Raw genomic sequence first — 54607 nt, forward strand, 5'->3', positions numbered from 1 at the left:
TCTCGGGGCGAACCGTGCGCCTGGTTTTCGATGACCACTGCAGAACCCCGTTTGGGCCCCCGCTGCGGTGGAGTGGCATTTATGGGGGTCGTCCCCGCCCGTCAACCCACAGAATCGAAAAAAGTGACACATTGACGACAATTAATCGCAGATCGTCCCGACCGGGCTGCAGAACGCCGCCGCCATTGCCGGCCTGACACGAGTCATCCGCCGTGCCACCAGCGCGCCGCCTCGGCGATGCGCTCCCGATAATCGGGGCGCGAGTCGGCGATCAGCGGAAGACCGGTGCGCGCAACCAATGCCGCGATATCGGGTTCGCCGGCGTCGAGACGGTGGAGCTCGAGTTCCTGCCCCCAGAAATAGAGCAGGTCGCTACCGATATTGGCATGGATGCGCCGCACCTCGCTCCATCGCTCCGGGGCGAGGAGCGTCGCCCAGATATCGGCGTGGACGCAATCCACGCGTTCGCCCGGCCGCCATGTCAGCGCGTCGCCCGCGACGATGCGGATCTTGGCCCGTACGGGTGCGGACAGTTGATCGAAGATGCCGAGGCCAGCGATGAGCGCGACGACATTCGGATCGCGTTCGACCACGGTCACGCGCTCGACCGCCGGGTTCAGCGCGACATTGGCGGCGCACCAACCCATGCCGAGGCCGAGCACGACGGTGTGCCCGCGCGCCGCTGCCACGCCGATTTCCTGGCTCTCGACCTCCATCGGCACCAGCGACATCCACGCCGCGCCCGATTCGGCGAATGGTCCGATCAAGGTCACCGCACCGCGGGTGCGATAACCCTTTCCCCAATAGCCGCGCGCGGCAGTCACCGGGAGCAGCCTGATCGACCAGTCGCCACATTCGGCTTCGCGAAAGCGCGGCAGCCACAGATCTGTCTCGAAATCGCCGAGCAACGCGCGCGAATCGATGCCGTCATCGCCGATGTCCGCGCTCATTCCGCCCCCGCATTGCGTCGCTCCGGCGCAAGTGCAGCAAAAATCGGACCTGACGCATAGCCCGTGCCGCAACCCGGTTGGCGCACGGCAGTATCTATGCGGCGAGAGGAGCAGCGAGATGGACACCGCCGTACGGCATCGCCGCGTCACGATCGACGCGATCGAAATCTTCTACCGCGAGGCGGGGCCGGCGGACGCGCCGGTGGTGCTGCTGCCGCACGGCTATCCCTGCTCCTCGTACGAATTCCGCAATCTGATGCCCCGGCTGGCCGACCGCTGGCGGCTGATCGCGCCCGATTATCCCGGCGCCGGCTACAGCGCCACGCCCGCGGATTTCGACTATAGTTTCGACGGCTATGCCGCGCTGCTCGACGCGTTCGTGCGGGCCCTGGGGGTCGACCGCTTCGCGCTGTATCTGCACGATTTCGGCTCGCCGATCGGCGCACGGCTGGCGATCCGGGCGCCCGAGCGCGTGGCCGCGCTGATCATCCAGAACGGCGACATCCCCTATGAGGATGCGCTCGGCGCCAAATATGCCGAGATCGAGAAGAGCTGGGCGCTGCCGCCCGAAGAGATGCGTGCGCAGCTGGCCGAGGCGATCACCGAAGAGGCGTTCCGGGAAGAATTCCTCAACGCAGTGCGACCCGACCTCGCCGAGCGGATTCCGCCCGACCTGTGGAAGCTGCACTGGTCGCTGATCACCCCCGAGCGCAAGGAGATCGCAATCGACCTGATCGCCGGGCTCAAGGCGAATCGCGACTGGTTTCCCGAGCACCGTGCATGGCTGCGCCGGCACCGCCCGGCGACCTTGATCGTGTGGGGGCCGCAGGACGGCTATATGCCGGCCGAATCGGCGCGCGCCTATCTGCGCGACCTGCCCGATGCCGAACTCCATCTGCTCGACGGCGGCCATTGGCTGCTCGAAACCAATCTCGACGAAGTGACTGCGCTGATCCGCGACTTTCTCGGCCGCGTGCATCCACCCGGATAGCGCTCAGCGTTCCACGCCGAAGCGAACGACGACATTGGGGGCGGGAAACGCAGTGACCGCGCGCGTCGAGGCGGCGGTCCATGGCTTTGCACCAAAATCCTCGATCGCACGGTACGCACCGATCTGGCGCCAGCCGCGCAGCAAATAGGGCTGGCCCTCGGCGCCGAGCGGCGAATTGCGGTCGGCGAGGTGGAAATGCAGGTGCGGCGTATCGGCCTGACCCGTGGCGCCGAGCTGCGCGATGACCTCGCCTGCCCGCACCCGCTGGCCGGGGCGGACGCGGATGCCTTTGGCGAGATGCTCGTAGAATGCGAAGCGGCCATTGCCGATGTCGAGCGAGACATAATTGCCGGCGGCGTCGCCGATCCCCGCGGCGGGTTTCGGCTTGCCGGGGACCGGATCGGGCACGTCGTCGCGCACCGTGGCCACCAAGCCGTCGGCGACGGCGAGCACTTCCGCACCGGCACCGTTCCCGGCTGCGCCGGGTTCGGGCGGGCGCATCCAGTCGATCGCGAACCGGCCCGGAATGCGCGCCTGCCCATCGACTGCGTAGAGGACGCGGCGATGCCCGCGATCGAGCGCGGGATCGTAGACCGCGGCCCAGGGGCCGTCACGCAGCGGCGGGTCGAGCACCGGGAGCGGCCCGCGCACGCTGCGGACCGCGCCGCCCTCGACCAAATGGCGATTGCCGGCTTCGGTATAGGTGAGGCGGTGGCGCAGCAACGCTGGCGCGGCGCCGTCGATCTCGAGATAGAGTATCGCGTGCTCGCCCGGCGGCACTTCGATGCGCGGCGCATCGAGCGGACTGCGCGCGCGTTTCGCCAGTTCGTCGCTTCCCAGATCGGCGGCCAGCCCGTCATCGGCGAAGATTTCGAGCCGATCGAGCGCCAGTGGACGCCGCGCGAGGTTCCACAGATGGAGTTCGTAGACGAGGCGCTGGCGGCCCGCCACCGTCACTGCGATCGGCGCGACCGGGACGCGGAGATCGAATCCCTGCCGGACCTGCTGGCTCGCGGGCGCCGTCGTCCCCGACGCGAACAGAGCCGCGGCGGCAACGGGGATCGCGGCGTGGCGGAGCATCTCAGGACCTTTTCCGACGACTTCGACGGCGCCAGTAGAGCCGCCAAACCGATCCGAATCAATCCGGCGTCAGCGCGTCGCGATCGCTACCGGACCGAGGATGCCCGAAGGCTGGCCCGCCGGCGCCTCGACGAGCAGCACGACGATGCGCGGCCCGCCCATCGGCGCCATCTGCGCGCGTAAGGGCCCGGTGGCGGGGCTGTCCTTCACGGCGATGCGGGCGTCGTCGATCCACAATTCGGCACGGCCGGCGATCGCCTCGAACGCGATCACGCCGCCTTCCGCGGCGACGCGCTTCCACGGCGTGACCCGGGTCCGGTAGACGCGCCAGCCCGGCCGGGCTTCGGCGGGCGTGGGCTGGCCGCTGCGGACCATGTCCCAGCTGTTATTATCGCCATCGGCGGGCGCGAGCGTGGGATCCGGCCGTTCGGCCAGCGCGGGCGAGCGGCGCCAGTCGCGCAGCTGCAGCGCCGCCGGCGGAGTCGCCGGGACCTGCGGCCGCGGCGCGATATCGGCGCGGTCGATCACCAGCATCGCGCCTTTCAGCCCTTCCGCAGTGGCACGCACTTCGATCCGTCCCCGCCCGGTGCCCGCGCGGACGATCACCTGCGCCAGCCCGTTGAACAAAGAGCGCGTGCCCGGCTGCCGGACGAATTGCTCGGGCTCGTGACTGTTGGGATCGCCATTTCCGGCGCCGAGGATCGTGCCGCCCTCGATGGCGAAGACCGTCTTCAGATTGGCAGTGGGGACGTGACGGCCGCGGGCGTCGACCGCATCGATCGTGATCGGCTGCGCATCCTCGTCGTCGCCGGCCATCACCGTCCGCGCAGGGGTGAGCCGCAGCGCGACCGGCGGGCCCGCGGTCTCGTGCGCCGCAGCGGCGACCATCTTGCCGCTACGCATTGCACGCGCCTCGATCCGGCCGGGAGCATAAGGCACGGTCCATTCATTGCCCATGATCCGATCGACCTGCTGGACGCCGAGCACGCGGCCGTTCAATCGCAGCTCCACCATTTCGGCATTGCTGCTGACGAAGACCTTGATCGGCTGCCCCTCGCGGCCCGGCCAGGTCCAGTGCGGGGCGATCGCGACGACCGGACGATCGTCGATCCAGTGCGCGCTGTGGATATCGAACGCGGTCTTCGGGAAACCGCACAGATCGAGGATGCCGAAAAAGCTCGAGATCGTCGGCCAATCGTGCGGCGTGGGTTCGCCGTGATAGTCGAACCCGGTCCAGACGAAGCCGCCCGCGACGAACGGGCGCGCGACGATTTCCTTCCACGTATCCCGGTGGGTGCCGCCCCAGCTTGCCGCTTCGGTGTCGTAGGAGGTGATGACGTGGCCGGCCGAATCGGTGACGAAGGCGCCGCGGGTTTCGAAGGCGCTGGTATCCTCCGAGCTGGTGATCGGCTTGGTCGGGTTGAGCCGGTGGAACTTGTCGTAATCGGCCTGATAATAATTGAACCCCATGACATCGACCACGGTCGACACGTTCGCCGGATTGTAGAACGAGCCGTTCATCGCCGCGGTGACCGGGCGGCTGTCGTCGAGCCGGCGGACCGCCGCCGCCATCCGCCGGACCATCTCGACTCCGGCTTCGGTGCCCTGCATCGGCTCCTCGTTGAACACCGACCACAGGATCACGCTGGGATGGTTGCGATCGCGCCGCACCAGCCATTCGAGCTGGGCGAGATATTCGGGCGCCGGATTGAAGTTGCGGTTCTCGTCCATGACGAGGAAGCCCATCCGATCGCACCAGTCGAGCAATTCGGCATTGGGCGCGTTGTGCGACATGCGGATCGCGTTGCAACCCATCGCTTTGAGCCGCTCGAGCCGCCAGCCGAGCAAAGCATCGGGAACCGCGACGCCGACCCCGGCATGGTCCTGATGGAGGCAGACGCCCTTGAGCTTGACCGGCACGCCGTTGACGAACAGCCCCTTGTCCGCATCGAAACGCACGCTGCGGAAGCCGATCGCGATGCGGCGTTCGTCGACCGCGACGCCGTCGCGGAGCAGACGGGTGCGCACCGTATAGAGTGTCGGGGCCTCAACCGACCATAGCGAAGGGCTGCCGGCGTCGAGGACCAGTGCCGCCTCGGCCCGGTCTAGCGTCGGGACGGTCACCTCTGCCTGTCCGGTTGCGATCGCGCGCCCCGCGGGATCGAGCAGAGTGGCTTCGAGCGTCACGACCGCGGCGGCGCTCTCGATGCTGGCGAGGGTGGCGGTGACAGGCACTTGCCAATGGCCGTCGGCGGCCCGGCGCGGATCGCAATGTACGCCGTCGCTGACGATGGCGACGGGCGCGCGGCGAACCAGCCAGGCGTGGCGATAGAGCCCGGCGCCTTCGTACCACCAGCCTTCCTTGGCATTGGCGTCGACGCGCACGACGATCATGTTGGTCTCGTCGCCGAAGCGCGCGAACGGCGTCAGATCGACATGAACGCTGTTATAGCCCGACCAGTTGTGCGCGACGATACTGCCATTGACCCAGATCGTCGCGTTGGTGGCGATGCCGTCGAAATGGAGTTCGATGGTCTTGCCGCGATCGGCGGGATCGAGGCGGAGCATGCGGCGGTACCAGCCGATCCCGCGCGGGCGATAGCCTTGCGAGACGTTCGCCGTCTCGACGAAAGGCTGCCCCGCGGCCCAATCGTGCGGCAGCCGCACCTCGTCCCAATCGGTGTCGTCATAGGCGATCGCTGCCGCGCCGAGCGCATTGCCGGCCTTCACGCTCAGATAGGTCTGATGATGCCCCTGCGGCTCGGCGACTGGAATGTCGCCTTCGTGGAAACGCCAGCCGAGTTCGAGCAGGGTGCGCGAGGGATCCGGATCGGGAAGCCGCGCGGGCAGACGCCGCTGCGCGGGGGGCATCGGAAAGCCGTCACCGTCGCCCGGCCGCGGCGTCGCCGTCGCCACGCCCGCGGGAACGGCGAACAATGCGCCGCCTCCGAGAAGAAGTTCGCGGCGATCCATTACTGATACTCCAACACTGGAAAAGCGACGTTAGATGTCGCTGAGCTCGGCGACGAAATCATAGGCGTCGCCGCGATAGTAAGAGCGGGTGACCTCGGCAGGACGGCCGTCGCGCAGGAAAGCCCGCCGTTCGATCAGCAGCCCGGGGTGGCCGGGATCGACGCCGAGCATCTTGGCGTGCTCGCTTCCGAACGGGACCGCGCGGAGCCGCTGCAGCGCGCGGACAGGGCGATTGCCGGCCTTTTCAAGCGCGCTGTACAGCGAGTCCTGCACCATATCGACCGACGACAGGCAATAGCCGGCGATCGTCGAGAATTCGAGCGCCATCGCCTCGTCATCGGCATAGCGGATGCGCGCGAAGCGCAGCACCGGCGCGCCGGGGGAGAGCCCGAGCATCATCGCCTCTTCGGGATTCACCTTGCCGGGCGCGCGGCTGATCCAGCTGCTGCTCGCCTTGCGGCCGCGCGCCGCCATGTCTTCGGTGAACGAGGAAAGTTTGGAAAAACTCTTCTCGACCCGGCCGGTGACGAAGGTGCCGGCGCCACGGCGGCGAGTCAGCAGGCCTTCCTCGACCAGCCCGACGATCGCCTTGCGCACCGTGATCCGCGCGACTTCATATTCGACGGCGAGGTCGCGCTCCGGAGGAATCGCATCGCCCGGCGTGAGGATATCAGCGCCGATCGCATCGCGGATGAGCTGCTGGAGCTGGAGATAGAGCGGCGAGGGATTATCCTCGCGGAAACGCCCGACCTGATCCGAGAATGCCATTTGCTCTCCCCCTGCGGTGCCCCTGCAGCCGTCGCCCCGGGTTGATGACAACGCTATCGCAACGCGCCGGATCGGGCAATGGCATGGGATGGATTCATATTGGTATCTAACGCGCGTCGCAAACGGCTTGGAGCGTCGATTTGCACCGTCGTGCGGGAGGCAAATCGGCGAACGCGGCTATTGTGCCGCAGGACCTATATTGGTTACATCGCCCCGCGCCCCGCTGTCGGGCGCCAGTGGAGTGAGCGGATGCAGGTTGTTGGAGTTCGCCCGACCGATCGTCTTCGGCGGGTTGCTCGATCTCTCGCTTTTTTGCCTGCATTGCTCGCGAGCGTCTGCGCCGTTGCAGCGCCGCGCGAAACGGTGTCACTCGATGGCGCGTGGGAAGTGCGCATCGATCCGGCGGATGCCGACAAGGCGCGCGAGCATCCCCGCGAAGCCAGCTGGTTCGCGGCGCGCGTTCCCGGCAGCGTCCAGCAGGATCTGATCGCGGCGAAGCGCGTGCCCGATCCGTTCAAAGGGATCAACGAAGCACCCATCCAATGGGCGGGGTTGACCAACTGGCAGTTCCGCAAGGTGATCGACGTGACTCCGGCTATGCTGGCGCGCGACCATGTCGAGCTGGTGTTCGACGGGCTCGACACCTTTGCGACGGTGGCGCTCAACGGCAAGCAGCTGCTGACGACCGACAATGCCCATCGCCGCTGGCGGGTCGATGCAAAGGCGGCGTTGAAGCCGGGCCGCAACGAGCTGATCGTCCGCATCGCCTCGCCGATCCGAACGCTCCAGCCGATGGTGCTGGCCGAGGCCAATCCGCTGCCGGGCGAATATGATTCGGCGTTCGGCGACGAACCCAAGGGCAAGCAGACCTCGCCGTACATCCGCAAACCCAAATATCATTACAGCTGGGACTGGGGCCCGCGGCTGATCAATATCGGGCTATGGCGTCCGGTGCGGATCGAGGCGTGGGATGAAGCGCGGATCGACGGCTTCCGCGTCGACCAGGAAGCGCTCAACGATAATGAGGCGCGGCTGGTCGCGCGCTGGCGGATCGTCGCGGGCGCTCCCGCCAATGTAACGCTGCGCGCGCGGGTCACTGGCCCCGACGGCAAGCAGGTCGAGGTCAGCCGCACGGCCAGCCTCGCCGCCGGCGAGAATATGGTCAGCGCGCCGCTGACGATCGCGAGGCCGCAGCGCTGGTGGCCGGTTGGCTATGGCGCGCAGCCGCTTTACGCAGTCGAAGCCATGCTCGATGCCGACGGCGCCACCGAGGATCGCGTCACACAGCGAATCGGGCTGCGCACCACCGAATTCATCCGCAAGAACGGCAGCTTCGGCTTTCGGATCAACGGCGTGCCGATCTTCGCCAAGGGCGCGAACTTGATCCCGTTCGACAATTTCCCGTCGCGGGTCGGCGAGCCGCAAATGCGCCAGATCCTGACCAGCGCGCGCGACGCCAACATGAACATGATCCGCGTCTGGGGCGGCGGCTATTATCTCGACGACGCCTTTTACCGTATGGCGGACGAGATGGGGCTGATGATCTGGCAGGACTTCATGTTCGGCGGATCGGTAACCCCGCCCGACGCGGCGTTCCGCGAGAATGTCCGCTTCGAGGCCGAGGAACAGGTCGAACGGCTCCAGCCGCATCCCTCGCTGGTGGGCTGGGCAGGCGGCAACGAAGTGCTGTCGGGATGGGAGAATTGGTCCGATCGCAAGGCGTTCAAGAAGCGCGTCGGCGCCGACGAACAGGAGCGGATCGGCGCAGGCATGGCGGTGCTCTTCGATCGGGTGCTGCGCGAGGCAGTGGCGAAACGCGCACCCGGCACGCCCTATTGGCCCGGCTCGCCCTCGACCGATTATGAGGGTCCGACCGACACCGACAAGGACGGCGACCGGCATTTCTGGGACGTGTGGTCGGGATCGAAGCCGGTCGAGCGCTATCTGGATAGCTGCCCGCGCTTCATGTCCGAATATGGCTTCCAGGCCATGCCCGACCTGTCGACGATTCGCGGCTTTGCCGGCAAGGGGCCGCTGGCGATCGACAGCCCGGTGCTCAAGGCGCACCAGAAATTCCTCGCCGGCGAAGGCAACGCCCGGCTCCAGCACTATCTCGATCAGAGGCTGCGCAAGTCCAGGGATTTCGCCGACCTCGTCTATCTGACGCAGGTCAATCAGGCGCAGGCGATCGACATGGCGGCGCGGCACCACCGCGCCTGCCGCCCGGTGACGCTCGGCTCACTCTATTGGCAGCTCAACGATACCTGGCCGGCGATCTCGTGGGCGAGCGTGGATTATGAAGGCCAGTGGAAGCTGCTCCATTATACCGCGCGGCGCTTCTTCGCGCCGCAGGCGATCGTCGCCGAGCACAGGGACGGGGCGACGCGGGTGGCGTTGGTGTCCGACGCGACCACGCCGATCGCTGCCGAGTGGCGCATCCGTGCCTTCGACATGGCCGGCAGGCCGCTGGGCACCAAGGGCGCGGCGGTGACGCTCGAACCGCTGGGCGCGCAGGAGGCGGCGAGCGTCGCCGATGCCGAACTGTTCGCCGGTGCCGATGCGAAGGTCAGCTTTGCGGTCGCGGAACTGCTGATCGACGGGCGCAGCGTGTCGCGCACGATCGTCGAGCGCGCATTGCCGAAGGACATGGCCTATCCGGCGCCCGCGCTGACGACGCGCTGGGAAGGCAAAAGCGTGACGATCACCGCTGGCACGCTCTCCCGGGCGGTGATGCTCGATTTCGCCGCCGTGGCGGCGCAGCCGAGCGACGACGGTTTCGACTTGCTGCCCGGCGAGAGCGTGACGATCGAAATTCGCTCCGACGCTTCCGCCGCCGCGCTCAGGCGCGCCCTCACGCTTCGTACCTTGGGACCGCAACGATGATCCTCCCCTTCCTGCTCGCCGGCGCCGAGCCCGATCCCGACGCGGTGGCCAAGGCGATCGCGACGATGACCGTCGAGGAAAAGGCCGCCCAGCTCCAAAGCACTGCGCCCGCCGATAAGGAGGCCGGGATCCCGGCATATGACTGGTGGAATGAGGGGCTGCACGGGCTGGCGCGCAATGGTTACGCCACCGTCTTCCCGCAGGCGATCGGGCTCGCCGCGACATGGGACACCGCCTTGATGCGGCGTGTCGGCGACGTCGTCGCGACCGAAGCGCGCGCCAAGTTCAATGCGCGGCCGATCGGTGCCGACCGGCGAATCTATGAGGGGCTGACGATCTGGTCGCCCAACATCAACATCTTCCGCGATCCGCGCTGGGGACGGGGGCAGGAAACCTATGGCGAAGACCCGTATCTGACCGGGCATCTCGGTGTCGCGTTCATTCAGGGTCTGCAGGGTCCCGATCCCGCATACCCCAAGGTGATCGCCACCCCGAAGCATTTCGCGGTGCATAGCGGCCCCGAGGCGGGGCGCGACGGTTTCGACGTCGATCCGAGCCCGCAGGATCTCGAATGGACCTACCTTCCGGCGTTCCGGCTGGCGGTGACGGAGGGCAAGGCGCGCTCGTTGATGTGCGCGTATAATTCGATCCACGGGGTTCCGGTTTGCGCGCTGCCCTCGCTGATGATCGATCGGCTGCGCGGCGATTGGGGCTTCACCGGCTTCACCGTTTCGGATTGCGACGCGGTCGCCAACATCCATCTGTTCCACCATTATCGGCTCGACGGCGCGGGCGCGGCGGCGGCGGCGCTCAAGGGCGGCAACGACCTCAATTGCGGGTCGGCTTATGCCGCGCTGCCGCAGGCCGTGAAGCGCGGGCTGGTGACCGAGGCGGAAGTCGACACCGCGCTGACCCGCGCGCTTTCGGCGCGGCAGGCGCTCGGCACTCTGTTCGGCGCGGACAGCCCGTGGAACCGTATTTCGCCTGATTCGGTCGGCACCCCGGCCCATCGCGAGCTGGCGCTCGAAGCCGCGCGCAAGGCGATCGTATTGCTTCAGAATGAGGGCGGCCGATTGCCGCTTGCCGAGGGCAGCAGGATCGCGGTGATCGGCGCCGATGCCGACGACCTCAATGTGCTCGAAGCCAATTATCATGGCACCGCCAGGGATCCGGTGACGCCGCTGGAGGGCATCCGCCGCCAGTTCGGCACGGCGAATGTGCGATACGCCCAAGGCTCGATCCTCGCCGATGGCGCGCCGGTGGTGGTGCCGGAGACCGCCTTCGTCGCCGACGGCAGACCGGGGCTGAAGGCGGAGTATTTCGCCGGCGCCACGGTAGCCGGCCCGCCCGCGATCGTGCGGCAGGATCGCCGGATCGACTTCAACTATACCCGCGTCGCACCGGCGCCGGGGCTTGACGCCGGGGGCTTCGCGGCGCGCTGGACCGGCGAGTTCGTGCCGCCGGGACCGGGGCGCTATACGCTGGCGATCGACATTCCCGCGTGCTGGAAGGATTGCAGCAAGCACGACGCCGTGCGGCTGTGGATCGACGGCAAGCCGCTGCATCAGGGTCCGCTCGGCAAGGCGCGGGTCGAGATTCCGCTGACCAGCGACGGCCGCCGCCACGCCTTCCGGCTCGAACTCGACCATCACGGCGAGGATGAGGGGCTGCGGCTGTTATGGCTCCCGCCGGCCGAGCCTCTGCTCGATCAGGCGGTGGCGGCAGCGAAGCAATCGGACGTGGTGGTCGCGGTGCTCGGACTGTCGCCCGATCTCGAGGGCGAGGCGCTGCAGGTCACCGTGCCCGGTTTCGTCGGGGGTGATCGCACCGACATTGCGCTTCCACTGGCGCAGCAGCGACTGCTCGAGGCGCTACGCGATACCGGCAAGCTAATAGTGCTGGTGCTGACCAACGGCAGCGCGGTCGCAGTGGACCCGGCGATGGCCGACGCGATCCTAACCGCCTGGTATCCGGGCGAGGCCGGCGGCACTGCGCTCGCCGAAACCTTGGCGGGGACGAACAATCCTTCCGGACGCCTGCCGGTCACGTTCTACAAATCGGCGTCGAATCTGCCGGCTTTCGTCGATTACGGGATGAAGGAACGCACCTATCGCTTCTTCACCGGCACCCCGCTCTGGGGCTTCGGTCACGGGCTCAGCTATACCAGCTACGCCTATAGCGGGCTGGCCGCGAAAGGCGCAGGGACCGCCGCACCGGTCGAGGTCGAGGTGACCGTCCGCAACAGCGGCGCACGGGCAGGCGAGGAAGTCGTGCAGGCCTATCTGGTGCCGCCGGCGCAGAAAGGCGGATCGCTGACCAGCCCCGTGCTCCAGCGCCAGCTCGTCGGCTTCCAGCGCGTGACGCTGGCGCCGGGCAAGGCGCAAAAGCTCAGCTTCACCCTCGACCCGCGAAGCATCAGCGTCGTCGCGCGCGACGGCACGCGGCGGGTGGTGCCGGGCGCCCACCGCCTCTGGGTCGGCGGCGGCCAGCCCGGCGACGGGCCCGGCCAATGGGCCGATTTCACCCTCGTCGGCGACGCACACGAGTTGCCCAGGTGACCACGCGCCGCCAGCTTCTCTCCTCCGCCGCCGCCGGCGTGGCCGCCGCTGCGCTGCCCGTCCGCGCGCATACGCCATTCCCGCCTGCCGGGCCCAATCTGTTCATCGGCACCGGCGGGACCGGCCACACCTATCCCGGCGCGACCCTGCCGTTCGGGATGGTGCAATTGAGCCCCGATACCGGAGTCGAGCGCTGGGAGACCTGTTCGGGCTATCATCGCGGCGACACGTCGATCCTCGGCTTCTCGCACACCCATCTTTCGGGCACCGGCATCGGCGACCTGCTCGATGTCCTGGTCGTACCGGGCACCGGCGCGGTCCGGCTACAGCCCGGCGCGGCGGACCAGCCGGGCAGCGGCTATCGCCAGCGCTTCGCCGACGAGCATGCCGAGCCGGGCTATTATCGCGTCGCGCTGGAGAATGGCGTAAAGGCCGAGCTGACCGTCACCGAGCGGACCGGCTGGCATCGCTATCGCTTTCCGCGGGGCGCGGGGCATCTGCTGATCGACCTGTCGCACCTCGTCCCCGACCGCCCCGGCGCGCGTCCGCTGATCGATGAAGCGATGCTCGCGATCGAGGCGGACGGCGCGCTGACCGGTACGCGGCGGGTGTTTCGCTGGGCCAAGGGGCGACGGATTTTCTTCGCACTGCAGCTGTCGCGCCGGCCCGACCGCATCACCTTGATCGGCGACGGCGACGGCGAGCAGCCTCGCGGTGCCACGCAAGTGACGGGCAAGCGGCTCAAGGCCGTGCTCCATTATGACGATGCCGGCGCGGCGCCGGTGCTGGTGCGTTGCGGCATCTCGGCAGTCGACGCCGCGGGCGCACGCGCCAATCTCGCCGCCGAGGCGCGGCATTGGGATTTCGATCGCACCCGGCGCGAGGCGGCCGAACGCTGGAGCGCCGCGCTCGGGACGGTGCAAGTCGAAGGCGGCACTGCCGACCAGCGCACGATCCTGTCGAGCGCGCTCTACCATTCGCAATTGGCGCCCACGCTCTTCTCGGATGTCGACGGCCGCTATGCCGGGATGGACGGGAAAGTGCACCGCGTGCCGGCGGGCGGCGCGGCGTTCAGCACCTATTCGTTGTGGGACACCTATCGCGCGCTGCATCCGCTGCTGACGCTGATCGCACCCGAGCGGACCAAGCAACTGGTCGACGATCTGATCCGCCAGACCGCGCAGTCGCCGTTCGGGCCTTTGGTCTGGCCGCTGCAGGGCAAGGAGACCGGGACGATGATCGGCTGGCACGGCGTGGTGCCGCTGGCCGAGGCGCATGCCAAGGGCATCGAGGCAGATTATGCCGCGGCATGGCCCGCGATTCGCAAACGCAGCTTCGACTTTACCGCACCCGACAAGGAAAATAGCCGCGGTCGCGACCTCTACGACCGGCTCGGCTTCGTCCCCGCCGACAAGGTCAACGAGAGCGTCAGCCGCACCCAGGAATATGCCTATGACGACTGGGCGTCGGCCCGGCTCGCCGGCGTGGCCGGCGCAAAAGGCGACGCGGAACGGCTGCTGAAACGTTCGGATAATTGGCGCAACGTGATCGACGGCCGGATCGGCTTCGCCCGGCCGCGCTTCGCCGACGGCAGCTGGTGGAAGGACTATGACCCGATCCAGCTCGGCCATATGCCCGAGCCCGACTGGCGCGACTATACCGAGGCGAATGGCTGGCAGGCGACCTTCCTCAACCAGCACGACATCTATGGCCAGATCGCGCATCTGGGCGGCGACGCGAAGTTCGAGGCGAAGCTCGACGCCCTGTTCACCGCACCCTCGACCTTGCCCGCCAATGCCCCGCCGGACATTTCGGGGCTGGTCGGCCAATATGCCCATGGCAACGAGCCCGACCAGCACGCGCCCTATCTCTATGCCTATGTCGGGGCGCCGTGGAAGACGCAGGCGATGGTGCGCCGGCTCTGCGTCGAAATGTACAAGAACGATCCCGACGGGATCATCGGAAATGACGATTGCGGGCAGATGAGCGCGTGGTTCGTCTTCTCGGCGCTGGGCTTCTACCCGGTCGATCCGGTCGAGGCGGCCTATGTGTTCGGCTCGCCCTTGTTCGCGCGCGCCGAATTGCGCGTGGGTGCGGGACGCCGGCTGGTGATCGAGGCCCCAGGCAATGGTCCCGAGACGCCCTATGTTGCCGCGGTCCGGTGGAACGGCCGGCCGTGGACGCGCAGCTGGATCCCGCATGCCGAGCTGGCCAAAGGCGGCACCTTGCGTTTCACCATGGCGCGTACGCCCAATCGCGCCTTCGGCCGCGCGGCTGCCGACCGGCCGCCGTCGTTCGGCCGCACTCCCGCTTGATGAGGATTATATGACCGAGCTTTCCCGGCGCACGCTGATCGCAACCGGGCTCGCCGCGAGCGCGCTTCCTGCCGCGCCGGCGCTGGCCAGTATGGCCACCCCCAGGCCATATGGGGCGGTACCGAGCCCGCGCCAGTGGCGCTGGCACGGCCGCGAGCAATATGCCTTCGTCCATTTCTCGATCAACACCTTCACCGACAAGGAATGGGGGTATGGCGACGAGAGCCCGAAGCTGTTCGACCCGAGCGACTTCGACGCCGACCAGATCGTCGCGGCAGCCAAAGCGGGTGGGCTCGAGGGGCTGATTCTCACGGCCAAGCATCATGACGGCTTCTGCCTTTGGCCGACCCTGCTCACCGAACATTGCATCCGCAACAGCCCCTACAAGAATGGCAAGGGCGACGTGGTCCGCGAAATGGCCGACGCCTGCCGCCGCGCGAAGCTGCCGTTCGGGCTGTATCTGTCGCCATGGGACCGCAATCACGCCGAATATGGCCGCCCAGCCTATGTCGAATATTATCGTGCACAGCTGACCGAGCTCTGCACCCGCTATGGCGAATTGTTCGAGGTCTGGTTCGACGGCGCCAATGGCGGCGACGGCTATTATGGCGGCGCGCGCGAGGCGCGGAAGATCGACGCTCCGCGTTACTATGACTGGCCGTCGATCGTCGCTCTGGTGCACAAGCTGCAGCCCAATGCCTGCACCTTCGATCCGCTCGGCGCCGACATACGCTGGGTGGGCAATGAGGACGGCGTCGCCGGCGATCCGTGCTGGCCGACCATGCCGAACAAGCCTTATGACCAGAAGGACGGCAATTCCGGAGTCCGTGGTGGCGAGATCTGGTGGCCGGCGGAGACCGACGTGTCGATCCGTCCGGGCTGGTTCTACCATTCGGACGAGGATTCGAAGGTCAAGAGCCCCGAGCGGTTGATCCGGCTCTATGACGAATCGGTGGGTCGCGGCACCAACCTCAACCTCAACATACCCCCCGACCGCCGCGGGCGCATTCCCGATCAGGACGTCAGGATACTCCAGTCGTTCGGCAATGCGATCCGCGCGACCTTCGCGCGCGACCTCGCGCGGGGCGCCGTCGCGCATGCCAGCCACAGCCGAGGGGGCGCGCTCGGACCGGCGCGGGTGCTCGACGGCAATCGCGAGACCTATTGGGCGAGCCCCGAAGGCATCACCAACCCGACGCTGACGCTCGATCTCAAGCCCGGCACGCGATTCGACGTGATTCGGCTGCGCGAGTATCTGCCGCTCGGCGTGCGCGTGACGCGCTTCGCGGTGGATGCCGAGATCGACGGCAGCTGGCGCACGCTCGCCGAGCATGACTGCATCTCGGCGCAGCGGATCATCCGGCTCGACGCGCCGATCGCGCCGCGCCGGGTGCGGCTGCGCGTGCTCGACGCCCCGGTCTGCCCGGCGATCAGCGAATTCGCCTTGTTCCTCGCGGTCGCACCGGTCCCGGTGCCGGTGATCGTGTCGACCGATCCGACGGTTCTCGACGTCACCAAATGGTCGATCGTCGCGGCGAGCGCGCCGGGGGCGGAGAAGCTGCTCGACAATGATGCAGCGAGCATCTGGGTACAGCCACGCCCGACACCCGGAGCGCCGGCGCAGGTGACCATGGATCTCGGCGTGGACGCGGACCTTGCCGGGTTCAGCCTGACGCCGTCACGTCAGGTGATGACCGGCGCGGCACCGCCCAAAGGCTATGTCGCCGAAACCAGCGCCGATGGAACCAATTGGGAACCTGGTGCCGCGGGCGAATTCTCCAATATCGCCTACGCGCTGTCGACGCAGCGAATCCCGTTTGCCAAAACCCGGCGCGCGCGCTTCCTGCGATTGACCTTCAAGGAACCGGCGGTTCCGGCCGCACGCCTCGCTATTGCAGGCATTGGCGGGTTCATCTCCCGACGCTGAAACGCGCGCCGTCGCCGTTACGGAAGCACGCCGAAGAACAGCTTAAACGCATCGAACGTCCTTGCGGCGAACGCCGCCCCACGCCCGCAATGATTGTGGTTGGTATGCAACATCCAAGGGCACAATAGCACCAAAGCAGTTTTTGGTATTGAAATTATGTTTCATATATGACAATCCGGTTGCGTTGCCGATGCGTCTGAATGACGGCACCGGCCACATCCGCGGCGCCGGAGGGGGCGCCTGAGACTGGGTAGCTGGATCGTGTCGATGAAGACGTCTCGTCGCGGCGCACTCGCATTGGGACTGGGGGGAGCCGCAGCGGCTGCGACCCGGCCGGCGCAGGCGCGACCGCAGCGACGCAGCTTCCTCGTCTCGACCTGGGATTTCGGCGCCGCCGCCAACGCCGCGGCGTTTGCGCGCTGGAAAGCCACCGCCAATCTGCTCGACGCGCTCGAAGCCGGCGCGCAGGTGCCCGAGGCGGATCCGGCCAATCATTCGGTGGGTTTCGGCGGCTATCCCGACCGCGACGGCCATGTGACCCTCGATGCGATCATCATGGACGATCGCGGCAATTTGGGCGCGGTGGGCGCGCTCGAGGATATTCTTCACCCGATCTCGGTCGCGCGGCGCGTGATGGAGAAGACGCCGCACACGATGCTGGTCGGCGCCGGCGCGCGCCAATTCGCGCTCTCGCAAGGATTCGCGCCGATCAAACTGCTCACCCCCGAGGCGGAGGCGGCGTGGCGCGACTGGCTCGAGACCGCCGAATACAAGCCGATCGCCAATAGCGAGAACCAGCGCGGCTCGGCGCTCGACCACGACACGATCGGCATGCTCGCCTGCGGCCCGGACGGCGCGCTGGCGGGGGCCTGCACCACTTCGGGCATGGCCTTCAAGCTGCGCGGCCGGATCGGCGATTCGCCGCAGGCGGGCTGCGGGCTGTTCGTCGAGCGCGGCGTCGGCGCCGCAACGGCGACCGGCGTCGGCGAGGAAGTCACGCGGATCGCCGGCACGGCGCGGGTCGTCGCATCGATGCGCGCCGGGATGAGCCCGGCGGACGCCTGCCGCGAGGCAGTGCGCCACATCGCCCGGCTGCGCGACGACGCGGTCAAGGACGCACAGGTCGGCTTTCTCGCCATCGACACGCACGGCGAGGTCGGCGGCTACGCCCTCCAGCCGGGTTTCACATTTGCCGTCACCGACCCCGCAGGTCGCACGGAGATACGCGCCGCGGAGAGCCTCAAAGGCCCCCGCGGCACGCAATAGGGTTCAGGGAGTCAAAGGAAGAGCCATGAAAAAGTTGAATGCATTGTTGCTCGCATCGACCTGCGTCGCGGGGATCTATGCGATGCCCGCGATGGCGCAGAGCCAGGTCGCCGACGCGGCCCTGGCGGAAGTGCCCGAGGCCGATAGCGGCGAGGATGCCGGGATCGTCGTCACCGGCTCGCGGATCACGCGTCCCAACGCCGCCGCGGCATCGCCGATCACTTCGGTGACATCGGATTCGATCCGTGCCCAGGCCGCGGTGAATATCGAGGAAGTGCTCAACCGCATCCCGTCGATCGCGCCCGACAGCCAGCAGAACTATCAGGATTCGGACGGCCGCCAGCGCATCAAGCTGCGCAACCTCGGTTTCGAGCGGACGCTGATCCTCGTCGACGGCAAGCGCCTCGGCACGATGAATGGCCTCGACGCCAACATGATCCCGACGTCGCTGATCTCGCGCGTCGACGTGCTGACCGGGGGCGCCTCGGCCGTCTACGGCTCGGACGCGGTCGCCGGCGTCGTCAACTTCATCATGGACAATGATTTTCAGGGCCTTCAGCTCAACGCCAACTACAATTTCTACGCGCATCAGAACAAGCCGGGCCTGATCTCGCAGGTCGCCAGCCAATATGGCTTCGCGCAGCCCAGTCACGGCTTCGCCACCGATGGTGGCCGCGTCGATCTGTCGTTGACGGCGGGCAAGAAGCTGTTCGACGACCGCTTCCACATCTCCGGCTATGTCAATTACCGCAAGGCCGACCTCGTCCCCTACAGCGCGCGCGAAACCTCGGGCTGCCAGCTGGTCGAAGGCACCAAGGACGGCCCGCTCAGCTGCTCCATCTCGACCTATACCCGCACCGGCTATGTCTCGCCGCAGTCCGGCCCCAATGCGGGCAACGCCTATGTCAACAACCCCGACGGCAGCCGCACCTTCGTGCCCTATTCGTCGGCGCTCGCGGCGAATCCGTATGACGGCTATTCGTTCCAGCGCAAGAACGAGCGCTGGAATGCCGGCGGCTTCGCGTCGTTCGAGATCTCGGACGCGGCGGAAGTCTACGCCAATGCGATGTGGTTCCGCGACAAGTCGGCCAACGTCTATCCGGCGCGCGTCTACAGCTCGACCGCCTATTCGGACGGTCCGTATCAGGTGAGCTGCGCCAACCCGTTCATGTCGGCCGCGCAGGCGACGACGATCTGCGGCGCGGCGGCGGGCAGCACGACGTTCGTGCCGATCGAGTTGCGCTATCGCTTTACCGGCGTGCCCGATCTCGAGGACCGCTATCTCAACGAAGGCACCCGCATCACCGGCGGCGTCCGCGGCCAGTTCGCGCAGGGCTGGAGCTACGATGTCGGCGGCGTCTATGCTCGCAACAAGATGACGATGAGCTGGGCCCAGCCGGTCTATGATCGCGTCAACAACGCGCTCAACGTCGTCAACAACAACGGCACGATCAGCTGCGTCAACGACGTGGCGAGCGGCTGCCTGCCCTTCGATCCGTTCAGCGCGAACTCGTCGGTCAACAACAGCGCGCTGTACAATTATCTGATCCAGGGCACTTACGGCAACTCGACGACCACCAATACGCTCTACAATGCGATCGCGACCGTTCAGGGCGATCTCGGCACCTATGGCATCAAGAGCCCATGGGCAGATGAAGGCCTCGCGATCGCGATCGGCGCCGAGTATCGCGAAGACCAGTTGCGGAGCCACGCCGACGCGCTGTGGCGCGAGAATGTCAGCAACGACGCCGATCGCTACCTTTCGCAGCATGTCTGGGAGGGCAATATCGAGCTTCAGGCACCGCTCGTCCAGAACAAGCCGTTCGCCGAACTGCTGCAGGTCAACGGCGCGTTCCGCCTGTCGAAGTACAGCAGCAACCCCGACACCTTCTCGACGTGGAAGGCCGAGGCGATCTGGTCGCCGATCCCCGACATCACCTTCCGCGGCTCGATCAACCGCGCCCAGCGCGCACCGACCGTGGTCGAGGCGTTCCAGGGCTCGAACACCAGCTATGGCCGGATCACCACCGCGTATAACGACATCTGCGCGCCGAGCATCGTCAGCACCTCGATCGATCCGGTGACCGGCCAGCCGGTCAACGTCTATGGGGCGCCGGCGGCGTCGCGCGAGGCCTGCGCCGCCACCGGGCTCGCCGACAGCCTGTACGGCAGCGCCACCTTGCTGTGCCCGACGGATGTGGGCTGCACCTATCGCGCCGGCGGCTTCACCGTCGATCCGGAGACCGCCTATACCAAGACCTTCGGCGTGGTGCTCAAGCCGCGGTTCCTGCCCGGACTGGTGGTCTCGGTCGACCGTTTCCTGATCGATCTCAACCAGTCGATCGGCTATAACGACTATGCCTATTTCTCGCGCGGCTGCGCCGAGACCGGCGACGATTTCTTCTGCAGCATGTTCGTTCGCAATGCGGACGGCACGCTGTCGAGCAATCCGACCGGCAACCCGGCAACCGGCTATATCCGCCAGGGCACGACCAATTATTACAAGACCAAATCGCACGGCTGGGACTTCCAGGCGCAATATGCGCTTGGTCTCGGCAATGCCGGCCGCCTCGACTTCGACTTCTCGGGTTCGCTGACCACCCTGGCCGGCGCGCAGGACGCGTCGTTCCTGGCGGAGCGCAATTGCGCGGGCTATTTCGGCGGCGCCGGCTGCAGCCAGTTCATCCCGAAATGGACGCACAATCTGCGCGGCACCTGGACCACGGCCGACCAGTTCTTCAGCGCATCGCTGAACTGGCGTCATCTGGGCCCGCTCACCCGTACGTCGAACTCGGGCGAGGAAAGCCTCGGCGCGAGCCCGGAGACGGTGCGTTCGACCTTCTACCGGATCGACGCGTACGACTATTTCGATCTGGCGCTGAACTTCCGCATCCAGAAGGGCTTCTCGTTCCGGATCGCGGCGAACAACATCCTCGACAAGACCCCGCCGATCCTGCCGAACTCGTACGATATCGGCCTGTCGCGCGCGAACACGATCTCCGCGCGCTACGACTCGCTCGGCCGTCAGATCGCCGTGGGAACGACGATCAACTTCTGATCCCTGACCCTCGATCCCCGAGGGTCTCTCCAATGGGCCCGCCTCCTCACGGAGGCGGGCTCCTTTTTGTGTGCGGTCGGGCTGAAATAGCACGACTCCGCCCGCCCCTCGCGCGGCGAGCCTATCGGACGGCAGCATGTCGGCGATCGCGCAGACGCCTCTCCCGAAAACTCTTCATTCTCGGCTGCGGAGGACAACCCACGCCCGGTTGTCGCGGAGAAAGGCGAGGGGATGAATTCTGTGCAGATCGGCGCGACCCATTTGGGGCAGGAGAATTGCAGGGTCGTTATGGCGCCGTCCGCCCTCGCACAATATTCTGACCCGGCATGACGCCCGCTCTGAACCGGGCGGACGCAGCTCCCGGAGGATCGGGCTCTAGGCCAGAAGTGACCGGTAACTTCCGGCTTGGCGGCTCCTGACAAAGCGCCGCAGCGTTTTTTCAATGCTGGATAGGATCGAATCCTTGGTTACGTCGCCCGGATGCACGGCCACCCGAACCGTTCGCAGCGGATGCAGCACCTGGCGGGCAAGCGCCGCGAAGGCCAGGGAAGACGCGGTCCTTGCGGTCGATCTGCTGGCCCAGGTGACCACCGGCCCGCGTGCCACGACCGCACCTGTCTGTGGGATCCAGACCTTCATGTGATCCTCGGCGATGTCGAAGCTGCTGTCGCGCAAGGCGTCCATCGCGCCCGCCCCATAGAGCCATGCTGGTGCGATGAACCCGGCGGCTTTCCGGCCGATGATGTCCTCGACGAGCGCTCGCCCGTCCTCCATTCTGCGTGCCGCCTCGGCGTAGGAAAGGCCGAGAAACTCGCCTTCGCTTGCTGTCATGTACTTCGCCTTCAGGCCGGAGATGCCGTGATGCTCGACGGTGTCCTTGTGATACCAGCCATGGACGAACATCTCGATGCCGCTGTCGGACCAGGCCCTGAGACGGTTGGCGAATGGGGTGCCCGAGCGGATCGGGTGGTGCCCCCAATGGTCGGGCACGACGAGCATGGCGAAGCTGGAAGATCGGAGCGTATCCGTCAGCAGTCCGGCAAGCCGGTCGACTTCCCGTTCCGACCCCGGGCTGACGTCGTGAATCGATGCGAGGAGCGAGCGCTTGTCAGAAATTGGCATTGATTCCGATCCTCACCGTTCTCGGCCGCAGAGGCGTTCGCTGATTCCCTTCGGCTACGGAAAAGGGATTGCCGTAGGAGAAGCGGTTGGCTCGACTGTCCAACAGGTTTTCGATGTCCAGTGAGAGGCCCCAGCGCCCGAATTCGGCCCGTGCTCCGATAGCCGTGTCGACATAGTCCCCCTGCGAAAGATCGAATGGCGCGCGTACACCCAGATACGAGGTGCCGATGTAACCGAGCGATCCGTCCAGCGTGATCTTCGTATTCGCAATCCAGGGCTCGAAACGCGTGGCGAGCCGCCAGCCGCTCTCGGCGACGTTGGGCAAGTTCCCTTCCCCATCGGCCTGGAACTCGGGTGTCGGCCGATCGAGTCTGCTGGTCGTGTTGAAGGCCGATAGTTGAAAGCGGAGCTCCGGATGGGCCTGCCAGCCTAGATTGGCCGAGACATAGTGCACCTGCGCCGAGCCGAGATTGGCGACATAGGGGAAGCCGGCGCTCGTCACGAGATCGGCTTGCACCCTGCTCCACCTCGAATAGGCATAGGACAGCCCGCCCGACAGCCGCGAGCCGGCGTCGGTGCCGAAGCGCATGCCAATCTCCGACGCGCGGATCTCGTCCGGCTGGAAGCTGGTCACCTCGGCTTGATCGCCGCTTCCGGTCAGCTGCTGCGCCCCGGGCCTGAACCCTTCCTGATAGCGCAGATAGCCGATCGTCCCTTTCCAGGGCTTCCAGGACAGAGCCGCGGTCGGCAGAAACCGCGTCAGGGGACGGGTTGGTTCGACCGAAGCTTCGCCGGACTCGGTAGCGAAATCGTCGAACCGCAAGAAGAGGGACAGCCTCCCCCCGCCGGTGATCGAGACATTGCGCCAGAGCGGCACCGTTGCCTCGCCAAACAAGGCGGCGTCCAGGGTTTCCGATCGAACATTGGAAATCGGCGCGAGCGCATCTGCGGGACCGAGAAACCGATCTATACGATTGACGTTATGGGCAATCGAAAAGCCCGACACCCAGTTCGAGATCCGTCGCGTCGATCCCGAGATCCGCGTCTCGTGGGTCAGCAGCCTGACCTCCATATCCTCATCGAACAAGGTGGGAATCTGCGCGGTGGGCGATGTGGCGTCGAACACCGTGTTGATCGAATGATAAGTATAGGAGGTGTTCGACAAGAGCCTGGCGAAGCCGAGGTCGGCCCGAAGGGTTCCGAAACCCAGGCGATAGTCATTGTCGAATGGTTGCGCAAAAAAGGATCGACGCGTCAGCGCGGAAGAGCGTGGAGCATCGGTATACTGGCCGTCCCTGCTGCCCGTGTCCTGAGAGACGATTCCGGCATCGATGCTCAAGCCGGCGTTGAACTCCATGCGAAAGGTTGCCCGCAATCCCGACACGCTCGTGCGATTGACGTCGGACAGGTCCCGTCGGACATCGTCGATATAGCCAGGGCGTAAGATGCGATATCCGACAAGTCGGACTGCGGCGCGTCCGCCAATCGGGAGGTTGGCAACGATGGCACCATCTTTGCCCAAATTGTCGCCGGTCACCGCGATCGCTGCGGTTCCGCTGACCTCGAACGCCCCCGGCGCAGGGAGGCGCGGCACGATATGGATGACGCCGCCCAGCGACCCCGCGCCGTAGAGGGCCCCTTGCGGGCCTTCGACGACTTCGACCTTCTCGATATCGTATAGCGCAAGGTCAGGATCAGGGGCGCTATAGGTGAGTCTGCTTTCTCCGAAATATTGACTGACTGTCGATTGCAATTGCCCATTGAAGCTGCTGTCGGCAATTCCCCGGACGAAAATCTTGTTTCGACCCGAACCAAGATTGGTCGAGCCCAGGTTCGGAAGATCTCGAAGCAAGACTTCGCTGCCCCTGCTGCCGAAATGAAGGCTTTGCGCTTCATCGAACGAGGCAGCATGAAATGCGCCAGGATAATCGGCCAGCGCGACATGCTGTTTGCTCGCCGTGACGATGATCTCTTCGGGTGGTGGCGGCAGATCGACCGGGGGCCCGGGAGAAGGGAACGTCGCGGATTTCCGCCGGTCAGGGACCGCTTGCCGGGCCCGACGGGCAGGCTGGCGAAGCACTCTCACCACGTCCCCATGCGAAATTCGAAAATCGTATCCGGTACCTCGCAGCAGTCGGCGCAACCCTTCGCGGAGGGTATAGCGTCCCCTCAGGCCGGCAACTCGCACCGACCGCAGCGCCGGATCGCTGGTGTCGATGGAAACGCCCGCCTGCGTGGCGAGCGATACCAGCGCGACGTTCAATGGCCCGGGAGGAACATCCAACGAGATCTCCTCGGCAGCGTGCGCCGGAAAGGTTGCCGCTGCGCAGACGATCGGCGCGCTCGCCAAAAGCAATCTGCCGCTCACCGAGCTTCGACGAACCAGCGCGTCCCGTCCGCGACAATTTTCTCGCCGATCAGTTCTTCCAGCCTCGCGCGCAGTGCCTCCCGATCCCCATCGGTCTGGATCACGCCTGAAAAGCTCCTCGAGCCCATTCCTCGTGGAAGCTCGAGCGATATGCCAATCGACCGGGACAGATCGTCTGCGACTTGTGCCAAAGGAGCTTGATCATAGACGAGTTTGCCATCTGCCCAGCTTCCAACCGACGCGACCGCAATCTGCGAAATCTCGATGGTCCCGCGACTGTCTGCTGTAAGACTATCACCGGCGCGAAGATTGACAGCCCGGGCGGCACCTTCGAAGCGCACCGCGCCTTCGGCCACTCCGACGCGAAGCTGCCGATCGGTACGGACCACGTTGAACACGGTCCCGATGTCGACCAGGCGCTGCTCACCGGCGACGACGGTGAACGGGTCGGAGTCGTCGTGCTCCACAGCAAATCGCGCTTCGCCCCGGGCGATCTCCACCGATCTGATGTCGTTCTTGTCGAGGATAATCTTGGTGCCGCCGTTGAGCAGGACCTCGCTCCCGTCCGCCAGTGAAACGGTTCGAGTCTCGCCCGCCGGGGTTTCGATCGAATAGGGCGAATCCCGGTTGGGCAGCATTTGAACAGCAATCAGACCAGCCGCCGCTATCGAAGCTGCAAGCGCACCCCAGCGCCACCGGGGCCGGAGAACGCGTTCGCTGCCACCATCATAAGCAATGTCATCCTCGTCATTGCTGAATTCTGGTAATCGCTCATGTCCATCGGCCGGCGGAAAGGTTGCACTCTCGAGCAGGAGCGACATACGCACGTCACCGTCAGCGACGGCTTCATAGACGCCGTTATGCGCGGGATCGGCCTCTAGCCACGCAGCGAATTGGATCCATGCGTCTTCGTCGGCCTCCTTGAGCCGGAGGTGCCAGGCGACCGCCTTCTCGACCATTGCGCGATCAGGAAAAGCTGACATCGCCGGCCTCCTTTTGCGAGAGTTGCGCAGCGCCATCCAGTTCTTTGCGCAAGGCCAAGAGCATTCGATACGCCCGCTGGAGGTGCTTTTCCACTGCGCTCAAGCTGAGATCCAGGCTGTTGGCGATTGCCTTTTGCGACAGACCGTCGAGCCGATACATCTTCAGAATTTGGGCGGTCCGATCCGGCATCGACGCAAGCGCCTTATTGACCCGCTCGAGTTCGTCGCGCGCGATTGCGCTCTCTTCCGGCGAAGGTGTTGCATCCTTTTCGAGGTCGGGTCCGATCCGGTTGCGCGTCCAGCGATCGTCTCGCGCCTGCTGTCGACGACGCCCCCTGCGATGGTCGTGCAGGAGGTTGTTCGCCATCTGGTAAAGATATGCCCGCGGGTAACTGACGGGGCCAGTACCGACACTGGTCAGTTTCACGTACAGATCCTGCAACAGATCTTCTACTTCGGCGGGATCGCACTGGCGCGCCAGCATGAAGCGCAGCAAATCGGGACGCATTTCGCCCAACAGTTGCGCGAGCCCCGTCTCGCCTGTGCTCGAACCTTCGAACCCTCGTGACATAGGACTCCCATAATGGGCGCGCCGCCACCGGAGCAATGCACCAGAGGATGACGCGCGCTTTTGAACGACTTCCGACATCAGCAGCGACCCTTCCGGGATTGGGTGACCGATGTTTCCGACCTTATCGCGGTACGCCCACCTTCGGTCCGAAGATCGAAGTGCGGTTCAGACAAGGCATCGACCGGCCGCAATTCAAGTCCGCCGATCCAGTCGATGCTGCCCATGTCCAGTCCCTTGACGGTCGATCCGCGTGTCTGGCTTCAGACGCCGGGAAGTACGCAGAACCGCACATGCAGGGGGATAATATTGGATTGGGCGGAGTGCGTCGTCTTGTGACCCTGCGCTGGCGAAGACGCAGGAAATATGATCGGTTTGGTGGGTGACAGGATCGAACAGACGGGGTCAGTATCGTTGTGCGTCGGGGACTCATCCCGAGCTAGGCGTTCGGACGACGGAAGTTTTGGAGAACCCGGCTCGCCCAATGATCGACAAAGCCCTGACCGAAGACCTTCTCGGCCCTGATCAGCCCCGAAACGGACAAGCCCCAGGCCAGGAGAATGCCGGCTGCCATTATTTCGGGTTCTCGCGCTTGCCCATCGATCAGCGGCGATATCATTTTCAGGCCCACCACCAGCAACATCAGCCCGACGAGAATTCCCACCGCTCCTGATTGTCGCCTTGGCGGCTTTCCCAAGGCCAGCGCCAGTGACGGCAGGAACAATATGAGCGCTGCCGAGAGACAGCGTCCATATGCGGCCGAACGACCGGACGTGGTGCCGCTCGCCCATAGCAGGCCGATATCTACCCGCTTCGGAGATCTGTCCCCTGGCCCCGTTTCCGACGCACCTCCCACGTCATCAGCTCGATATTGCAGGCGGACAAAGTTAAGCACCTTGGAAGATCGGTCTCGCACGACCTGCCCATCGCGCAATTCGATAGCCGCCGCTCCGGAGGGGCGCCGCCAAAAACGTCCACGCCTTGCGGTGAAGGTGTTTCCCTCCGCCCGGAGGAACAGTCCAATGAGCTCGCCATTTGCCGCATCGAGTTGCTCGAACAGCAAAACCCTTCCGGATCCGAGATCGATGAACTGGCCTGCCTCGAGCCGATGACCGAATTCACCGCTCTCCATGCGCCCACCGATTTCCGCAAGTTTGCCTTCACCGGCGGGCATCAGCCAGCCCTGGTTCAACATTGCCAGGATACTGACCATCGCAGCGACGATGAGCGGAAACCGCATCCAACGCATAGGCGCGATGCCGCACGCCTCGATCACGTCCAGCTCCCCGCTGAGAACGAGCTTTCGTACGGTCAAGGCAATGCCCAGGAACAGCCCGACCGGCAAACCGATGCCCCCATATTCCGGGAGCAGGCCGGCAACGGTGTGCACGACTATGTATCCGCGGTGCCCCGAAAGGCGGGTGATCTCCAGAAGACGGGGAAGATGTTCGAGGATCATCAGTGACATGACGACGGCCAGCACACGGCACATCGTTCCGAGTGTTTGCCTCAGGACATAGCGATCGAGGATGAGGAGGCGAAAGGACATTGCTGCGCTCACGCAGCCGAGGAAACTTCGCCCGTCAGGTTTTGGTAGATCGCAAACAGGGCTGCAAAATGATCGTCCATCGAGCGCGGCAAGCGACCGGTCGAGCGCGCGGCAAAGCGGTCCGGCAGAGCGAGGATCGCGCGCACCAGGTCCGCATGATCCGCCGCGCGATAGGAGAGCCCCATCTGGCCTTTGGCGAAGTCGGCCGCACCGCCGCGATCAGGCACGATCACGGGTATGCCGCTGGCGCTCGCCTCCGCTGCCGTCATGCAAAAGGTTTCCGCCTCGCAGCCGTGCAGGAAAGCATCGGCGCTCGCCAGGACGCCGGCAAATTTCTCCCGATCGCGTTCCGGGCGAAACAGCCGGATATGGGGATTCCCGCCGATCGCGCGAAGGATATTGGTATCGTCGCGTCCTTCGCCAAAGATCGCCAGGCCAATCTGGCGATGCCGGCCGGCGATCGTCACCGCTTCGACCAGCATCGGCAAACGCTTTTCTGGCGCAAGTCTGCCTGCGGCAACGAGCAATGTTGCGTCGGAGCCGAGGCCGCATTGTGCGAGAAGGCCCGCGCGCAGGTCTGCATCGCGCTTGCGGACTGAAAAGCGTTGGGGCTCGACCCCCATCGGAACCGTCACGACATTGCCGACGCCGCCTGCCTTCATCCGCGACGCCAGATCTTCGCTGGCACAGACGACGGCGTCATAAAGTCGTCCGAGCTGTCGCAAATGATCCCAGTAGCGCACAAACCGTCGGTCGATCGTCTCGCGACTGACGAGGGGTTCCAGCCACCGGTACGCATAAGCGGACAGAGGGTCGGCGTGCATGATCAGCGCCTTGGGTATCTCTGGCCGCCAATTTGCCACCATGAGGGGGCTTCGCCACGGCGAGGACGCTTCGACCAGGTCCGGCGCCAACGTGTCGAGCGCGGCGTGGAGCGCGCGCTCATCCCTGAAATACCAGTATTTTCGATCCAGCGGGAAGCGCGGGGAGGCAATCGTCCGGATGCACGCGCGGGGGCCGAGCTCGACGATCGCGTCCTCGTCGGCAGGTGCCAGGATCGTGATATCCTGCTGCAGTCGTTCTGCGATCGCGAGTTTCTGGGCGACATAGGTTTTTACGCCGCCGCCTCTGGGAGAATAGAAGGCGCAGACATCGACGATTTTCATCGGCAGTTTCCACTCATCGGATCGGACGCATGCCGAGGCCGCGCCGATAGTTCATCACGATCTCGATCTGGGTCGGGCCGGAGCGCGCTACGGCGCTTGCAGCGGAAGCGGCGGGTTTGCTCCATCCAAGCCTCGGATTGCCCGCAAATCCTATTCCGTCCACGCGCCAGCCGAACTTCCGGTTGCCGTCCCGGTCGTGCAGCAGGCTCACCGCATAGCGGCCTGTCGACGGAACCCGGACACAGAGCTGGACCGGCCCGGAAGCAGGGACCGGCTGTTCGACCCTGCGGAAGACCTTGCCGGCTGAAAGCAGGATATTGTCATCCTCCAGAAAGTCCGGGTCTTTTGCCGGGTAGACTTCGAGCTTTAGCTTGCCCGTGCGGTCCTTGAGCCCCTCGACGTTGACGAGAAACGAGGGGCCGAGCTCATTGGAGCGGCACCTGCCTTCGGCCGTTCCGAGATCGGGCGTCGACTGGCCAGCAGCAACCAGCAGGGGACCCGCCATGAGGCTAAAGAGCAGGCGTTGCATTGCCCGTCCTCTTCGAAAGCAGGTCTACAAATGCGAGGCTAACCCCGACAAGCACATGAGTCGCGAGGATCAGTCCCGCCATGAGCACCATCAGTGCAGACACTTCGACTCGGACGCCGAGCGCGAGGACGGCTATGCCAGCGAACATGACGTCCTTGTTCGGCACGAAGGGCAGCCGCGAGATCAGAAGGCGAATGCTTGCCAGAACAAGCCACCAGACAAGCGGAACGTCCGGCAGCACAAGATGCCACAGAGCCGCCGAAAGAATGGCCGTCGCAAATATTCTCGAGAGATGGACCGCGAAGACCATTCCGAGTTCTTTGCTTTCCAGTGAAAAAAGCGACCGGCGAAGCAGCATCACCGCGAGCGAGGTCCCGATCACGAAGGCGAGTGACCAACCGATTGCGGCCGCATGATCATGCAGCGGCACCAGCTTCGCGAAGGGAAACGCCATAGCGAGAAAGGCAAGGGTGGTCACGTTGCCCGCGACCGCCGAGAGCACGGCGACATCCTTCACCGCTCCGAACGGAGTGGTCACGAATTTGAGGTTCTGCCGTGCCCAGCCGTAGAAATAGACCTCTCCGAGATAGCCGACCAGCAGTTCGTTGTAGATGAGCTTGCGGATCAGAACACCGAAGGCGCCGGCACCGACGCCCCAAAGGCGTTGGAAGATGAACCAGTCGCTTGCGGGTCCAATCAGGTAGCTGATGGCGAACAGGCCCCAGAATGTCAGCGAAGTCGGTACCAACCCGAGCGTCTTCGCAAAATCGAGGTCGCGCGCCTGGTAGATCGCGGCGCCGATGACGATCAGCGAAAGGATCGTTCCGAGAATGCCTCCCGGAGCCGGCATGGCGCGGCGATCCTGCGGTTCGAATGCGAACGTTCCAGTCGGCGCGAGCGCGAGAGTTTGATCGAGCATTTCCGGGCCTCGCTCGTTGACAAGAGCCCGCTAGACCCCGCCCCCGTGCCATTCCCGCACCCTGCTGCGCATTTTCTTCCGACGCTGATGGCGAGAATCGCCGACCAAAGCGGTGAGCCTGGACAGATAGAGCTGACCAGAGCTTTCCAACGTGAACCCGGCGGCAAGGCGCCGCATTGCCGTGCGATCCGGCCGCAAATGCCTCGCGACGTTCATTGCCACGCTCAGAGTATCGGGATTGCCAGGGGGAACCACCACGCCGAATTGCCCGTAGCCTGTCAGCCATTCCATGCTGACGCAGCAGTTCGTGGCGGCGATCGGTAACCCTGCAGCCAGGGCCTCCAGAATGACCGCAGGCGCGCCTTCGTAGTGGGACGAGAGGACAAAGACGTCCGCCTTTGCGTACAGCGCTCGAACATCGTCGACGTGCCCGACAAACCGGACTTGCGATCGCAGGCCTAACGCGTTTGCTCGTTTGACGAGTCGGTCGCGCTCGGGGCCGTCTCCAGCAATGACCAGCACGTCGTCGGGCCGGGCGTGGCGCGCAAATGCTTCGAGCAGCAGCATCTGATTCTTCTGCGCGGCAAGCCTGCCAATCGTGAGGAAGCGGCAACCAACTTGCGCGTTCCTGGCTGATCTTGCGCCGGAAAGCTGATGCAGGTCATATTCGGACAATGCCGGATCGGGAATGACGCTGACCCTGTTTCCCGGGAGCGCCAGTTCGCGCTCGACTTCGGCACGCATGGGCGCCGCGATCGCCACGAAGCCGTCGAGGGCGATACCCTGTGCTCTGAGCCACCATCGATAGATGGGTTTGACGAGCTTCGGAAGATCGCGCCGTTCCAGATCGTTGCTGATCTTGACGAGAACAGGAGGGCATTGGCTACCGAGGAGAAGCTTCGTCGCCACGCAAACAACGGTGTAGGTATTGCCTGGACAAAAAACGACGTCGACCTTTTCCTTGAGAAGGAGCCGGACGAATGACCAGATCATCCAGATCGTCTCCCACCGGTCGGTTGAAAACGGTTCTCTCATGACACGATAGTCAAGGTCGGGAGCGATATCGGCACAGACTCCGCGGCTTCGGCCAAGGACTATGACGGGATCATGCCCCTCGCCTCGCCAGTATTCGGCAAGGCGTAGCGCGACACGCTCGACCCCGCCTGGTTCGAAGCTATGAATGGGAATGGCAATTCGCATGCCCGGCTAGACGCCGATCCTATTCAAGACCCGCACCTGCCTTGCGACGCGTTCAGGGCCTGGAAATCACAAGAACCACCGGACGCAGGTGCCGGGACGGGCGCTACCGAGGAAGAGGGCGGCGGTGCGCCAGGCGATCGACATCGGTCGAGGGGGCGCGACCACGGCACGCGCCTGGTCGACCCGCGCGGCCGCCTCGGCCATTGTCGGATTATCGCTCAGACCGCCGAAACCAGATGATCTATGCGGATCGTCCAGCTGCGACCGGTCCGCCCGGACCGTTGGTCCATGAAGCCGGTACGTCCAGTGCTGGCCGACGGCCCTCGGGTTGCAAGGTGCATAAGCCGGGCAAGATGGCGGGAAACGCCATGCCGGCGCGAAGGAAAGGTCGCCATAGGGGCATAGTGTCCACCAGCGCAGGGCATGCCTGCCGCCGGCAGATCGGGATCGGTTGTTGGAATCCGGGCGCCGGAGACAGTTTGTCCCGGCGCCCTTTGCGACCCGACGGGTGTTCCCGCCGGATGACGCCGATCCCATATGCCACGGCCGGTCAGAAGGTGTAGGTCAGGAAACCCATGCCGAACGGAGCGGTCTTCTTCCGTACGATAGGGCTGTCCTTGACTTTGCCCAGCAGCGTCGTGACCCCGCCCGCCGCACCGAAACCGATATGGTCCGTCAGTCGATATTGCAGCCCAAGCTCTGCCTTCGCATCCAGCAGACCCGAACCCGGGCGGAACTGCCGAAGACCCGATTCCTGTGCCTGACGCGCGCTCACGCCGTAGAAGCGGTCATTGTGTTTCGCGTTCGCCCATCTCGTCCCGATCGAGGGCGTGAGGAACAGCCGGTCGTTCACGACGATGGGCCGCGACAAGCTGAAATCGGCGATCATGCCTTTCGTGCTGCCCGCGAAGATCTGGGTGACACCGGCCGTGGCTTCGAGGCCGAACTGTCGAACGCTGACGAAGCCGCGTGCGCCTGCTCCCATATCGACCTTGTTGAACCGGTTCGGCACATCCTTCCGCTCGTAATTGTCGGTCACCAAGACGACGCCGACACCGGCCGTAAGCGCCTCGCTGTCCGCCGGCGCGACGCCGATCCCATTCTGGAAATTGACGAAGAAGTGCCCGCGCTTGATGTCGATCACCGGAATCGGCTGAAACTGATATTTCCTCGAGCCCAAATAGGCGGGCTGATACAGGCCGCCGAAGCCGATCGCGATGTGATCCTCATCGGGGCCACCGTCCTGGCCTATGGATTCTCCAGGATAGCCGGACGCTTGCCCGGGAGCGGCGGTGAGCGGCGGCTCGATTTTCGTCAGCGTCTGGGCCGCCGCGGAACTGGCCCAGACGAAGGCGCTCGCCGAGACGATAACGCGATTACAAAAGCCAGGTGTTTGACGCATGTCGTTTCCCAATATGTGGTTCGAGCAATGTCCGCCGGTGGCGGCGTTCGGCGTAGAAGCTGTTGACCAGCCTGCTTATTCCGCTTGGAACAGATGGCGCATGGTCCCCATCGGCGAGCGAATTCACCGCCGACAATCGAACGCCATGAATGCTTTGCAGCGCCCAGGATTCAGTATCCGCAAGTGAAAGTCCGGAGTGGCGCCGCACGAATACACGCGCGCGACACGACGCCGGCGCTCAAATGAGACGCGAAGTCTTTGTGGGTCATGGTGATCGCCGCAAATCAGGCTGTGTTAGGCAATGTGGCACGTCGGTGTCTCCGATTTGCCCCTGAGACGCCAGCCGGATTGCAGACCCGCACCAGGCGATGTGAAAATTCTCGGCCCCGCCGACACCGACATTCTTTATGTGTCTCGGTGTCGGCGGCCCCTCGTCGATCGTCGTGATGACGCGGCGGGCCTCGAGGAGCGGGGACTGCCGGACATGGCGAGCGTGTCGCGGATCGTCCCGCAGAATTACGCCGTAGGGCAAAACCTCGGGGTCGCGGGGGCGATGGCCAGGCGGATACAACAACATCAACAACTCGATGGCGCTCGGCTTCCAGACCGCACCCCAATCAAAGCTAACCATTTACGTGATGCCGGACCTCGACGGGCGCCCGGCGACCATGCCGCCCTCGACGCGCAAACCTATGGCCGAGAGGAACCCGTCGCGGATCTCATTCCGGATGCTCATGACGTTCCTGGAAAGCGACCACCTATTCAACGGGAGGCCGAAGTGAGCCGACGCCCTCTAGCGCGGACGAGGCAACACCGGAGCCGATTGGGGTGATGTACAGGGCGCGGCGGCGCGAGCGTGCGCCCCGCGGTCGCCTGATCCGACGAAGCTCGCGACCGCCAGATCTACCCTGGTGGTTCCGAACTCAGGCGTCGCCGTCACCCTGAGCCGCCCCTTTGGTCCCAAGGCCTGCTGAGCCACTGCCGCCTCCGCCGCCTCCACCGCCGAAAGAATCGCGGACGCGCGCTCGAAATAATCTCTCCCCACGTCGGTGAGGCTGAGGCGACGCGAGGAACGGTTCAGAAGCCGAGCGCCGAACTTCTCCTCCATCCTCTGCACGATCCGGCTCGCACAGGCCTTGTCGGTCGCGAGCCGCGCGCTGCGGCGGTGAACGATCCCTCCGTCACACCGCGACGAAGACACGCATCTCGGAGAGTCCCACCGTTGTAGACATCGGCAACGATATGCTTCCCCACGTCGGTCGCGGCCGCATCCCTCCACCTTAAGACTGGCTCGCGTAAACTTCCGATGCTCGCCGACACAGCCGCGCGAGCGCTATCAGCCGATCCTGACCGAGTTCCTGTCGCAATCGGCGGGCTCGACCCGCCGGCAATCGCGCCCCGGCTGCTCGACTATTTCGGCTCGCTTCGCGGCATATTTGGCGGCGATTCGCGCCCGCTTCTTTTCCAGCGACGGATCGATGCCAGCCGCGATCTCCTTGCGGGCATCGTCCCGGCGTGTCCTCGCATCGGCAATGCCGACTTGCGGCCAGCCACCGAGATGCAGCGTCTTCTGCTTATCCAGGAAGCGGTAGTTCATCCGCCAGAGCTTGGGTCCGTTTGGTTTGACGGTGAGGTACAGACCTTGGGCATCAATCAGGTTGTACGCCTTCTCCGCAGGCTTGGCGGAGGCAATTTTGATATGTGTAAGCACGTCGATTTCCCAGCAAGTCGGGTCAATCCGAGACCATCAAAAGCACCAACAAATGATGGTGCTGTTGATGGTTCTAGCCGGATTTCGCCGGACGATGTCGGGCGATTCTCGGTCGAAAAATGCTGTAAAACCAGCCGCTTACTGGATGCTACTGGACGGTGCCAGAGCGAGGAGTGGTGCCAGAAGAGGCATCAAATTCACCGACTAAGCTACTGAAATTAAATGAATTTACGGGAGGGGGCATTCTCGTGGCCCCCAATATGGCCCCCTCGAAGAACTCGACAGCTGAATTTTTTAAGCCCGCAGAGGCCAGTGGCTAGCCTGTGGCACCGGCTGCGCCGGCGATTTTAGCCGCCTTTCAGCCTTCTCACTAGGGCCGATTTTTGGAAAAATTTCGAAAAGTTTTCGAAAAACATTCCAAAAATTGCATATTGCGAGCGGCTTTTCTTTGAGCAACAAAGCGTCCATCGCAATCGCAGTATGGAACGCGGCGGCGGTGTTTTAAAAACCGTAGTAGCCGAAAGGTAATATCATGTCATGCATCAGCATGTCTGTGAGTGATGCTTGCCGCCATATTGGAATTGGTCGCACAAAACTCTATCAACTTATCTCATCAAATAGCCTGGATGTTGTAAAAATTGGGAGGAGGACTTTGATTCTCACCGCCAGCATCGAGCGTCTCATCAATGCAGGTGGTCAGTGAGATGGACTATTTTGGTATGCGCTCCACGCACGGTCAGGAATGGGACCAGGCCTTCTTGGCTCGCTTCAGCATGCACGCGCTGGCTAGTGAGCACACTCATCTGACCCGTCAAGGAAACGAATATGTCGGCCGATGCCCATTCCCCGACCACCGCGACTCCACTCCCAGTTTCTCCGTGAACGAGGCGAAGGGAGTGTTCCGATGCTTCGGGTGTGGACGGGCCGGCAATGCGGTGTCGTTCATGCAGCAGATGTACGGTCTGTCGCACTCTGACGCCTGCCGTGAGCTCTACGAAGGCGGCGATCTTCCTTCAACGGTAAGCGGCACGCACAGGGAGAGTGACTCTGAAAAGACCAAGTGGGCGAGGAATATATGGAACGATGCCCTGCCGATCGTCGACACGCCGGTTGCCGAATATCTCGATAGCCGCGCACTGCCGTTCGAGTTCGTAGGTCAGCAGGAAAACATCCGGTTTGCTCGCCTTTCGTTCGACCGGTCGGCGCAGAAGCATCCTGCGCTCGTGGCCGCCGTGAGGGATCTGAGCGGCGAGATCGTCGGCATTCAACGCATTTATTTGACTGAAGAGGGCAAGAAGCTCGGATCGAGTTGCAAACGATCACTGGGGCCAACCTCGGGCGGAGCAATCCGCCTCAGGGGGATAGATGCGCCTCCCGGTGAACCCGAGAACATCTACATCTGCGAGGGGTTGGAGGACGGCCTCAGTATCGCCCGTGACCAGGCGCATGCGGTGGTGTGGGTGACGATGGGCACGGCCAATCTCGCGAACGTGCAGCTGCCGCCCGCGTGCAAAACCGTGACGATCGCCCACGACAACGATGATGCTGGCCTTCAGGCCGCCGACGTAGCCACCAAGCGGCTAATCAAAGCGGGTTTCGAAGTTAGTCTATATCCGCCTCCGGCCGGCTTTAAAGACTGGAACGAATATCTCGTTTGGTGGGAGTTCAGCTCGGATGTCTACGGGAACGAGCTTGAATGGCTCTACGTCGCGGAGCCGGGCCGAGACGAACCAGAAGTTCCCGAACTCCCCTCCCTCAGTGAGATGCTCGGCCATGACCGCTTTTGATATGGAAGGAGCCGGCCAGCAGATCGCTTTTCCCGTTTCCGTACCCATACGAGTCGATCCGGACTCGATCTGGCCGGATCCAGTTGCGCTGCCTTCAACCTTGCTGCCAGTCATGGAGTTCGAAGAAAGCATGCTACCCACCGGCCTCCGCCGGTGGGTAGCGGACATCGCGGAACGGATGAATTGTCCGATCGATTTCGTTGCCGTTCCCGCGATGATCGCGGCGGCGTCACTCATAGGGCGACGGATCGGGATCCGGCCGGAAGTTCATACGGAGTGGACGGAGGCCGCCAACTTGTGGGGTGCGATCGTCGGGGTGCCCGGGAGTCTAAAGTCGCCGGCGGTGCGGGAGGCTTTCACTGCCTTGCGTACCTTCGAGGCGAAAGCGGCTCGCGACTACGAAATCGCCATGGAGGATCTCAAGCCGCAGCAGAGGCTTCACGAGATCATGGAGCAGGAGGCCAAGCGTGCAGCCAAGGCGAAGCTACGGGACTTCGAAGAGAATCCCGGAGCCAAGCTGGACGCGCTCGACGTCCTTCGTGAGGTACACGAGCCTACATTGCCGAAGCAAGTCCGCTACATGGTGCAGGACGCAACACCCGAAAAATTGGGGGAGCTTTGCCGGGACAACCCGGAGGGCATCCTGCTCTTCCGGGACGAGCTGCTGACGATGTTCGTCGACCTTGACCGGGAAGAGAAGGCGAGCGGCCGGGGCATGATTATGAGTGGTTGGACTGGCCTTGATGGGGACAGCTGCGACCGGATCGGGCGTGGCACGGTCCGCGCTGATGCGGTCAATCTCTCCCTCTTCGGAACCACCCAGCCCAATCGCTTGATCAGGTACATGCGGGACTCACTGCAGCACCGCGACGACGGCCTTATCCAGCGGGTTCAGCTGCTAGTCTGGCCAGACTCCGACCGGCCATGGGTCAAGACGGATCGAAAGCGAGATGAGCAGGCGCGGCAGGATGCCATGCGTTGTTACGAGCGCCTCAACTGCATCGATCCGGAGACGGTGGATACGTTGGTTGACGAGTTCGGCGGGCCCGGCAGCATCCCTTATCTCCGGTTTTCGCCCGATGCGCAGGAAGAGTTCGACCGGTGGCGGGCGCGACTGGAAGCAAAGGTTCGGGAACCCGAACTGTCGTTGCCGCTGAAAGCCCACCTTTCCAAGTACCGTGGGCTGATCCCGCGATTGGCGCTGGTGTGTCATTTGGCGAATGGCGGCGTAGGGCCTGTCAGTGTCCAGGCGTGGGTGATGGCGGGGTATTGGGCCGATTATCTGGAAAGCCACGCGCGCCGTACATACGCCGCGCTGGAAACTGACAATACTGACACTGCTGAACTCATCCTGCGGCGGATCCGAAAGGGGGACTTGCCCACGACCTTCTCCTCCCGCGACGTCTATCGGAATGGCTGGTCCGGGCTGAAGGATCGAGAGCGAGTGGAACACGCGTTGAAGCTACTCGCCGAGTACGATTGGCTCGATGCTGAACGGGTAGCGACAGGCGGGAAGCCGAAGCTCAGCTTCACGGTGAACCCAAAAGCGCTGAAAAAGCCGAACTGATATCTGGCAGGGTGGCGGTGGGTCAGCCACCCTGCCTTTTTCTATCCGGAGCGACGCTACTGTGTCTCACTGGCATAACCCCCAATAGGGTAGTTCTACCCCATTACCGGATCCCAAATGGAGTGCGCTGCGGAGCATTTCCGCGACATGCCCACGGAAATCCGCCAGATTTGTCGCTCCGGTTTAGAAATCCTATTCTCAAACAAGAGAGCGAGAGGATTGGGTTTGATCCGGTAGCGGCAGCGAGCGTCCGGCGTGAAAAATATTCCGCGGCCAAGCGCTCCCTCACCGTCAGGTGCCATAGTGGACGGGATGATGGGCCATGCTTGCCGCAGCGTTCTCCGAGCGGCAGGATCGGTCCGATGGCCAAGGATTTCGACCTACTGACACAGCTTGCGCGGTTCGCCCATGCGAACGACGTCGCCTTGTCCGAGCCGGAACTGATTGAGCGTTTCACCGCGGATGCCGTTCCTCGCCTCCAAAGCGCGATCAAGGATCGCGATTTGGTCTTTGGCATGCGGACCGAGCGGTTGTTCGAGGCTATGGTTATCAGTCTCGGCGGATTCCGCATGCTTAAATCAGAGGATACCGGCTCGGTTCATGGGACCGAGAAGCTTCGCACGCCCGATTTCAGGATCGTCCTCGAGAACGGCGAGCAATGGCTCGTCGAAGTTAAGAACGTTCACCGCGAAGATCCATCCGATCAGGTCCATAAGATGGGCCCCACCTATCTGCGGTCGCTTCAGCTCTACGCCGACCTCGTCGGCGCCAAGTTGCTCGTCGCCCATTTCTGGTCGCGATGGGGCCTCTGGACGCTCGTCGAGATTCCTCGCTTCGTGACCCGCGAGGGCGGCCTCAAAGTCCGAATGATGACGGCCCTGATCTACAATCGCTTGGGCGATATCGGCGACGTTTCCATAAACCTTCCGGGACCGCTCCGCCTGGTCGTCGATATGCGTGACGACGAAGGCTTTGGCGTTCAAAGGGCATCCGTCTCCCTCTACCGGCAAAACATTCTGTTGGAGGACGTCCGGGATCGGCAACTCGCCATGATCCTGATGCAATATGGGGACTGGCGCCTTGAAGGCCCAATAGAGCGGCGATCGGTCTCGGGAGTGCGTCAGCTCCATTTCATCGCCACGCCCGAAGAGGAATCGGAGAACGGTTTCGACTCGATGGGGCCGGCAAGCAGGATATTCTCGCGCTATTACCGAGCCGAGACGAGCATCGGTGATCAGGTGACGCAGCTGCACGGCAACGCACGCCCCGGCTGGTTCCGACCCCTCGCAACCTGGGACTTCGAGACCAGCCGGCTCGGCCTTCGCATCTTTCGCATGCGGCATAAGTCGGGCGACATCGTCGCCGAACCGTAGGCGACCCACTATTGAAGTAGGTCGATTTGCAACAGATCGCGGCCATAGCGTTCGATGAAACGCCTAGCGTCGATAAGTCCGCGCATGAGTTCATTTGCACTGATCTCGTGCGCCCGGTGGATGATATTGTCGCGCCGTCCAATCAGGCTCGAGATCTGGTCGCGGTGCGCGAGGCGCTGGTTATCGCCAAGCACGCCTTGCCGTCTCAATGCCGCCTGCAACTGGGCCATCGCGTCGCGGGGACCGAGCGTCTCGGCACCATTCTCGCGGAAGGCGGATAATCCCAGATCGTCGCGGTTCTCGAAGAGGCCGTAGAGGAACATCTCTACGGCATGGACCGTCGCGATCGCCGCCAATCGACGCGTATTCGCGCCCCCCTCGAGGCTTAGCTCCTCGGCGCGACGGAAAAAATCGCGGGCCATGAGGAGAAAGCCGTCGACTTGGGCGAGGAGATCGTTCGGACGTACAAGATATCCCAGTATGATCGCGGTCGTGAAATCGTCCTCGAGCGGGTCGGCGTGCCACTCGCCAAGTTCCAATTGTTTGCCCAGCAGCCATGCATCGGCCTGATCGAGGACGTGACCCACATCATTCGCGATCTGCGATCTGCGAATGACCTCGAGAGTTACGGCGGTGCCGATGAGATCCTCGGCCTCGTCACCGCTGTGGCGAACCCAGAAGCCGGCATCCGGTGTCCGCTGAGCAAGAAGCCAGGCAACCGCGCGCGAGATGGCGTCATGATATCGATCGTCACCCAGTCGCTGAAACGCAAGCGTAGCAAGCGCCGTTGCTCGGACGCCGATCCGCTGCGCGCCATCATCGTCAGTTTCCCAGTAGCCATCTGCGTGCTGGCGGATCGCAAGGCGGTCGAGCTGCATGGCGATGCCCCGGCGAAGCGTCCCGACGAGGAGCGGGCTGCGAGCGCATCGCCACAAGTGGTAGGCGACGGCTTCGACCGGGGAAGGCTGGTTGCCGTCGGCGGGTCCTAAACTGACAAGATGGGTTTCACAGTGCCGGACAGCCTCGTCACATCGCGCCGCTTCGGTCGGGCTTCCATAAAGGTCTAGGAACCAGGCCAGCGAATAGTTCCAATCCTCAGGAAGCTCCGCGCCATTCGCATCGCGCGCTAGGATCGCCTCGAGCGCCCTGCGACCCTCGGCAGACCTTGGCTCGATCTCTAGGATGGGCATGATCTCTGGCGTGACGATTAGCTCGCGCCGGGCAGACAGGATGAAGCGCGCCTTGTCGATCGTCGGCGGCGTATTTTCCAGTTCCTCGCGGAGCCGTCTGCGTTGGACCGCGGTGCCGTTGCGCAGAGCTTCGCCGTATTCGTTGGCGATCTGCTGAATGGTTCGATCATGCGGCTCGGGCGTTCCTGTCGCGATGAAGTTCAGCGGTATGTCGCCGTCCTTGATCGCCCAGTGCGTGCGATGCTGCTCGAACGGCTCGATGCCAAGTTCCTCGGAGCGCGCGAACAGCTCGACTTGGTCCAGATACGCGTGGTTGGGATCGGGATCGAAATCGAACAGCAGCCTCGTTCCGCGGCGTTGAAGGTTGTGCAGGCGCCCATAGCGCACGGTCCTCGGCCTAGGCCCCCTCGCACCCACTTCATAGGCAAGCAGCGTCGGGATCTGTTCGAGCAGGGTAAGCGTCTCCGGTCGCGCGATATCGACCGCATCCGCGCCGTCGTGGCTATATTCCTTGAACCGGTCGACCCCGAAGCTGAGCGGCGCGGCTTCCCAGTGAGACCCAGAGCCGGCCACGATCAGATTGAACATCACATCTACCCGCACACTAGTTGAGAGGCTGTTTTACGGCTCTAGCATGCCCTTGGTAACCGTCATTCTCTTGAGGGAGACGAGCGTCGCGACAGAATGAAAGCAGGTCGGTAGCGATTAAGTGAGATGGAGCGATAGCCGTCGTGATGCTACAGGAGCTTGCTGCATCGCCCTGAGACCGCACCTTTCGTTGCCGGCAGTCAAGACGAGAGGAGCAATCACCGCTCCGCTCCCGCTTCGGTAAGAAGCCGCCGGAGGTAGCCGGTAAGCTCTGATGCGATCAGCGGATCGTTGAGCTTACGAACATCGAAGCCTGGGAAACCATTCAACGTCTTGGTGCTTAGGGGCCCCACGATGGCGACGAGGTCATCGTAGAGCCGCTGTCGGACAACCTCGTTGGCGAAGGCAGGACGATAGATAAGATGGCCGAGATATAGCTGAACCGATCCTTTTCGCTCATTGGAAAGCCGGAACGGGTATAGCGTGGCGCCGTGAATATCGAACACCGAGAGGATAGATCCTTGCGACGAGGTCACTTCCGCGCGCCCTCCGACCTCATCTACCAGCGCGGCGAACACGTTGGCGGCCTCGACTGCGTCGTTTCCACAGGGTCCAAGCTTGGTTTCGATCCAAGCATCCCGGGTGATCGGCGGAAGCGCTCCTCGCGCCGCCTTCTCCGTCTGAGCGCGTTCGGTCTCGCCAATTATGCGCGGCGTCAGCGCCGTCACGCCGCCTTCGCTCTCGAACCAAGATAGTTCCACTGCGCGGACGTCCGCCTTCATCTGCTCGTTCAGGAATTCGACGATCCGTGCCAGTTCGCGCGGGATCGTGTCGGCCACGAAGACCATCTTGATCCGGCCAGCGGCGAAATTTGCATCCACCTGCTCCCAAAACTGCTCCGGATCGGACGTGCCTGCGAGGAATACCGCGAGCTCGGCATCCGCGTCGCGGCCAAGCTCGATCATGGTCGCGGCATAGCTCTGGGCGATGCGACCGCCCTGCCAATAGGCAGTGCCGTTGGCGGCATAGTCGAGCATCTGACCGATTACCTCGCGGCGCAGGCGCGTATCGACCGCACGCTTCAACTCGACCAGGACGGGCACCCCGGTGCGCGTCACGAAAAGATGGTCGAGTGACCACCGGCCGTTGCCGTCCTCACGATCAGCGATCGGCTGTTCACGACGGATGAGAAGAAGGGCACCGTCCTGGTCGGCAATGAGTTCGGGATGAGCAGCCACCAACTTCTGCATGAAATCCTCGCTGCGCGGTTCAGAGGGGCGCATCGAAGTCAGCGTCCCCTCGGCATCGACGGTGTAGATGATGCTTCGGGTCAATGGGGCCTCTCAGGCGTAAGGATTAAGGTTTTCTCAGACGGCGCGGTTGAGCATGGCTCGGACTAGCGGAGTCGGGTCGGCCGCCGGATTGCGCCAATCCGCACGACCGGGATGGGTGACGGTGACGACGGCGCGCCCGTCGGGTGCAATGTGCGCCTCGCTGGTCCAGCGACGCCCATTGGTTTCCGAGAAGCTGTCCAGAAATTGATTCGCGGCTAAGGCATCGCGGACCCAGCGCCCCGCCGTGCTGCCAAGACACAAGATTGTGCGAACGCCGAGTTCGCTAATGACCGCTTCATGGACCGGCCAGCACCGAGTTAAGAGGAGCACCTTTTCCGCCAGGGTAGCCTCACCGATAGAGCGCGCGAACACGACGTTGCTGGCGGGCACCTCACGAAGATCGAGGTCCAGCCGGTCGAACATATGACGCATGCGCGGTTGCATGCCATGAGTTCCGGGCGGGCGGCCTTGCCAAGACTCGTCCAGATACGCGGACCATGGCTTCATCAAGGCCTTCCACTCGGCAATATCCCGTCGGAGGGTTTCGTTAGCCTGCTTTGTTGGCGAGCCACCCGGGTTGAGACCAAGAATGTAGAGCGAACGGGGTCCCGCAAACGCGCTCGGCCCCGAATAGAACAGCGCCCCGGAGCGGCGCATCATCTCTTCTGGAAGTAGGGTCAAGGCGGCTTCAATCGACAGATCACAACTCCCTTTTGTCTCGTAGACCCCATGCATCGCCGGTGTCGCGTATCGGTGGCGGCTGGACCACGCGACGCGCAGCATTGTCGTCGTCGCACCGCTCGCTCTTCTGAAGAGATGTCTACATTCGCGCTATGTATTTCTTGTGGAATCGAAGCCGAAGCATGATCGATGCCAAGCCAGCCGCGTACGATGCTCATCAGTTATTGCCAGCGAAGACGGGCGCCCCAAGGACTGCCGGGCTGCCGCTCCAAGGTGGGGAGAGAATAGCGCAGAACCGTCGTCTTCGAAGCTTACCAACCCCGCATCAAATGCAGCGTCCCAGTGAGCTGCTAATAACAGTCCATTATGGACATTCAGCCGTTCCTCGTCGCTCGCGCACTGCGCCCAAGGCACGATGTGGCTCGCGCGCAACAAGGCCGGCTCTTCGATCCCGGTGAGCGGGCAGCGCCCATTCCAATAGCCCATCAACGCCCCGCGAAAGTGATCCTGACCGATGCGCACACGTAGGAGGCGTTCCGCTTCGGTATCCCCCAGACCTGCTACCGCAGCCTCAAATTCCAGGAGCGGCAGCGTGGGCAGCGTGGTGGCGAGCACATAGGCGCGGTGAAGCGCACCGCGCATCGCGCTTTGGTGTACAAAGCCGAACGCCGCCCTTTTACCCTGCGGCACCGGTGCAGCGGCGGGCGCATCCAGTTCGGCCGCGACCCCAGGGTGCTCCACGGCCAGAAACCAACAGACGCCGTCCGCCGCCACCGCCAGCCCGATCTCGCCCGGCACGTTGATGTCGGAGGCGAAGTAAAGCCAACCGTCAGCCTCTCCTGTCTCACGCCGATAGCCGTGATTGGACGCGGCTTCCTGCAGCTCCGAGCGGAGACCGGCGGGGACGGCGCGGAGGCGGTAGTCGGTGTCGATCATCCTTCGAATTCTTTCAGGAATGCGAGGGCCTCCGTCGCGGCAGCTTTGAATGAGGTGAGGTCCAGGCCATCCGCATAGCCAACACCGGATTTCAGGCGCATCGCGCCATCGGAAAAGCGCCAGCCCGCTCGAGATGCTGGCCATGCCAAGCCCTTTTTGAGCAGCGAGCGTGCGCCGTGTGTAACATCGAATGCGATTTCGGTTTTGCCCAGCGCGTCCGGTTCCTCCCCCGGCATAACCCAAAGCTTGATGGTCCGCCCGGATCGCGTGAAGTGTCGCTCGAAATACTCGCCGTCCCATCTCAGCTGAGGGTCAAGCGACAGCTCTTCATCCTTTGGATCTGCCGGGAGCGGCTTCCAGTCGCGGGGGTAATCGCCCCACACCGCCATCCACAAGCGAAACATGTCCTTCGCCAAATCAACCTGAGTTTGCAAGGCCGACACAACCGCGTCGTAATAGGTCTCGACTTGGTCCCACTCGTTGCTTTCAGGCGCGAAGACGAGTCCCTGATCCACAATCAGATTGACGGCAGAGCGCACCTTATCGTTCTTGTAGTAAGCTTCTACGCTAGGGCTGAAGTGGAACAGCGCGCGCTCCCGGCTATTAGGCATAGGCGGTCTCCCAAAGGGTGCGGCGGAAGCGCTGGAATTCCGGGTCGTCATCGGGCTCGGCGAGTTCGCGTTCAAACCACAGCATGAATCGCCACCAGTTGGTTGAGTCCCAGCGTCCATCATCCGGCGGCGTTGTGTACCGTCCAACGAGGATCAACGGCGAGCGCTCGTACGACCATTGCCGCTTGTCGATGAGATGCGCCGCGTATTTGCCGAGTTGGCCACGGCTGAGTGTGTGATCGAATTTGGCTTCCAGCGCAGCCCCTGCCCGAACGCCATCGTCTAATTCGAAATCGACGAGAATGTCGATCTTACCACGCTCGATACGTTTGCGGCCGGCACCTCTTTTCATGGTGGTGGCTTCTTCTGCCGCAACCTCAAAATCTTTGATCCGGTCGGCACCCGCTTGGACGATGCGGCGCCCGGCGCAGCGGCAGGCGGCGCGATAGAAGGCGAGGGCGCGCCCAAGTTGCCGGTCGGCGCCGCCCTCGGTCAGGTAATGAACGAAACCGCGGGTGATCTGTGGCTCGTAAAATTTGGCCCATTCATGGGGCCTGACTGCGAAACAGTGGTGCGCGAGGTCGAGCGCGAACAAGCGGCGGATAGCACCAGCATCGTATTGCGCTCGCGGCGGGGCCGCCGAGGCATAGTCGAGGACCTGCCGCATACGATGGTCCCATCTCTCGGCCATTCGGCGCAGGGCGTCGTCGTCGTAGCAGCAGGGCGGTATACGGATGGCCCCCTGCCACTCCGTGACGCGGACGACCTCACGCCTGCCATTGCTTGAGAGGCTACTCACTGCTGCGGTTGCTCGCGGCCGTCGCGATAATCCCCGACCACCCAGATCACGCTCTGGATGTCGATCATGTCCCGCGGCTCCAAGTTCGCGAAGGCCGCGCGGATGCCCTCTGCCATGTCGAGCAGGCTACCATAGACGCGGGGGTTCAATCCCGCCTCATAGTCATCTGCAAGTCGATGCATGACGCGCGAAGCGAAGTCCTTCGTCACTTCGGGCTTAAGGAATATGTGGGATTCCGGCCGCCACAGGAACGGCAGGTAGGTTACCACGGTCCATTTCGCATTGTCGTGCGGGATCAGCAGCCGCTCCATCGTGGTGAGCGCTGCCTTCGCCTCGGGGCCGACGCCGTCGCTGACCGCGAAACGGGCGGCGGCCCTGACAAAACTATCTGCATCGGGCCCGCGTAGCAGCTTCTGCAGCCGCGTCTTCTCAATCGGGTAGAGCAAGTTCGTAGCACGGTAAGCGGTGAGCACCGCTTCGCCGTGGCCAGAGCCCGTGATGGCAGCCTCGACAGGCGTCGTCTGCTCCAGCCTCTCTTTGGCCCGGAGCTTATAATCGCGTTCGTTCTTGAGATAGGCGGGCGAATGGAAGCCGCCGGCGAACCAATGCAGGAAGCGCGACCGGGCGCCAGCATGACCGAACCAATTCGATCCGCCGCGCGACAACTCGGCTTGAAGTGCCGACCAGACGGTGTCGGCATCCTGGCCGCGTGTCTGAAAGAGCGTCTTGCCGCCCTCGATCACCAAGCCGACAAATTCCTTCTCGGTCTGCACCAGCCGCAGCGTTGCCTTGCCGGCAGTCCCTTTTCGGATCGTCTTCATGCCAGATTTCCCTCCCCCGGGACCCGCCCCCGGCGAACTGCGCGCAATCCACGTCCATTCAGGTCGCCTGCACCTGAGGTGCGTGTCGTGCGCGACCTGGTCCGAGCGGGAAAAAGGAGAGGAATCACGTCCTACAAATCCCGTCGAAGCAAGCGGGACTCTCGTGGCGCGCTACTGAGCTTCAGTATTGTCCAAGGCGCCGCTTTGAGCTTCTCAGGCGGGGCCGTCGTCGTCGTGACGATGTATTGGAACTGCGGGCCATCCGTCTGTTCTTCCAGCCATAGCGCCAAGTCGAAGATCCGGTGGTAGATTGCGAGCCCTAGGTCGGCCTCTCGGGGGCTGTCGTGCAGCCAGAAGCCGGGCAGCTCTGTCTTGCCCTCCATCGTCAACAGAAGCGCAGCCAGGTCGAATGCAACCACCTTTAGCGAGTCGACGGCCGCAGTAGTCAGATCGCCGTGCAGTGAAATTATTGGTTGAATGCCGCTTTCGTTCAATTGCACGCTGGCTTCCGCGCCCTCGGGAACAAGGAAGCTTACCGTGGCGCCGAATAGGGCGGAAAGTCGCGCGACGACACCTTGGGCAGCCAGGCGCATGGCCGCGGCCGAACTCCGCTCGCGGACCTCGGCGGCGGTTTCGTGTTGAAATTCCGCTTCGTGCTTTGTGATTTCAGCGAGGTATTCGGGATATCGCTTCGTCAACGTGACATAGCCGGTCGCCGACGCGAGAGCCTCCCTCGACTCTGCGGCGGCTTGTTCCAGCGCCTTATGCGTCGCCTTTGCCTGCTCTAACCGCTGGCGCGCGAGCCCGAGATCGGGTTTCAACGACTGTTGTTCGGCGAGGAGCGCCTGTCTCCGCCCGATCGCTTTTACGTGGTCCTCGCGAAGACTCTCGAGAAACGCCTGTTGCTGATCGATGAAGGTCTGTGCTTCAGGTGGCACGGATTGACCGCAGGTCGGGCACAAGGGGTCCGAGGCATCCTCAACGCTCAACGCCGCACGTGGTATCTGGTCATCGAACATTCGGATTCTCGATAGGACCTCCGGTAAGGCTGCATCAATTTCGATGAGGCGGTCTTCAATCGACCGGAGCCCGCCTTCCTTTTCCGCGACGAGCGTCGCTGCCTCCTGCAACCTTTGATCGATCTCCGGATCGGCTCGCAGCTGTTCGGCGCTTGCACCAGCGGTCGCTTTGACCGCCCAGAAGTCGGGCGTAGTGGCCTCGGCAGGGTCACCGCCGAAGATATCCGCCAAATCGCGGGCGACGTCATCGCGCACCCATTCGATCCGCTGCTTGCGCCGAGCGGCCTCCTCAGCCCTGCGCTTGTGCTCTTGCGCGCGCCTTAATGCGCCGATCTCGTCCTGCTGGAGCGCCTTCAGCAGTAACCGGATCACTCTCACGCGATCAGGCTTGGACATATTCCTTGAGGGAGAGCGGGATTGCGTTTCTGGTGCGCGCCAGTCGAGAATGTCGAGCAGGCGGCATTCCTGATCGCGGGTCAGCCAAGCGAGCGTTGCTTCCCAAGCGTCGTCTAGGCTGCTGCCAACCGGCATATGTGGTGCAGCCGCGGGCATGACCGCGCTTGCGATCGCCTTCCGCAGGGGACTGATTGTCGAGTTGGGGAGATCTCCCCACGCCAAGCCGTCCAACGATCCGCCGGCTTGCGCGTAATGTCTGCCAGTTCCGGCTCCGGCACCGATCGGACGAATGACGTTCCACAACTCGCCATCGAGCATGATTTCGGCACCGACATGGGCGTCGGGCAGCGAATTGGCGATCCGCTGTCGTTGCGCATCAGCGCCGTAGCTGTCCTCGCCTAGGCAGTAGCGGATCAGCCGGCAGAAGCTGGTCTTACCCCCGCCATGGCCCATGTGGCCGTCCTCTCCCTCGGCATCGGGAGACCACACGATATTGAGGCCTGGGCGCAGGGAGATATCCCGGATCGGTGGCTCGTCCGCCGCCCTCCAGATCACCAGCCGTCTGATCCACAGACGTGGACCATTGCCCTGGATCGGCTGAAAGCCGTCGAGCTGCTCGGCGAACAGATCAGGCAGCGAGGGCTTGGGCAACGAACACTTGCTCCCCCTGGCTCAGCATCGCGGTGGCCGCATTGAGATCGATCGAGCGAAGCGCATGCCAGACAAAATCGGCGCGGCCCTCCGCCCAAGGCGGTAACAGAATATCGTAAATCGCCGCTCCGCGATCGACAGTCGAGGTCTCCGCGTCAAAGCGCCATGCTCGTCGGGCAGCAAGTTGCGCCTGCGCCGCAACGAAATGCACGAGTCTAGATGCCGAGAAGGACGGCACGCTTGCCGAAACGGGCAGTGTCGCTGCGTCGCCGACGAGCCGCTGCCACTCCGCTGCCGCGGCGGCGTTGAGGTGCGGCCTAAGCAGATGCGGCTGCGCAGCGTAGAGGAAAGCAGATTTCACCTCGCGCAGCGAACGAGGGTATCGCATGCGCTTGATGATGGCAGCGAGGAGCAGTCGCACGTCTGGCTCCTCGTTGATCGCGCCCTCCCATCGACCATCTGCAAGCGAAGCAGTGTCAGGTGCAGCGGCGACCTGCGCGTCATAGGCGGCGAGGACAAGGCGGTGGGTGCGGTATTCGCCGTATTTGCGCAGCTCGTTATTTTGCAGGACGCGGAAGGTTTCAGATGGGTAGTCCGCGCCCATTACTTCTTTGGGATCGAGCACATAGCGCAGCTCGTCGCGCGTCAGGCCATAAGCGAGCGCATACCAGGCATCGAGCTCGGCACGCAGCAGCGCGCGGCGATCCTCGTCCCATGCGAAGGGCGCGCCGTCATAGCCCATATCGCGCGCGAAAGGGGCCATGGCATGGCTGGTATAGGTCAGCTCCAGCACCCGCGGAACGATGAAGGCGAGGTCGGCTTCGGTGTAGGCAGTGGGGGGGAGGACGGGGAGCTGCGAGTAAATGAAAAAGTTAAGGTGGGTGCCGCCGACTTTGAAGCGCGCCGTAAAGTCCAGCGCAATGGCCGATAGGTTACTCACCAAGGCTGCGACACTACGCCAATCGGCTTGCTGGTCGAACAGCATTAAGGGCAACTGGTTGCCGACACCTGATTGTGGAAAGATGTGTCCAATTACTGTGCGTTCGTTCGTCGCGTTAGTGATGTCACGCCAGCCGGTCAGCCATCCGCGCGTCCAGCCTTTTGCGCGCAGTCGCTCCACAACTTGAGGCTCGGGCACCCAGTAGCGCGGGCTCGGTTCAAAATGGGCGTCCTGCTTCTCTACCTCCGTTACGTCTCGGCTCGTTTCGCCGCTACCGTTATCGACGTAGGTCGCCCAGCGATGATCGAACTGGTGGATCATCTTAGCTTCGTAGAGCGGGATATAGCGAGCTTCGGCCGAGGCATTGCTACCGGTCGACAGATCGAGGTGACGCGCGTCGTGACCGCCGGTCAGGGCCAATCCAGGAGCGCGCGGTGGCATAGCGGGCGCTCGCACCCAGTCGGCGCCGTCTCGCACCCAGCCCTCCGCGTCGAGTTGCGCGCCAGTGCAGAAAAGACCGCTGTCACTGGTCATGTTGAACAGACCTTGGCGGAACTCGACGCTCCACGGATTGCCCGCCGCGCCACTAGCCTCATCAATCAGCACTGGCACACGATCATAGATCGCGGCAGTCAGCCGGGCGTCCTCACGCGCGCGGAAGATTGGTGCGGTCTTCGTGTTGGGGTTAATTCGCGCAATGTCGTGCGGCGAGAGCGAGTAATGCCGACGCTCATCTTCTAGCTCTTCAATACTCAAAAGATAGGAGGTAAACTCAGGAGTTTTCGTCACAAATCCAGTTGTGAGCAGTGTGAAAGGCGTATCCGGATGAATTGCAGGGAATATTCGCTTAGCGTTATCAAAGCCAAGTGATGATACTAAGCGGTTAGTATTTACGAGATCAGCGAAAAATTCACTCGTGCTTAGATCCGTGATAATTCCGGTCGGCACGATCACGCCTGCGCGGCCCCGCTTGCGAATAAGCCTCAGGAAATGCTCTGCGAACAAGCCATAGGTGTTGACCTTGCCCCGCGCCGTTAGATCAAAGCGCCCACTGCCCCGGAAAAAGTCATTCATGGCCTCGAATTGGCGCTTGTCGCGCGCAAACTCCGCGAACAACGCGGGCTGCTCGGCCTCCAGTGCAGCGATGGCGCGCTTTCGAGTCGCCCCCTTCAGCGCAGCGATCTCCGGCGCGCGTGCCTCGAAATACTCCTCTTCGCCGAGCTGAACGACCTCCCACGGCGGGTTGCCCAGCACTACGTCAAACCCGCCCTCCGGCCGCAACAACACGTCAGGGAATTCGATCGGCCAGTGAAAGGTGCTCGCGCCGTAAGCGGCAGCGTCGACTGCTGCGGCAAGCTGTCCCTGCATTCCGCCTGTCCCTAGCGTCAGACCGCCGGACAAGATGTCACGAATATGCCGGGTGGTGGGCACCAATGGCTTAGCTTGCGGACTTGGCAGCGCCGGCTTCGGAAGGAGAAACGCCGCGACATAGGCGTCGCATGCCTGACGCAGCGCCTGCCAATCCGGCAACTGGCGGATGCGCACATATTCCTCCGCACGCGCCGCAACTTCGCGCGGCGTATTCTCGGGCATCGCGTGAAACCGGCGGTAGGCGCGACTCAGCTTGTCGCGCTCGATCGCCAGCTTCAGCAACCCAGCCTCGCGCTCCGCCTTGTTGAGCCGTTTCAGACCGTTTGCGGTTGCCGCATTGTCTCCAGTCAGCGGCTTGTAGGCCGCGTCGGGCACGCCTTCCTCCAATGCGTCGAGGTCGAACACGCCGAGCAGTGCGTCGCCGCAACGGATATTCGCGTCGAGGAAGCCCAGCGGCTGCCCCGGCGACACGCTCTCGATCCACAGCGCGACCTTGGCCAGCTCGACCGCCATCGGGTTGCGGTCAACGCCGTGGATGCAGCGGCTAACGACATCGCGCAGCGCGGCCTGCTCGTCCGGCGCGTCGGGATTGCGCAGCGCTGCGACCTTTCCCGCCATGCGCCGCGCCGCGCCCAGTAGGAAATGGCCGGATCCGCATGCCGGATCGATGACCTTCAGGTCCAGGATCGCATCCGGCCCGCCGTTCGCCTCGGCGTGTTCCAGCACCGGATCGAGCGCGCTGTCGAGCAGCGTTTCGACCAGGCTGTCGGGGGTATAGTAACTGCCGCTTGTCTTGCGGTCATTGCCCTTGACCGACGCCAGCTCGAACTCGCCCGCCATGCTGAGCGAGGGGCGCAGCTCCAGCAACCCTTCATAGACGCTGCCCAGCTCTTCGGTGCGCATGTCGCGCCAGTTGATCCGCGTCAGGCGGCTGTCGATCTGCACGAAGCCGAGGTTCCACACCGCGCGCAGGAAGCGGCGATTGGGGATGCGCGCGGCGTTCAGTGTCGGTGTGGCCCCGCGCGCGAACAGTCCGCCCAGCGCGGGGAGGCCGAGCATTGGCTGTCCCTGTTCCAGCGCGGCGAGCGTGACCTTCATCCCCTCCCACGCATCATGATGCGCGTCATAGGCCGCGCGCCGCGCCGATCGCGCACGCCAGAAGGCAAAGCTGTAGCTATCGGCATAGAGATTGCGCGCGTCGCGCCCGGTGGCGCGCGGGTGGAGCAAGTCGCGCTCCTCCGCCACCGCCAGGAAGATCAGGCGATAGACCGTGCGCAGCAGCTCCTCGAACAGCCGCATCGTCGCGGCGGTATCGGTGGCGATCTGGTCCCTGAGCTGCGGGTTCGCCTCGATCAGCCCGGCGCCCAGTTCGCGCAGCGCCTCCTCGACATTGCAGCCCAGCCGATCGCGCGCCGCGGTGCCTTGCTTCAGCCCCGCCTCCCGCGCCTGTTCCAGCGGCGCGGCGGACGGCGGCGTGCCGGTGGCGCCGAAGCGGCTGGCATGAGTGAGCAGCCACCAGGCGGTGAAATCCGCGAACATCTCGTCGCGGAACATCGCGCCCAGATCGGCCTCGATCCACGCGCCGCGCGTCAGGCTGGCATTGTCGCGCATCAACCGCACGCGGTCGCCTGCGAATACTAGGCCCCACAGCGCATGGTCGGCATGGTTGAGCCAATCCTGCAACAGCACGATCGACGCACGCCGCGCGCGGCCTTCCGCTCCGTCACCGAAGTCCGGTAGCGCGCGGTTGAAACCGTTGAAGCGCGTTCCTTCGAACGAAGGTGGCGCGACGACGATCGGAACGCGGCCCTGCCGGCCTTCCATCGCGATGCGATAGCGCCGCGTGCCGTCCTGCCGATCGACGGGTCCAGTCAGGTCATCAAACCCGAACGCGCCCGCCAACAGCTCGCGCACGAACGCCGCGGTCTGAGTCGTCGTCGGCGCGTCGATCTTCGCATAGTCGCGCCAGATGCCTTGGCCGATGCGGAAATAGCGCGAGATCTCGTCGGCGAGCGTCAGCCCTTTGGGCACGTCATAGCTTGCCGCGAGCTTCGCGTCGCGCGTCGCGCCGGCAATCGCCTGCACCTGATCGGGCGCGATCAGCCCGCCTTCGATAGTGATCGCTTCCAGGCCGAGCTCAGCGGCGCGTTTCAGGGCACGGGCCATCAATTCGCCTCCGGGACCAGGACATACAGGCCGATGACGTCCGCCGTGCCGACCGGCGCGACCTGCGTCGTGCTGCCGGCACCCGCGGTGGCGACCTTCACCCGGTCATGATCCTCGCCCAGCGCGGTGGCGCGTTGCCGCGCATAGGCGCGGATCGCGGCGTCATACTCGCCAATGCGTCCGCGCGCTGCCTCGACCTGCCGCGCGATAACGGCAGGATCGAGGTTGCCCGACGCCTGCGCCTCCAGCAGTTCCAGTGCCTTCTCGCCATTCGCCAGTTCGCCCCCGCTGTCGAAGGCGATTGCCGTTGCCTCCTCGGCCAGCAGCGTGCGCCGCCCGCTCGTCACCAGCGTGAAGCGTAGCCGCAGCAGCAGCACATGCGTTAGCTTGCCGACCGCGCGCGTGCGCCACGCGCCGGCCCGGCCAAGCGCGACCGGGCCATCCGCCCCGCCAGGGTCGAGTGCGCCCTCCGCCATCGTCTCGGCCAGCATCGCCACCAGCGGATGGACGCGGCCAATATGCGCGACATCGGGCGGTGGCATATCCTCAAAGCTGATGAGGCGGCTGCCGGTCAGGCCACGCGCGGCGAGCCGCTCCGCTAGCCGTTGTGGCAGGCGATCGTAATTGATGCGCCAGTGCTGGTCCTGCTGGCCTATCGCGCCTTGAGTAACCCGGTTGAGCGCCCGACGAGTGAACCGTCCGACTTCCGTCTGTCCCCCGTTCAGCGCGCGCATACGCCGCCATTCGGGCAGCACTTCGTCCGGGCTTAATGCATTCTGGGCATAGATCGCGCGACTTCTCTTCATGTTTTCCTCAGCATCGCGCCACACCGTCTCAACTGATGGCGCTGCGCTGCCGAAGTCGAATGCACCCTGCGCACGCGGCGAGTTGGACCGCAGCAGCATTGCCTGCATCAGTGCGCTGGTCACGCTAGCGCTATCCTCGGGCACCGGCACGGTCACGCCAGTCGCTTCGCGAATGCGCTTGGCCTTGCTCGTGATCACCTCGATCACCGCGCCATCGATCATCGAATTCTCGCCGAACATCATCAGCGACCACACCGTCGGCGATTGCTGGCCAAAGCGATCGACGCGCCCTTCGCGCTGCTGATGCCGGGTCGGATTCCAGTTGAGGTCGTAATGGACCACGGCGTTGAAAAGCATCTGCAGGTTGATGCCTTCGGACAGGCAGTCGGTGGCGACCAGGATGCGGTCGTCGCTATCCTTCATCGCATCGACACGAGCTCGGCGTTCCTCCGGCGTTAGACGGCCAGTGACAACCTGCACATCGTATTTCTTGAAGGCGGCTCGCAAGACTTCGCCCACCGCCTCGGCCGTTGAGATGAAGCGACAGAAGACGACCGGGCGGGCACCCTTGGCGATTAGCTTCTTGAGCTCGCGAACCAGCGCGCGCAGCTTAGGGTCGTCGTCGGGCTTCGCTGCCAACGCCTCGGCCTTTGCGATCAGCCCCTCAAGCGCGGCGCGTTCCTCGCCGTTGAACGCGGTCGCTGGCTCGACATCGGTGTCGCTGAACGTGCCCTCATCCTCATCCATCAGGATCGGTTCGAGCGCAGCTTCCTCCGCCTTGCCGCTCAGCCGGTTGCGCAGCGCACTAGCGGCCGCGGCAGGCGAAGAGCCGACGCAGCGCATCAGCGCAAGGGTGCCCCAGAAAGCGAGGCGTCGCGCCCGCTCACCATCGGCACGCGTCGCGACGCCAACACAATAATCGAGGACGTCCTCCTGGAATGTCAGGTGCGCGCCAACCAACTGATACGCCAGCTCGGCGGTCTCCGCCTTGGCAAAGGCGCGCGATTCGCCCCAGCCGTCCTGGATGTCGGGGCGGCGGCGCTGGACGAAATGTCGCGCGAGGCGGCGGCGCCAGATCTCGCTATTCTCGGGCGTCGCGAGGCTGGGGTCGAGGAGGCCGAGCAGACGCTGGAACGCTTCTTGGTCACCGCTGTGCGGGGTGGCAGTGAGTAACAGCAAGTGGCGCGTGGCGTCTTGGGCCAGTTCGCGCAGCATCGCGTAACGCTGCTGCGTCCCTCCTTGCCCGCCGCCGACGCAGCTATGCGCTTCATCGACGATGACGAAG

37 protein-coding genes are annotated in these 54607 nt (G+C 64.0%); 11 read left to right on the forward strand and 26 right to left on the reverse strand.

What is annotated here, in order from left to right; genetic code table 11:
• Positions 1 to 203: 203 nt before the first annotated feature.
• A complete protein-coding gene (locus tag Q9Q95_RS20845) occupies positions 204 to 950 on the reverse strand; it encodes a hypothetical protein (RefSeq protein WP_306099091.1) in 747 nt (248 codons plus the stop codon).
• Positions 951 to 1068: 118 nt separating this feature from the next.
• Between Q9Q95_RS20845 and Q9Q95_RS20850 the strand changes: the two genes are divergently transcribed.
• On the forward strand, positions 1069 to 1941 hold the full coding sequence (locus Q9Q95_RS20850; protein ID WP_306099092.1) for an alpha/beta fold hydrolase: 873 nt from the start codon (positions 1069 to 1071) through the stop codon (positions 1939 to 1941).
• A 3-nt stretch (positions 1942 to 1944) separates the two neighbouring features.
• On the opposite strand, the gene Q9Q95_RS20855 is transcribed toward Q9Q95_RS20850, so the two are convergent.
• The 3 genes from Q9Q95_RS20855 to Q9Q95_RS20865 form a co-directional block, all read right to left on the reverse strand.
• On the reverse strand, positions 1945 to 3021 hold the full coding sequence (locus Q9Q95_RS20855; protein WP_306099093.1) for a M23 family metallopeptidase: 1077 nt from the start codon (positions 3019 to 3021) through the stop codon (positions 1945 to 1947).
• A gap of 69 nt (positions 3022 to 3090) precedes the next feature.
• A complete protein-coding gene (galA, locus tag Q9Q95_RS20860) occupies positions 3091 to 5994 on the reverse strand; it encodes a beta-galactosidase GalA (protein WP_306099094.1) in 2904 nt (967 codons plus the stop codon).
• A 30-nt stretch (positions 5995 to 6024) separates the two neighbouring features.
• Positions 6025 to 6762: a GntR family transcriptional regulator gene (locus Q9Q95_RS20865; protein WP_306099095.1), complete on the reverse strand. Its 738-nt coding sequence runs from the start codon at positions 6760 to 6762 to the stop codon at positions 6025 to 6027.
• A 249-nt stretch (positions 6763 to 7011) separates the two neighbouring features.
• On the opposite strand from Q9Q95_RS20865, the gene Q9Q95_RS20870 reads away from it, so the two are divergent.
• The 6 genes from Q9Q95_RS20870 (at position 7012) to Q9Q95_RS20895 (ending at position 20769) form a co-directional block, all read left to right on the forward strand.
• On the forward strand, positions 7012 to 9645 hold the full coding sequence (locus Q9Q95_RS20870) for a glycoside hydrolase family 2 protein (RefSeq protein WP_306099096.1): 2634 nt from the start codon (positions 7012 to 7014) through the stop codon (positions 9643 to 9645).
• Positions 9642 to 12203, forward strand: a complete 2562-nt coding sequence (locus Q9Q95_RS20875; protein WP_306099097.1) for a glycoside hydrolase family 3 C-terminal domain-containing protein — start codon at positions 9642 to 9644, stop codon at positions 12201 to 12203. Before Q9Q95_RS20870 ends, Q9Q95_RS20875 begins: the two co-directional genes overlap by 4 nt.
• A complete protein-coding gene (locus Q9Q95_RS20880; protein ID WP_306099098.1) occupies positions 12155 to 14518 on the forward strand; it encodes a GH92 family glycosyl hydrolase in 2364 nt (787 codons plus the stop codon). The genes Q9Q95_RS20875 and Q9Q95_RS20880 overlap by 49 nt, the downstream gene beginning before the upstream one ends.
• Before the next feature lie 10 nt (positions 14519 to 14528).
• Positions 14529 to 16445, forward strand: coding sequence for an alpha-L-fucosidase (locus Q9Q95_RS20885; protein ID WP_306099099.1), 1917 nt, complete (start codon positions 14529 to 14531; stop codon positions 16443 to 16445).
• 267 nt (positions 16446 to 16712) lie between these two features.
• Positions 16713 to 17711, forward strand: a complete 999-nt coding sequence (locus tag Q9Q95_RS20890; protein WP_306099100.1) for a N(4)-(beta-N-acetylglucosaminyl)-L-asparaginase — start codon at positions 16713 to 16715, stop codon at positions 17709 to 17711.
• A 25-nt stretch (positions 17712 to 17736) separates the two neighbouring features.
• Positions 17737 to 20769, forward strand: coding sequence for a TonB-dependent receptor domain-containing protein (locus tag Q9Q95_RS20895; RefSeq protein ID WP_306099101.1), 3033 nt, complete (start codon positions 17737 to 17739; stop codon positions 20767 to 20769).
• Between the two features lie 375 nt (positions 20770 to 21144).
• Here Q9Q95_RS20895 and Q9Q95_RS20900 read toward each other — a convergent pair whose 3' ends face one another.
• The 12 genes from Q9Q95_RS20900 to Q9Q95_RS20950 all read right to left on the reverse strand — a co-directional run bounded on the left by Q9Q95_RS20900 (position 21145) and on the right by Q9Q95_RS20950 (position 34286).
• Entirely contained in the window at positions 21145 to 21891 is a 747-nt protein-coding gene (locus Q9Q95_RS20900; RefSeq protein WP_306099102.1) for a polysaccharide deacetylase family protein, read from the reverse strand.
• Entirely contained in the window at positions 21878 to 24259 is a 2382-nt protein-coding gene (locus tag Q9Q95_RS20905; protein ID WP_306099103.1) for a TonB-dependent receptor, read from the reverse strand. Before Q9Q95_RS20905 ends, Q9Q95_RS20900 begins: the two co-directional genes overlap by 14 nt.
• Positions 24256 to 25242, reverse strand: a complete 987-nt coding sequence (locus tag Q9Q95_RS20910) for a FecR domain-containing protein (protein ID WP_306099104.1) — start codon at positions 25240 to 25242, stop codon at positions 24256 to 24258. The genes Q9Q95_RS20905 and Q9Q95_RS20910 overlap by 4 nt, the downstream gene beginning before the upstream one ends.
• Positions 25226 to 25813, reverse strand: coding sequence for an RNA polymerase sigma factor (locus Q9Q95_RS20915; RefSeq protein ID WP_306099105.1), 588 nt, complete (start codon positions 25811 to 25813; stop codon positions 25226 to 25228). Before Q9Q95_RS20915 ends, Q9Q95_RS20910 begins: the two co-directional genes overlap by 17 nt.
• Positions 25814 to 26249: 436 nt before the next feature.
• Positions 26250 to 27359, reverse strand: coding sequence for an LptF/LptG family permease (locus Q9Q95_RS20920; protein WP_306099106.1), 1110 nt, complete (start codon positions 27357 to 27359; stop codon positions 26250 to 26252).
• Between the two features lie 8 nt (positions 27360 to 27367).
• Positions 27368 to 28525, reverse strand: coding sequence for a glycosyltransferase (locus Q9Q95_RS20925; RefSeq protein WP_306099107.1), 1158 nt, complete (start codon positions 28523 to 28525; stop codon positions 27368 to 27370).
• 13 nt (positions 28526 to 28538) lie between these two features.
• On the reverse strand, positions 28539 to 29054 hold the full coding sequence (locus Q9Q95_RS20930; RefSeq protein WP_306099108.1) for a DUF2141 domain-containing protein: 516 nt from the start codon (positions 29052 to 29054) through the stop codon (positions 28539 to 28541).
• Positions 29035 to 29973: a hypothetical protein gene (locus Q9Q95_RS20935; protein WP_306099109.1), complete on the reverse strand. Its 939-nt coding sequence runs from the start codon at positions 29971 to 29973 to the stop codon at positions 29035 to 29037. Before Q9Q95_RS20935 ends, Q9Q95_RS20930 begins: the two co-directional genes overlap by 20 nt.
• A gap of 30 nt (positions 29974 to 30003) precedes the next feature.
• Positions 30004 to 31173 (reverse strand): glycosyltransferase, encoded by a 1170-nt coding sequence (locus tag Q9Q95_RS20940; RefSeq protein WP_306099110.1) that lies wholly within the window; start codon positions 31171 to 31173, stop codon positions 30004 to 30006.
• 550 nt (positions 31174 to 31723) lie between these two features.
• Entirely contained in the window at positions 31724 to 32575 is an 852-nt protein-coding gene (locus Q9Q95_RS20945) for a MipA/OmpV family protein (protein WP_306099111.1), read from the reverse strand.
• Between the two features lie 793 nt (positions 32576 to 33368).
• The gene (locus Q9Q95_RS21250) at positions 33369 to 33854 is read right to left on the reverse strand and encodes a LysR family transcriptional regulator (RefSeq protein WP_371876823.1); all 486 of its coding nucleotides are present in this window, start codon (positions 33852 to 33854) and stop codon (positions 33369 to 33371) included.
• A gap of 57 nt (positions 33855 to 33911) precedes the next feature.
• The gene (locus tag Q9Q95_RS20950; protein ID WP_306099112.1) at positions 33912 to 34286 is read right to left on the reverse strand and encodes an Arm DNA-binding domain-containing protein; all 375 of its coding nucleotides are present in this window, start codon (positions 34284 to 34286) and stop codon (positions 33912 to 33914) included.
• A 547-nt stretch (positions 34287 to 34833) separates the two neighbouring features.
• Here Q9Q95_RS20950 and Q9Q95_RS20955 point away from each other — a divergent pair.
• The 4 genes from Q9Q95_RS20955 (at position 34834) to Q9Q95_RS20970 (ending at position 39013) form a co-directional block, all read left to right on the forward strand.
• A complete protein-coding gene (locus Q9Q95_RS20955) occupies positions 34834 to 34989 on the forward strand; it encodes a helix-turn-helix domain-containing protein (protein ID WP_306099126.1) in 156 nt (51 codons plus the stop codon).
• Positions 34973 to 36073 carry a CHC2 zinc finger domain-containing protein gene (locus tag Q9Q95_RS20960; RefSeq protein ID WP_306099113.1) on the forward strand — a complete coding sequence of 367 codons (1101 nt, stop codon included), beginning with the start codon at positions 34973 to 34975 and terminating at the stop codon, positions 36071 to 36073. The genes Q9Q95_RS20955 and Q9Q95_RS20960 overlap by 17 nt, the downstream gene beginning before the upstream one ends.
• The gene (locus Q9Q95_RS20965; protein WP_306099114.1) at positions 36060 to 37640 is read left to right on the forward strand and encodes a YfjI family protein; all 1581 of its coding nucleotides are present in this window, start codon (positions 36060 to 36062) and stop codon (positions 37638 to 37640) included. Before Q9Q95_RS20960 ends, Q9Q95_RS20965 begins: the two co-directional genes overlap by 14 nt.
• Before the next feature lie 362 nt (positions 37641 to 38002).
• Positions 38003 to 39013 carry a hypothetical protein gene (locus Q9Q95_RS20970; RefSeq protein WP_306099115.1) on the forward strand — a complete coding sequence of 337 codons (1011 nt, stop codon included), beginning with the start codon at positions 38003 to 38005 and terminating at the stop codon, positions 39011 to 39013.
• Positions 39014 to 39021: 8 nt separating this feature from the next.
• Here the strand turns inward: Q9Q95_RS20970 and Q9Q95_RS20975 are convergent, their stop codons facing one another.
• The 10 genes from Q9Q95_RS20975 to Q9Q95_RS21020 form a co-directional block, all read right to left on the reverse strand.
• Positions 39022 to 40791, reverse strand: coding sequence for a hypothetical protein (locus Q9Q95_RS20975; protein WP_306099116.1), 1770 nt, complete (start codon positions 40789 to 40791; stop codon positions 39022 to 39024).
• Positions 40792 to 41009: 218 nt separating this feature from the next.
• Entirely contained in the window at positions 41010 to 42125 is a 1116-nt protein-coding gene (locus Q9Q95_RS20980; protein ID WP_306099117.1) for a hypothetical protein, read from the reverse strand.
• 33 nt (positions 42126 to 42158) lie between these two features.
• Complete coding sequence (locus tag Q9Q95_RS20985; protein ID WP_306099118.1) at positions 42159 to 42908, reverse strand: hypothetical protein; 750 nt, start codon at positions 42906 to 42908, stop codon at positions 42159 to 42161.
• A gap of 48 nt (positions 42909 to 42956) precedes the next feature.
• Positions 42957 to 43742, reverse strand: coding sequence for an HNH endonuclease (locus Q9Q95_RS20990; protein WP_306099119.1), 786 nt, complete (start codon positions 43740 to 43742; stop codon positions 42957 to 42959).
• On the reverse strand, positions 43739 to 44353 hold the full coding sequence (locus tag Q9Q95_RS20995) for a hypothetical protein (protein WP_306099120.1): 615 nt from the start codon (positions 44351 to 44353) through the stop codon (positions 43739 to 43741). The genes Q9Q95_RS20990 and Q9Q95_RS20995 overlap by 4 nt, the downstream gene beginning before the upstream one ends.
• Positions 44346 to 45020, reverse strand: a complete 675-nt coding sequence (locus Q9Q95_RS21000) for a hypothetical protein (protein ID WP_306099121.1) — start codon at positions 45018 to 45020, stop codon at positions 44346 to 44348. Before Q9Q95_RS21000 ends, Q9Q95_RS20995 begins: the two co-directional genes overlap by 8 nt.
• Before the next feature lie 128 nt (positions 45021 to 45148).
• Positions 45149 to 45973: a hypothetical protein gene (locus Q9Q95_RS21005; protein WP_306099122.1), complete on the reverse strand. Its 825-nt coding sequence runs from the start codon at positions 45971 to 45973 to the stop codon at positions 45149 to 45151.
• A gap of 131 nt (positions 45974 to 46104) precedes the next feature.
• Positions 46105 to 48039 carry a hypothetical protein gene (locus Q9Q95_RS21010; RefSeq protein WP_306099123.1) on the reverse strand — a complete coding sequence of 645 codons (1935 nt, stop codon included), beginning with the start codon at positions 48037 to 48039 and terminating at the stop codon, positions 46105 to 46107.
• Positions 48017 to 52516 carry an Eco57I restriction-modification methylase domain-containing protein gene (locus Q9Q95_RS21015; protein ID WP_306099124.1) on the reverse strand — a complete coding sequence of 1500 codons (4500 nt, stop codon included), beginning with the start codon at positions 52514 to 52516 and terminating at the stop codon, positions 48017 to 48019. Before Q9Q95_RS21015 ends, Q9Q95_RS21010 begins: the two co-directional genes overlap by 23 nt.
• Positions 52516 to 54607, reverse strand: a 2092-nt coding sequence (locus Q9Q95_RS21020; RefSeq protein WP_306099125.1) for a DEAD/DEAH box helicase, incomplete at its 5' end; no start/stop codon positions are given. The genes Q9Q95_RS21015 and Q9Q95_RS21020, both read right to left, overlap by 1 nt.

It is taken from the genome of Sphingomonas sp. DG1-23 (genome assembly GCF_030730875.1).
Taxonomy (GTDB): Bacteria; Pseudomonadota; Alphaproteobacteria; order Sphingomonadales; family Sphingomonadaceae; genus Sphingomonas.

Bases quoted from the DNA above. Each gene is read 5' to 3' on its own strand.
- Q9Q95_RS20975 (WP_306099116.1), bottom strand. From the start codon at position 40,791: ATGTTCAATCTGATCGTGGCCGGCTCTGGGTCTCACTGGGAAGCCGCG.
- Q9Q95_RS20995 (WP_306099120.1), bottom strand. From the start codon at position 44,353: ATGCCTAATAGCCGGGAGCGCGCGCTGTTCCACTTCAGCCCTAGCGTA.
- galA (WP_306099094.1), bottom strand. From the start codon at position 5,994: ATGGATCGCCGCGAACTTCTTCTCGGAGGCGGCGCATTGTTCGCCGTT.
- Q9Q95_RS20865 (WP_306099095.1), bottom strand. From the start codon at position 6,762: ATGGCATTCTCGGATCAGGTCGGGCGTTTCCGCGAGGATAATCCCTCG.
- Q9Q95_RS20945 (WP_306099111.1), bottom strand. From the start codon at position 32,575: ATGCGTCAAACACCTGGCTTTTGTAATCGCGTTATCGTCTCGGCGAGC.
- Q9Q95_RS20935 (WP_306099109.1), bottom strand. From the start codon at position 29,973: ATGCTCGATCAAACTCTCGCGCTCGCGCCGACTGGAACGTTCGCATTC.
- Q9Q95_RS21000 (WP_306099121.1), bottom strand. From the start codon at position 45,020: ATGCGGCAGGTCCTCGACTATGCCTCGGCGGCCCCGCCGCGAGCGCAA.
- Q9Q95_RS20880 (WP_306099098.1), top strand. From the start codon at position 12,155: ATGGGCCGATTTCACCCTCGTCGGCGACGCACACGAGTTGCCCAGGTG.
- Q9Q95_RS20875 (WP_306099097.1), top strand. From the start codon at position 9,642: ATGATCCTCCCCTTCCTGCTCGCCGGCGCCGAGCCCGATCCCGACGCG.
- Q9Q95_RS20990 (WP_306099119.1), bottom strand. From the start codon at position 43,742: ATGATCGACACCGACTACCGCCTCCGCGCCGTCCCCGCCGGTCTCCGC.
- Q9Q95_RS20850 (WP_306099092.1), top strand. From the start codon at position 1,069: ATGGACACCGCCGTACGGCATCGCCGCGTCACGATCGACGCGATCGAA.
- Q9Q95_RS20940 (WP_306099110.1), bottom strand. From the start codon at position 31,173: ATGCGAATTGCCATTCCCATTCATAGCTTCGAACCAGGCGGGGTCGAG.
- Q9Q95_RS20970 (WP_306099115.1), top strand. From the start codon at position 38,003: ATGGCCAAGGATTTCGACCTACTGACACAGCTTGCGCGGTTCGCCCAT.
- Q9Q95_RS20965 (WP_306099114.1), top strand. From the start codon at position 36,060: ATGACCGCTTTTGATATGGAAGGAGCCGGCCAGCAGATCGCTTTTCCC.
- Q9Q95_RS20920 (WP_306099106.1), bottom strand. From the start codon at position 27,359: ATGTCCTTTCGCCTCCTCATCCTCGATCGCTATGTCCTGAGGCAAACA.
- Q9Q95_RS20855 (WP_306099093.1), bottom strand. From the start codon at position 3,021: ATGCTCCGCCACGCCGCGATCCCCGTTGCCGCCGCGGCTCTGTTCGCG.
- Q9Q95_RS20955 (WP_306099126.1), top strand. From the start codon at position 34,834: ATGTCTGTGAGTGATGCTTGCCGCCATATTGGAATTGGTCGCACAAAA.
- Q9Q95_RS20895 (WP_306099101.1), top strand. From the start codon at position 17,737: ATGAAAAAGTTGAATGCATTGTTGCTCGCATCGACCTGCGTCGCGGGG.
- Q9Q95_RS21015 (WP_306099124.1), bottom strand. From the start codon at position 52,516: ATGGCCCGTGCCCTGAAACGCGCCGCTGAGCTCGGCCTGGAAGCGATC.
- Q9Q95_RS20960 (WP_306099113.1), top strand. From the start codon at position 34,973: ATGCAGGTGGTCAGTGAGATGGACTATTTTGGTATGCGCTCCACGCAC.
- Q9Q95_RS20915 (WP_306099105.1), bottom strand. From the start codon at position 25,813: ATGTCACGAGGGTTCGAAGGTTCGAGCACAGGCGAGACGGGGCTCGCG.
- Q9Q95_RS20885 (WP_306099099.1), top strand. From the start codon at position 14,529: ATGACCGAGCTTTCCCGGCGCACGCTGATCGCAACCGGGCTCGCCGCG.
- Q9Q95_RS20900 (WP_306099102.1), bottom strand. From the start codon at position 21,891: ATGCCAATTTCTGACAAGCGCTCGCTCCTCGCATCGATTCACGACGTC.
- Q9Q95_RS20845 (WP_306099091.1), bottom strand. From the start codon at position 950: ATGAGCGCGGACATCGGCGATGACGGCATCGATTCGCGCGCGTTGCTC.
- Q9Q95_RS20930 (WP_306099108.1), bottom strand. From the start codon at position 29,054: ATGCAACGCCTGCTCTTTAGCCTCATGGCGGGTCCCCTGCTGGTTGCT.
- Q9Q95_RS21005 (WP_306099122.1), bottom strand. From the start codon at position 45,973: ATGAAGACGATCCGAAAAGGGACTGCCGGCAAGGCAACGCTGCGGCTG.
- Q9Q95_RS20870 (WP_306099096.1), top strand. From the start codon at position 7,012: ATGCAGGTTGTTGGAGTTCGCCCGACCGATCGTCTTCGGCGGGTTGCT.
- Q9Q95_RS20985 (WP_306099118.1), bottom strand. From the start codon at position 42,908: ATGCTGCGCGTCGCGTGGTCCAGCCGCCACCGATACGCGACACCGGCG.
- Q9Q95_RS20910 (WP_306099104.1), bottom strand. From the start codon at position 25,242: ATGTCAGCTTTTCCTGATCGCGCAATGGTCGAGAAGGCGGTCGCCTGG.
- Q9Q95_RS20890 (WP_306099100.1), top strand. From the start codon at position 16,713: ATGAAGACGTCTCGTCGCGGCGCACTCGCATTGGGACTGGGGGGAGCC.
- Q9Q95_RS20925 (WP_306099107.1), bottom strand. From the start codon at position 28,525: ATGAAAATCGTCGATGTCTGCGCCTTCTATTCTCCCAGAGGCGGCGGC.